This is a genomic window from Pseudomonas sp. St386 (assembly GCF_018325865.1).
Classification (GTDB): Bacteria; Pseudomonadota; Gammaproteobacteria; order Pseudomonadales; family Pseudomonadaceae; genus Aquipseudomonas; species Aquipseudomonas brassicacearum.
On sequence record NZ_AP021900.1, the window covers coordinates 6,261,633 to 6,319,303 of the forward strand.

Genomic DNA, 57,671 nt, shown 5'->3' on the forward strand with positions numbered 1-57,671 from the left:
GCCGCCGTCGATGCCGATGACAAAGTGGTGATCTACCGCAACTGGCTCGGCCTGATGAAAGGCGACCTGGCTGAAGAAGTCGCCAAAGGTGGCCAGACGTTCACCCGCACCATGAACCCCGACCGTGTCTACACCGCCGTCGACGGTTCGAGCGTGACCCTGCACGGCCGCTCGCTGTTGTTCGTGCGTAACGTCGGCCACCTGATGACCATCGATGCGATCCTGGACAAGCATGGCAACGAAGTGCCGGAAGGCATTCTCGACGGCCTGATCACCAGCCTGGCAGCGATCCACAGCCTCAACGGCAACACCAGCCGTCGCAACAGCCGCACCGGCTCGGTGTACATCGTCAAGCCGAAGATGCACGGCCCGGAAGAAGCCGCGTTCACCAACGAGCTGTTCGGTCGCGTCGAGGACGTGCTGAACCTGCCGCGCAACACCCTCAAGGTCGGGATCATGGACGAGGAGCGCCGTACCACGGTCAACCTCAAGGCCTGCATCAAGGCCGCCAGCGAGCGCGTGGTGTTCATCAACACCGGCTTCCTCGACCGTACGGGCGATGAAATCCACACCTCCATGGAAGCCGGCCCGATGGTGCGCAAGGCCGACATGAAAGCCGAGAAGTGGATCGGCGCCTATGAAAACTGGAACGTCGACATCGGCTTGAGCACTGGCCTGCAAGGTCGCGCACAAATCGGCAAGGGCATGTGGGCGATGCCGGACCTGATGGCGGCGATGCTCGAACAGAAAATCGCCCATCCAATGGCCGGCGCCAACACCGCCTGGGTTCCCTCGCCGACCGCCGCTGCCCTGCACGCGCTGCATTACCACAAGGTCGACGTGTTCGCCCGCCAGGCCGAACTGGCCAAGCGCACGCGTGCATCGGTGGACGACATCCTGACCATCCCGCTGACCGTCAATCCGAACTGGACACCGGAGCAGATCAAGAACGAACTGGACAACAATGCCCAGGGCATCCTTGGCTACGTGGTGCGCTGGATCGACCAGGGCGTGGGTTGTTCCAAGGTGCCGGACATCAACGACATCGGCCTGATGGAAGACCGTGCGACGCTGCGTATCTCCAGCCAGCACATCGCCAACTGGCTGCGCCACGGCATCGTCACCCAAGACCAGGTGATGGAAAGCCTCAAGCGCATGGCGCCGGTGGTCGACCGCCAGAACGCCAGCGACCCGCTGTACCGTCCGCTGGAACCAGACTTCGACCGCAACATCGCCTTCCAGGCGGCGGTCGAGCTGGTGATCGAAGGCACGAAGCAGCCCAACGGCTACACCGAGCCGGTGCTACACCGTTGTCGTCGCGAGTTCAAGGCAGCCAATGGGTTGTGATTGAGCGGTAGACGCGGCACAAAAAAGCCCTGATCGAAAGATCAGGGCTTTTTCATTGCAAAATCACCAGGCCCTGGCTGATGCTTGAGTCATTGCGGCAAGGGGATTTATCTGTGGGAGCAAGGCTTGCCCGCGATGAAGACAGCGCGGTCCTTGGTGAACCGAGGCGCCTGCATCGCGGGCAAGCCTTGCTCCCACAGACGATTTTAAAGATCCATCCCCAACTCATGCTTGACCAACCCCAGCAGCTTGTCGGTATCAATCGGCTTGAGCAGAAAGTCCACCACGCTCAGGTGCATGGCTTCGATGGCGTCTTTCACGTCGGCATCGCCCGACACGATGATGATCGGCAGCGCCGCCCGCGGCGACTCGCGCACCAGGCGAATCAGTTCCAGGCCATCGACATTGCCCATCCGCAGGTCGGTAATCAACAGGCCGATCGATGGCTTGGTTTCCAGCATCTTGAGTGCCGTTTCACCACTGGCGGCGGTCATGCAGTGAATCCCGTCCAACGCCAGGATCTCCGACAGCAGCTCACGAGCGTCCTTGTCGTCATCGACGATCAAGACGCGCTGCGGCGGCAGGTCAGGTTCCAGCATGACGGCACTCAGCGCCTCGCGCTCGGCGTCACTCAAAATATCGTGGTCGGACATGGTGCTCTCTACGTTCTTTAAATCGATCCCCTGGCACAGTGGTCAGACATCGTTCTGCGGCGCTTCAATGTGCACTTCGTCGGATTTTTTTCCAAGAACATTTAATGAAGATTTTTCTGACGCTTGGCGTAGGATTTTTCCGTAAGCCTAGCCCTAGGCTGCGACCTAGACTTACGTCCAATGGGCACCCCGCGCTGAGGGGCCGACCATGGGAGAACAGATCGACCACAACAATTCAAAAAAGACTGCGTAATGGTTATGAAAAAAGCGGACGCCTTCACCCAGGCAGGGAAAACCGCGGTGTTGCAAAACATCCAGGGGACACTGCAGTTTCTCCAGCGTTTCCCACCGTTCAACCAGATGGAAAACGCCCACCTGGCCTATCTGGTGGAGCAATGCCTGCTGCGTTTTTATGCGCCGGGCGAAACCATCATCAAACCAGCCGACGGCCCGGTGGAGCACTTCTACATCGTCAAGCAAGGCCGGGTGGTGGGTGAACGTCCGCATACGGCCAAGGGCGGCACCGAGACCACCTTCGAAATAACCACCGGCGAATGTTTCCCCCTCGCCGCGCTGCTGGGCGAACGGGCCACGCGCACCGAGCACCGGGCCGGCGAAGACACGTTCTGCCTGCAGTTGAACAAACTGGCCTTCATCAAGCTCTTCGCCCTGTCCGGCCCGTTTCGCGACTTCGCCCTGCGTGGGGTCAGCAGCCTGCTCGACCAGGTCAACCAACAGGTCCAGCAAAAGTCCGCACAAACCCTGGGCACCCAGTACTCCCTCAACACGCGGCTGGGCGAATTGGCGATGCGCCATCCGGTCAGTTGCAGCCCGGACACGCCGCTGCGCGAAGCCGTGAAGCTGATGCACGACCAGCAGGTCGGCAGCATCGTGGTGGTGAACGAACAGAAAGCCCCGGTGGGGATTTTCACCTTGCGCGACCTGCGGCAGGTGGTGGCCGATGGGTCCGGGGATTTTTCCCAGGCCATCGTAGGACACATGACTCAGGCACCGTTTTTCCTCTCGCCGGACCACAGCGCCTTCGACGCCGCCATCGCCATGACCGAACGGCACATCGCCCACGTCTGCCTGGTCAAGGACCAACGCCTGTGTGGCGTGGTGTCGGAGCGCGATCTGTTTTCCTTGCAGCGCGTCGACCTGGTGCACCTGGCCCGGACCATCCGCAACGCGCCCAGGGTGGAAAACCTCGTGGCCCTGCGCGGCGAAATCGGCCAACTGGTGGAGCGCATGCTGGCCCACGGCGCGTCGTCAACCCAGATCACCCACATCATCACCCTGCTCAACGACCACACCGTGTGCCGGGTCATCGAGCTGACCCTGATCGACAAGGGTGACCCAGGCGTGCCGTTCAGTTGGCTGTGCTTCGGCAGTGAAGGCCGGCGCGAACAAACCCTGCACACCGACCAGGACAACGGCATTTTGTTCGAGGCCCGGGACGCCGCCCATGCCGCGCAGATCCGCGGTCTGCTGCTGCCCATCGCCCAGCAGATCAACCAGAGCCTGGCCTTGTGCGGCTTCACCTTGTGCAAGGGCAACATCATGGCCGGCAACCCCGAGCTGTGCCTGTCCCGTGCTGAGTGGGCCCGGCGCTTTTCGGCATTCATTCGCGAAGCAACCCCGGAAAACCTGCTGGGCTCGAGCATCTATTTCGACCTGCGGGTGGTCTGGGGCGATGAGCAAGGCTGCGAGCAACTGCGCCGGCAGATCCTCGATCAAGTGGCCGATAACCGTTTGTTCCAGCGCATGATGGCCGAAAACGCTCTGCGCCACCGCCCGCCCGTGGGCCGCTTCAGGGATTTCGTACTGAGTCGCAAGAACGGCGAAAAAGCCACCCTCGACCTGAAAGTGCAAGGCCTGACGCCCTTCGTCGACGGCGCCCGTCTGCTGGCGCTGGCCAATGGCATCGAAGCCAACAATACCCTGGAGCGCTTGCGGCAATTGGTCGACAAGCAAGTGATCGAACCGCTCGATGGCGCAGCCTACGAAGAGGCCTATCACTTCATCCAGCAGACCCGCATGCAGCAACATCAATTGCAAACCCGCGAGAACCTGCCCTATTCCAACCGCGTCGACCCCGACAGCCTCAACCATCTGGACCGACGCATCCTGCGCGAATCCCTGCGCCAGGCCCAACGCCTGCAAAGCAGCCTGAGCTTGAGGTATCAGTTGTGAGCATTTTTTCCTGGTTGCGCCCAGCCCAGCCAATGTTGTCCGAAGAAATGCAAAGGCGCCTGGAATGCCTGCCGACGGCTTCAGCCTTGAGTGAATGCGACCTGCGGGAACAACGCTGGGTCGTGCTGGACCTGGAAACCACCGGGTTGAACCTGAACAAGGACCAGGTGCTGTCCATCGGCGCGGTGGTCATCGAAGACGGCGCCATCGACTTCAGCCAGCAGTTCGAACGCACCCTGCAATGCGATAAGCAGAAACTCGGGCCGAGTGTGCTGATCCATGGCCTGGCGCCCAGCGCCATTGCCGCCGGCAGCGACCCGGCCGAAGCGCTGCTGGCGTTCATGGAGTTCGTTGGCGACAGTCCGCTGCTGGCCTTTCATGCGCCGTTCGATTCCCACATGCTCGGGCGCGCCTTGAAAGACTACCTGGGCTATCGCCTGCAGCATTCGTTCCTCGACGTGGCGGATCTGGCACCGATGCTTTGCCCCCAAGCCAACCTGCGCAAGTCAGGCCTGGATGAGTGGATCGACTGGTTCAAGCTGCAAGTCTTCGACCGCCACAACGCCAGTGCCGACGCCCTGGCCACGGCGGAACTGGCGCTGATCCTGTTCAGCCGCGCCCGCCAGCAACAGATCCTGAGCCCGCTTGACCTGCAACAACGCCTGAGCCACTGGAAACGACGGCAGCAGGCGCCTTCGCTCTAAACCCTCTGCTCCGAGGGTGGTTCACCTGTGGGAGCAAGGCTTGCCCGCGAGGGCATCGCCTGGGATTGACAGGCTGACCGAGTCGCCTGCATCGCGGGCAAGCCTTGCTCTCACAGATTCATTCAGACCCACAGATCGAGTCCCGATCAGCGCCAATTGCTTTCCCGCCTCCGCCTCTGCCACAATCGCGAACAATTCTCGTTACTTAAAACGTCGGTGATGTTCCGTGTCGTCAGTCCCCAGTCCTCATAGTGATTTGGTTGGTGCGTTGTACCGCGACCATCGCGCTTGGCTATTGGCCTGGCTGCGACGCAACGTGGCGTGTTCGCAACGGGCCGAAGACCTGAGCCAGGACACTTTTGTGCGCTTGCTGGGTCGCGAGGAACTGAAGGCGCCCCGCGAGCCCCGGGCGTTTCTGGTAGCCATCGCCAAGGGCCTGTTGTTCGACTATTTCCGTCGAGCGGCATTGGAGCAGGCCTACCTCACCGAACTGATGCTGATCCCCGAGGCCGAACAGCCCTCGGTGGAAGAACAGCAAATCATCCTCGAAGACCTCAAGGCCATCGACCGCCTACTTGGCAAACTGTCGAGCAAGGCCCGCGCAGCCTTCCTCTATAACCGCCTCGACGGCCTCGGCCACGCCGAAATCGCCGAGCGCCTGGGGGTTTCGGTGCCGCGCGTACGGCAGTACCTGGCCCAAGGCATCCGACAGTGCTACATCGCACTCTATGGTGAGCCGACATGAGCCAGGCCCATGCCAAACCGGTCTCGGCCAACGTGCTGGATGCCGCCATTGCCTGGCAGTTGTCCCTGGACTCGAGCAGCGCACAGCAGCGTGAAGCCTTCGCCCAATGGCATGCCGCCGACGAAGAACACGCCCGGGCCTGGCGACAGCTGGGCATGCTTGACCAGCGCTTCAGTGTGGCCACCGGACCGGCGCGCGCCGCGTTGCTGCAATCGCGGGTGAGCATTCGCCGACGGATACGCAAGGTTGGCAGCGGCCTGGCCAGCGTTATCGCGGTCATCGGCCTGGCGTTGTTTGCCGGCGATCGTTACCTGCCGCTGGATTACTGGCTGGCCGATCAGCGCACCGCGACAGGCGAACAGCGCACTCTGCGCCTGGCCGATGGCACGCTGATCAACCTCAACACCCACAGTGCCCTGGACGTGCGTTTCGATGACAAGCAGCGCCGCATCGTCCTGCAGGAAGGCGAGATCCTGGTGGAAACCGGCCACGACGACCCGCGGCCGTTCATCGTCGAAACCCGCGAAGGCAGCCTGCGCGCCTTGGGCACACGGTTCCTGGTCAAGCGTGAAGACGAAGGTACGCGCCTGAGCGTGTTGAAATCCGCTGTGGCCGCGTATCCGCAGGCCACGGACAAGGAACAGATCCTGCGCGAAGGCCAACAAGTGCTGATGCGCCGCGACGGCCTTGGGCCGACCCTTGCCTTGAACCCCGGCGCCGATGCCTGGACCCGCGGCATGCTGGTGGTGGACAACGCGCGCCTAGAAGATCTGGTCCACGAACTGGGGCGTTACCGGCATGGCTACTTGGGTGTCGCGCCACAAGTGGCGGACCTGCGCATCACCGGCAGCTTCCCGCTGCACGACACCGACCTGGCCTTGACCGCCCTGCTGCCGACCTTGCCGGTGCAGGTCGAGCATCACACGCGGTGGTGGGTGGTGGTGGGGCCGAGGGCTGAAGCCAAGCCCTGAAGGACTTTGTGTCAGTGATGGCCTCATCGCGAGCAAGCTCGCCCCCACATTGATCGGGTTGCCCACGAGTCATCCTGTGGGAGCGAGCCAGCTCGCGATGAGGCCATTCGCCCCACCACAAAGCCACCACCAGCAAAGCGAATCTAAATTATTTTCATCCAGCCCTATCACTTTTCAATTTTCATCCGGCACCCAGGCAATTGAGAAATATTTCCATTCAGGAGCCGCCGTATGTCCCGCCCGCTAGACACCCTGTTGCGCCCCAGCCTGTTGGCCATCGCCATTGCCTTCGCCACTCCCTTCGCCAGCGGCCCGCTATTGGCTGCCGAACAGACCTCGAGCGTGCGCACCTACAACCTGCCCGCCGCGCCACTGGCCAGCACCTTGAACCAGATCGCCGGCCAGGCCGGTCTCGCCCTGAGCCTGAATCCGTCCCTGGCCTCGGGCAAGACCTCGGCCCCGGTCCAGGGCCAGTTCGATGCCACGGGCGCATTGCGCGAAGCCTTGCGCGGTACCGGCCTGCAACTGGAACAAAGCAGCGCCGGCACCTACAGCCTGATGGCTGTGCCTGAAGGCGTCATGGCCTTGCCGGAAACCAGTGTGATCGGGGCCGGCCTCAGTGAAACCGCGTGGGGCCCGACCGAGGGCTACGTCGCCACCCGCACCGCCGCCGGGACCAAGACCGATACGCCGATTGTCGAACTGCCGCGTTCAGTCTCCGTGGTCACGCGCCAACAGATGGAAGACCGTTCGGTCCTCAACCTCAATGACGCCCTGCGCTACACCGCCGGTGTGCAGAGCAGCGGCTACGGCTCGGACTCGCGCAACGACTGGCTGTTGGTCCGCGGTTTCATACCGACCCAGTTCCTCGATGGCCTGCCGCTGCCCAAGGGCAACTACATCACGCCGAAAATCGAGCCCTGGAATCTGGAGCGCATTGCCGTGCTGCGTGGCCCGGCCTCTTCGGTCTACGGCCAGACACCCCCTGGCGGCATGCTGGACATGGTCAGCCGTCGTCCACAAGCCGAAAGCAGCAATGAAGTCGAGCTGCAGGCCGGCAGCTACGAACACAAGCAGATCAACTTCGACAGCACCGGCAAGGTCGATGACGAAGGCCAGTTCCTCTATCGAGTCAGCGGTACCGTGCGCGACAGCAACTCCCAGGTCGATCACATCCCGGACAAGCGCTACAACCTCGCGCCGAGCCTGACCTGGAACATCAACGACGACACCCGCCTGACCTTCCTGTCCCAATACACCCGCGACGACACCGGCATCACCGGGCAATTCTTGCCACTGCAAGGCACCAAGCTCTCTTCGCCAGCGGGCAAGATTTCCCACCACAAGAACCTCGGCGACCCGGACTGGGAATTCTACGACCGTACCTACTACGCCCTCGGTTATGCCTTTGAACATCGCCTGAACGACACCTGGCAGTTCCGCCAGAACCTGCGCTACACCAAGAGCGACCTGGAGACCCAAGGCATTTCCGCTGGCGGGCAATTCTGGCCGGCGGGGCCTGAGGAAGCAGTGAGCGCCGATGGCACCGTCAAACGCAGTGCCAGTGTCGTCGACGAAGACATCAGCCAATTCGCCGTGGACAACAACTTCCAGGCCGACTTCCAGACCGGCGCCCTCAGCCACACCCTGCTGTTGGGCCTGGACCACCAGCGCTCCAACAGCAATTCGCGCTGGTTGTGGGGCTCGACCGGCGTGCCAACCAGCAACATCAACAACCCGATCTACGGACAGGATTTCTCCAATGTCCAGTACTTCACCATGTACGACTACAACCAGAAAACCAACCAGACCGGCCTATACGTCCAGGACCAGATCGCCCTGGACAACTGGCGCCTGACCCTCGGTGGTCGTGAGGACTGGATTCACACCGGTACCGAATTCCACAACCAGAACAACGTCACCAACACCCAGCGCGACAAGAAATTCAGCGGCAACGCGGCGTTGAGCTATGTCTTCGATAACGGTGTGACGCCCTACATTTCCTTCGCCCAGTCGTTCCAGGCAGCGGCAGGTTCAACCGTCAACAGCACCGAAGCGTTCAAACCCACCGAAGGCGAACAATACGAAGCGGGTATCAAGTACCAGCCACCCGGCACCAAGACCCTGCTGACCGCTGCGGTGTTCGACCTGACCCAGAAAAACAACTCCGTCACCGAAAACAACGTCACCCGCCAGGTGGGCGAAGTCCAGGTGCGTGGCCTGGAACTGGAAGCCTCGGGCGACGTGACCGACAACCTGAAACTGATCGGTTCCTACACCTACAACGACAGTGAAATCACCAAGGGCACGGCGGCGGAAAAAGGTAAGCGCATGGCCCAGGTGCCGCGCAACCAGGCCACCGCCTGGGCGGACTACACCTGGCATAACGGCCCGATGGATGGCTTCGGCGTCGGCGCCGGTGTGCGTTATGTCGGCGACACCTACGGCAACACCACCAACACCGACTGGGGCCATGTCGGGTCCTACACCGTGTACGACGCCTCGGCCCATTACGACCTGGGCCGTCTGAACAAGACCCTCAAGGGGGTCACGGTGGCGGTGGACGCAAAGAACCTCTTCAACAAGGACTACCTGTCCACCTGCGACGGCTTCTACTGCTACTACGGCGACCAGCGCAACGTCGTCGCCAGCGTGAATTACAAATGGTAAACGGTTAGCATTTGCATACCCACTTTAGCGGGCACTATGTGGGAGCAAGGCTTGCCCGCGATGGAGGCGACTCGGTTTCGGAAGGACCGTATCGCCTGTTTCGCGGGCAAGCCTTGCTCCCACAGATATCCCTCGCCACAAGGTGCCCTTTTACATCCGGATCGATCATGAAAAGCAAAACCATCCGCCGCTGGTCCTTCGTCCACACCTGGACCAGCCTGATCTGCACGGTGTTCCTGCTGATGCTGGCGATCACCGGGCTGCCGTTGATCTTCCACCATGAAATCGAACACCTGCTGGGTGACGCTCCGCAGCTTCGGGAAATGCCGGCCGACACACCGCCGCTGGACCTGCAACAACTGGTGGAAAAAGCCAAGGCCCATCGCCCAGGTGAAGTGGTCCAGTATTTTGGCTGGGACGATGACGACCCCAACGGCGTCATCACCATCATGGCGCCGACACCGGGCACCGAACCCAACTCGTCCCACACCTTCATGCTCGACGGGCGTACCGGCGAGGCCCTGGAAATGCCCTCGGCCAATGGCGGTTTCATGATGGTCATGCTGCGCCTGCACGTGGACCTGTTCGCCGGGCTGCCGGGCAAGTTGCTGCTGGCGTTCATGGGCCTGCTGTTCGTGATCGCCATCGTCTCCGGGGTGGTCCTGTACCTGCCGTTCATGCGCCGCTTGAAGTTCGCCACGGTGCGTCAGGACAAGTCCACGCGCCTGCGCTGGCTCGACCTGCACAACCTGATCGGCGTGGTCACACTGGTCTGGGCGCTGACCGTGGGCGTCACCGGCGTGATCGCCGCATGCGCCGACCTGATCATCGCCGCGTGGCGCAACGACAGCCTCAGCGCCATGGTCGAACCCTACCGCAACGCCCCGCCGCTGACCCAACTGGCACCGGCCACCCGGCTGCTGGACATCGCCAAGGACGTCGCGCCGGGCATGGAGCCGAGTTTCATTGCCTTCCCCGGCACGTTGTTCTCCAGCGAGCACCACTACAGCGTCTTCATGAAGGGCGACACCCACCTGACCTCGCACCTGCTCACGCCCGTGCTGATCGATGCCACCACTTTGGACGTCACCGCCGTCGCCGAACGGCCGTGGTACATGGACGTCATGAGCCTGTCCCTGCCGCTGCACTTCGGTGACTACGGTGGCCGGCCGATGCAGATCTTCTGGGCGACCCTCGATGTACTGACCATCATCGTCCTCGGCAGCGGCGTTTACCTGTGGCTGGTGCGGCGTAAAACGGCCAAGCGGGCAACCGTCGGCACGGAGGTCGCCTCGTGAGGCCTCGGCAGTCGAGTTTCTGGAAAGTGTTTGGTATTCCCCTGATGATCGGTGCGCTCAGCGCGGCGGGGTTGTTCAGCGCATTGCTGGGTGACGGCCTGTGGGACGCCGTCAGTTGGCTGGGGTTGGGCATACCCTCCGTGTTGGCGGTGTGGGGATTGGTCCCACGCCGCTGAGTCATCCGGGCGCTCACTCGCCAGAGTGAGCACCCTCTCTCCTCCTCATACGACAACCGCAGTACGCCAGGTTGTTTCAAACCGCACAGTCTTTGACATATTTATTGACAAATTAATTCTTGACCCTCTATAAGTGCGCCTGTTGTACGACAACCTACAACACAACATGCGACGCCAAATCCAAAAATAATTGATGGTGAAGTAATGAAAATCAAAGGCATCCGCTGGTGGATGGTTGGCCTGGTCACGGCCGGCCTGATGGTCAACTACCTGGCTCGCAATACCCTCTCGGTGGCCGCTCCCACCCTGATGAGCGAAATGAACATCTCCACCGAGCAGTATTCCCACATCGTCGTGGCCTGGCAGATCTGCTACGCGTTGATGCAACCGGTGGCCGGCTACATCATCGACGCCATCGGCACCAAGATGGGTTTCGCCATTTTCGCGTTCGCCTGGTCCATCGCCTGTGCCGCAGCGGCCATGGCATCGGGCTGGCAGGGCCTGGCGTTTTTCCGGGGTTTGCTGGGCCTGACCGAAGCCGCCGGGCTGCCGGCTGCGGTAAAGACCTCTACCGAATGGTTCCCGGCCAAGGAACGCTCGGTGGCCATCGGCTGGTTCAACATCGGTTCCTCAATCGGCGCCGTGCTGGCTCCGCCGCTCGTGGTCTGGGCGATCCTGAACAGTGGCTGGGAGCTGGCGTTCCTGATCGTTGGCGGTCTGGGCGTGGCCTGGACGTTCCTCTGGATGATCTTTTACAAACATCCGCGCGACCAGAGGCTCCTGAGCGACACCGAGCGTGATTACATCCTCAGCGGCCAGGAAGCTCACTTCCAAGACCCGACACCGATGAAAGGCAGCTGGAAACGCATCATCGCCAGCCGCAACTTCTACGCCATCGCCAGTGCCCGGATCCTCTCCGAGCCGGCCTGGCAAACGTTCAACGCCTGGATCCCGCTGTACCTGATGACCGAGCGGCACATGAACATCAAGGAGATCGCAATGTTCGCCTGGCTGCCGTTCCTGGCCGCCGACCTGGGTTGCGTGCTGGGCGGTTACCTGAGCCCGTTCTTCCATAAATACTGCAAGGTGTCGCTGTTTACTTCGCGCAAAATGGTCCTGCTGTTCGGTGCGTCCTGCATGATCGGCCCAGCCTGCATCGGCCTGGTCGCCAGTCCTTACACCGCCATCGCCCTGCTGTGCGTCGGCGGCTTTGCCCACCAGACCCTGTCCGGCGCGCTGTACGCCATCACGTCCGATTCGTTCGGCAAGAATGAAGTCGCCACCGCCACCGGCATGGGCGGGATGTTCGGTTACCTGGGCGCCGCCGCCTTCACGCTGCTGTTCGGCGTCATGGTGACCAAGATCGGCTACAGCCCACTGTTCGTGCTGCTGGCAATCTTCGATGTCATCGCCGCATTCATCGTCTGGACTGTCGCCCGGGAACTCAAGCACCAACCGGCAACGCCGTCGTCCGAGCCGCAAGCACTGCAACCGGCCGTCTGAGGCACCTTGCGGCCGGGTCCCTTCGGCTCGGTCGCACGAACGCGCTATGCTGCGCAGCAAGCCCCACTGATCGAGACGTTGCCATGTCCACCCCCAGCATGACGCTGTTCCACAATCCCGCTTCGCCCTTCGTTCGCAAGGTCCTGGTGCTGCTGCACGAAACCGGCCAGCAGGACCGCGTGGCGTTGCAGCTCAGCCAGCTCTCGCCGGTCAAGCCGGACCGGGCGCTGATCGATGACAACCCGTTGAGCAAGATCCCGGCCCTGCGCCTGGCCAACGGAACGGTGATCCACGACAGCCGCGTCATCCTCGATTACCTCGATCACCAGCACGTCGGCAACCCGCTGATCCCCCGGGACGGCGCGGCCCGCTGGCGGCGCCTGACCCTGGCCTCCCTGGCCGATGGGATCATGGATGCGGCGGTGATGATTCGCTACGAAACCGCGCTACGCCCTGTGGAAAAACACTGGGACGAATGGCTCGATGCGCAACGGGACAAGATTCGCCGGGCCCTGGGCATGCTCGAAGCCGAAGCGATTGCCGAACTGGCCTGCCACTTCGACGTGGCCTCCATCAGCGTGGCCTGCGCCTTGGGCTACCTGGACCTGCGCCATCCCGATCTGGAATGGCGCAAGGCCAATCCGCAACTGGCGGCGTGGTTTGCCGAGGTCAGTCTGCGGCCTTCGATGATTGAGACGGTGCCCAGGGTTTAGCTTTGCGTTGGCTGTGCCGGCCTCATCGCGGGCAAGCCTTGCTCCCACATAGACCTCGCTCAACCTGTGGGAGCAGGTTAGCTCCCACATAGACCCGCTCAACCTGTGGGAGCAGGTTAGCTCCCACATAGACCCGCTCAACCTGTGGGAGCAAGGCTTGCCCGCGATGGCAGCGCACCGGATCCAAAGGAAACAACCCAGCAATCTGCATCACCAGCACCTCCCGCACCTGCTGGTCCTCACGCAACCCCAGCGACCGGCTCATTTCACCTCTCCCAAATCGAAGTTCATCGCCGCCGCCGGCTTCGCCCCGACCCCGTACCAGTCCAGCTTGCGGGTCAGCACCATGAACACGCCCAGCAGGCCGAACAGCAACAGCGAGCCCATCAACAACGCGTAGTCCTCGGCGCTCAACAGGCCGTAGAGCAAACCGTACAAGCCCGCCAGCCCTGCCGAGAATCCCAGGCCGTGGCTCACGCTGCGCAGCACATGGCAGACATAGAACCCGATCAGCAATACACAGGCGCTGGCCGACACCAGGTACGCCAGGGTGAAGCCGATGTGCTCCGACAGCGACAACAGCAGCAGGTAAAAGAATGCCAGCGCCACGCCCACCAAGGCGTATTGGACCGGGTGCACCGCCAGGCTCTTGAGTACCTCGAAGAGGAAGAAGCCGGCGAAGGTCAGGGCGACAAACAGCAGCGCATATTTGATCGCCCTGTCGCTCTTGAGGTACTGGTCCACCGGGTCGATGAAGCTCACCCCGAAGGCCCGACTGCGGAACGCTTCACAACTATCGCTCGGTTCGCAGGCTTGCAGGGTTTCCAGAAGGTTGGTGGAGAAAAACGACGTCTGCCAGTCGGCACTGAAACCCTGCTCATTGATCTCACGATTGGTGGGCAGGTAGTTGCCGATGAAGCTCGGATGCGGCCAGTCGGCCGACAGGTGCACCTTGGTGGATTTGCCCACTGGCAGAATCTGGAACTCGCCAGTGCCTTGCAGACGCAGGTCAAAACCGAAGGTCAGCTCAGGGCCGCCCTGGGCGGTGATCATCGGCAGCGGCACATGCACACCCTGCCCCAGCCAGCCGAGTCGCGAGCCGGGCAGGAAGTCGACGGTCTGTTGGTTCAGCGTCAAGGTCAGCGCATTCTCGATGCCGCGAATATCGCTGATGCCGACACTCATGTACGGCTCGTCGAAGCGGTAATCGGCGAAATCCTTGGCGGCTACACCGTAGCGCTCAGGCACCTTGAAGCGACCATCGATCCGGTTATCGGCATGGAACAAGCGCGCTTCGTAGATGCCCCGGGCCCGGGTTTCGGTGCGGACCTGGCCGTCGAGCTCAAACTGCTCCGGTAGAAAATACAACTCGCCCGCTCGCTCGACGGTTTCCAGGAAACGCACGCCGGTCTTCTCGTTGGTATTCCAGACCTTCACGCTCTTGCGAAACGGCACCACGATCATCGGCCCGATCAATTGCTGGCTGTAGCTGGAGCTGCGGGCGATGTCCTGCAGCACACCGTCACGCAGTTCCTGGCGCTCATCGATGAGCCCGTTGATCATCAACAACGGGATCATCAACAAGAGAATCAATAGGGCGATCATGCCCAGTTTTATGGCGAGACTGCGGTTCATGTGGGGCTCTCCCTGTTCGAATGAGGGAGAGTCTGGGATGGCTGTGTGTTGGGCTTATGGAGCGATTGTGGAGATTGTGTGGAGACTGCCATCGTCGTGTCGAGCACGAACGTCGGCGTCCGCCATGTCCACGGTCTGGAAAGCCTCGCGCAGAGAGTCCTCCATCATCTGCCAGGCCTCCTCGGCCGATTCGTCCGGCCCCAGGTGGGTGAACATATGGTCGCAGCCTTCAAACATTCGCTGGCGCACCGGCACGCCGGCCTGGCGCAACTTCTCGGCGTAGGCCTCGCCTTCGGCACGCAGGATATCGTATTGCGCCGTGATCACCGTGGCAGCCGGCATCCCCGCCAGCGCCTCGACCGGCGCCAACAGGGGTGAGGCCAACGGATCGCGAGCTTGTGCCGGATCGCTCAGGTAGCAGCTGTTGAAGAAGCGCATCAGACCGGCATTGAGCAGCGGCCGGGCACTGGTGGACGTCTTCAAGGCAGGGTCCTGGTGCAGATCCAACGCCGCATAGTCGATCAACTGATGCACCACCTTCAACGCTTGATGCCCTCGCGCCAGCCCCGCCACGGCGGCGGCCAGATTGCCGCCGGCGCTATGGCCGCCAACTGCGAAACGCTGAGGATCGATGCCCAGCGTTTCGGCTTCGCTGGCCAGCCATTCGAGCACCGCGAAGCACTGCCGCGGGCCTGCGGGGAAGGCGTGCTCTGGCGCCAGCACATAGTCCAGATTGACCACCAGGCAGTTCAGGTTATGGGCCAGTCGACGGCAATAGCTGTCGTCGTGTTCGGGCGTCCCGGCGACAAAGCCACCGCCATGGAAATTCAGGTACACCGGCAGCTTCGCCGAGGACTGCGAATGGGGCCAGTAAAACAGCGCCCGCGCAGGCCCCCAAGGGGTCGGGATGGTTTGCTCGACAACTGTGCGCAGCGCAAACAACGCTGCGTCGTAGGTAAACTTCGCCTTCATTCTCTTGGCGAAGGCGCGCAACAACTTGGCCTGCAGTTTTTGCCAGAGGCTCACCATGCTCATGCTCCCGGTTGTGTATCCACGAATAGGACCAGCCGACCGAAAGTCATCTCGCCGTAAGGCATGGCTTGCTGACAGGTTTATTGAATCGTTCGCCGGTGCTGAGAGGAAATTAAACCTAAAAAATGGTTATGTAAATTAATCAATAACAAGATTAACCAAATTCCCTCACGGCAACCTCAGCACCACCTCAACCCCACCCTCGACATTGCCGATACTAAATTGTCCCCCATGCAACTGCACCACTTCCTCCACGAAGTTGAGCCCCAGGCCGGTGCTCTTGCGGCCGCTGTCTGGACGCGGCAGGGAGTAGAAGCGCTCGCTCAGGCGTGGCAGCGCGTAGTCGGGAATCGGCGCGGCCTGGTTGAACAGGCGGATCTCGACGCGATCCCCGCTGCGCTCGGCACTGATACGTAGCCGGCCGTTGACGGGGGTGAAGTCCAGGGCGTTTTCCAGCAGATTGCCCAAGGCCTGGCGCAACAGGAACGGCTCACCGGTCAGCGTCAGGTCGGCAGCGATGTGCTGTTCAACCGTCAACAGGCGACTTTCAATCCAGCCGCCACGCGCTTCCAGCAGCTCGTCCATCAACGTCGCCAGCGGCACCGCGACTTCTTCTTCCAACCCCTGGCGCTGCTCGATCTGGGCCAGGTTGAGCAACCGTTCGATCAACTGCTGCATGCGCACACTTTCGTTGTCGATGTTATTGACGAAGCGCTGGTGCTGGGCGGCGGGCATGTCGCTTTGCAGCAGTTCGGCGGCACCGCGAATCGCCGCCAGCGGGCTCTTGAGTTCGTGGGTCAGCGTATGCACGTAACGCTCGACGTAAGCCTTGCCTTCCAGTTGCGTGCGCATGTGTTCCACAGCGCCCGCCAGTTGCTCGAACTCGCCACCGCGATAATGCGGTACCTCCACCCGCCGCCCCTGGCTGACCGCCTGGGCATAGGCCGTCAAACGTCGCAGTGCCGCGCTGAGCCACCAGGACAGCAAGCCGCCCAGCAACAGGCCCAGGGCCACCAACCCGGCGCCATAGGCCAGCAGTCGCCGCTCGGTGCGATCGACATAAGGCTGCAATGAACTGTTGGGCTTGGCGACGGTGACGACCCCGATGATGCGGCCGTTGTCGCGGATCGGCGCGCCGACGTGCATCACCGAAGACGTCGGGTCATCCGGAACGCTGCGGCTCGAGCGAGCGCCGTAGTGGCCGCGCAGGGTCAGGTAGACATCGTTCCAGCGCGAATAATCCTGGCCCACCGCCACGCCACTGGAGTCGAGCACCACGATGCCCTTGGCATCGGTGACATAGATGCGATGGCTGACCTGGTTTTTCGGCAAGCCCCAGATCGTCGCCGCCGGCTGGCGCTCGCCGTAGGCCTTGAGCAACTGCGGCCAGCGATTCTGGTTGAGGGTGCCGGCCTTGAAATCGTCCCGCAGGATCTCGGCCATCAGGTTGGCCGTGTCCACCAGGGTTTCTTCGGTGGACTGGCGCACGCCGGGACGGATTTCCTCCATGACCGTGTTGAGCACGAAATAACCGGTCAAGGCGATAAACAGCACATACACCAGGAAAATCCGGATCCCCAGCGACATCAGCTGTGCCCCGGACTGTAGCTGTAGCCCAGGCCCCGATGCGTCTGGATCGGCTCGGCCTCGGCCCGGACCAGGCGCAGCTTGGCGCGCACGCTCTTGATGTGGCTGTCGATGCTGCGCTCGTAGCCGGCATCGCTGGCCACGCCCAGGGCATCGAGCAATTGTTCGCGGCTGAAAACCCGCTCAGGTTGCTCCAGCAGACAATTGAGCAGGCGGAACTCGTGACGGGTGAGATTCAGCGGTTTGCCGCGATAGTTGATCTGCACACGGTCGGCATCGACCTGAAACAGCGCCGTGCTCGACTCCGCCGCCGGACGCGGCGCCACGCGCTTGAGGATCGCCCGGACCCTGGCCGCCACCTCGCGGGGGCTGAAGGGTTTGACCACGTAATCGTCGGCACCGATCTCCAGGCCCACCACCCGGTCGATCTCGCCATCCCGGGCTGTAAGAAAGATGACCGGAACGTCGCTGAAACGTCTGAGATTTTTACAAGTCTCGAATCCGCTGATATCCGGCAGCCCCACATCGAGAATGATCAGGTCCGCCGGAGCGCTTTTCTGGTGCTCAAGGGCCGCGGCACCAAGGCTCAGCCACGTGGTGTCGAACCCCTCCCCTTGCAGGGCAAACACCAGCGTATCGGCGATGGCGGCTTCGTCTTCGACAATCAGGATATGAGGCATGGCTTGCGAGCCCGGCAGTAAAGTTGCCGGAACGGTGCCGCAAGCCTTGGGGTACGTCAATCAGGGAAATCAGCAGTCAGGCTTATCCGCCGTAAACCGCCGCGCCGGGTTCACCGCCGCCCCGAACTCACGCAACGCCTTGGCGCCAATCAGCAACGGGTAATTGAAACTGCTGCGGTCCGTCAGGTTGACCTCGACCGTGCGCTTGACGTTACCCAGGCACAACTCCAGATCGACCACCGGGCGCTTGGTGGGCGCGATCTTTTCATCGTCTTCTTCATCTTCCTCGGAACGGGTCTTGATCTTGCTGATGCGCGCGATCTTGTGCTCGTAGACCTTGTTGCTCGCACCCTTGGTCGCCAGGCGGAACCGCACCCAGTCATCGCCGTCGCGGGTGAAGGTCTCGATGTCCTTGGCCGACAGCGAGGCGGTCAGGGCGCCGGTGTCCATCTTGGCCTTGAGCACTTCGCCGCCAATTTCCGGCAGCGCGATGTATTCGTAGCGCCCGTACAGGGTTGGCTCGGCGGCCAGCACTGGAAGGGCCACCAGGGAAAGCAGGGCGAGAAAGGACTTCATGCAATAAGGCTTCCTGTGTGGGTGGTTTTTTTAGACCGTGACCGACGGATTCGTTCGGTTGGTCATGCACCTGTGGCCCAGCCTACCCCGGCCAAGGTGAAACTTTCGTCCACACCGATTTGGCCTGCCGCCCGAAGCTTGCTTATCATGGCCCGCCCACCTGTTTGCAAGAGTCATCTATGCGCCGCCTGCTCACCGGCTGTTTCGTCACGCTGCTGTTATTGCTCAACACCCTGGTGCTGTTCGGGCCGTTGATGGTGTTCGCCGTGCTCAAACTGGTCCTGCCCGGGCGCTTTCGCGACTATGCCTCGTGGTCGGTGATGTGGATCGCCGAGACCTGGGCCGAGATCGACAAGCTGATCTTCGCCCTGTGCATCCCCACCCGCTGGGACATCCGCGGCGGCGCGGACCTGCGAGGCGATACGTCTTACCTGGTGATCAGCAATCACCAATCCTGGGTAGACATCCCCGCCCTCGTCCAGACCCTCAACCGGCGTACGCCGTTCTTCAAGTTCTTCCTCAAGAAAGAGCTGATCTGGGTGCCGTTCCTGGGGTTGGCCTGGTGGGCGCTGGACTACCCCTTCATGAAGCGCTACACCAAGGCTTTCCTGGCAAAGAACCCGGAACTGGCCGGCAAGGACCTGGAAATCACCAGGGCCGCCTGCGAACTGTTCAAGCGCCAGCCGGTCACCGTGGTCAACTACCTCGAAGGCACCCGCTTCACCGCCGCCAAAAGCCAACAACAGCAATCGCCTTTCACCCACCTGCTCAAGCCCAAGGCCGGGGGCGTGGCGTTCGTGCTGGCAGCCATGGGTGAGCAACTGGACGCGGTGCTGGACGTGACCGTGGTCTATCCGCAAGAGCGCATTCCCGGGTTCTGGGACTTGATCAGCGGCGCGGTGCCCAGGGTCATCATCGACATCCAGACCCGCGAACTGGACCCGACGCTATGGCAAGGCGACTACGAAAACGACCCGGTGTTTCGCCAGCACGTGCAGGACTGGGTCAACCAGCTATGGACTGAAAAGGACCGGCGCATCGCGGCCCTGCGCAGCGAGGGAAGTACTGCCTGACCGTTCTGACAGGCAACGCCGCGGATGAATACCTTAAAGCGGGAGGTCTGCTTTTTTGGACCTGCCCTCTTTTAATTCCAAATCGACATAAAAAACTGTCAACCCTGACAGTAGCCCTGGCCAGGCACAGCCGCAAACATGTCGCCGACACAGAATATGGAGGCAGGCCAATGGGAATCTTCATGACAGGCGGCTCTGGAATACTCTTGCTGATAATCGGTCATGTCCACGCCGAAGAAGTCACTCACCCGAGTGCGGCACCCAGCCATGGAAATAATGAAACGGTAGAGATTCAGGATGATCGCGAATGGCAGCAACCGCGCCTCATACAGGCCGCCAACCCAGCGGTGGAGCAATTGAACGAGGCCGAGTTCGCGATCCATGAATCCGACGAAGAGGAACAAGCATTAAGCAGGGTAACCCTCACCTGCAATGTGGGTGGCATCCATCTCACGCTGCATTACCTTCAGGCCCAAGCGCCAACACCCGACTGCTTCAGCTTGAGCTTTTAAGGGCTTCGTGGCGGATTTTCGATGTCGCCACCTTTATCTATCAGACACCTGCACCCGCTCCCCAAATACCACCCAGGTTCTGCAGCAGCGAACCGGCAACACCCTGTTGGCCGAGATACTGCAGAATGATCGGAGCAAACTGGCCGATCATGCCGCTGTCCATGCCCAGCGCACTGAAGGCATTGTTCAGGTCGCCGGTGTCCTTGACGTTACCCAGCAGGCCATCGAGTAAGGCATTTTTGTCCGACCCGCCGCCGAGCAAACCGCCCAGGCCATTGAGCCCACCGATGGCGCTGTTCCCAGCAATCTGATCCAGGCCCGGCACACTGTTGCTCAACTCGGAAAACTGCGGCTCGCTGAGTCGGTTCTTCGCCAGCCCCAGCATCGCACCGGCACCGCCGATGGCCTGTTCCGGCGTGATCTTGAGTTCCGATCCCAGGGTATTGAGCAGCCCGGCGGCTTTCGGCGCGGCGGCTACGACGCCCTCCCCCTGCTCGCCTTGGTTGCCCTGCATCGCCGACACCACATTGGCTGCGTCACTGAGGCTGAACTGCGCGAAGGCCGGGCTGGCAACCAGCGCCAACAGGCAAGACAGAGCAAAACCGCGTGAGACCTTCATCAGGAACTTCCTCTCGACCATTAAAAAGCCGCCCATTGAGGGCGGCGTTAAACGTGCTTTAGACCGACGCGGGCAAAAATTGTTCCTATACCTATTACATTAATGGCCGACAGCCATATCAGAAGAGTCTTACATGGTCACCAGAAGTATCTGATCTTGAAGAAAATCATGTTTTTATATAGCTGAAAGTTACCAAACATTCATACACAGTTCTAAATTGACATAAATAACTGTCAACATTGACAGTAGCCCGCCCCGACCAAAGCCGTGAATCATTGAATTGAGCCCTGGAGCCTGGCACATGAAAAGAATACTGGCTGGAGGCGCGGTGTTGCTTTGGCTGATCATCGGCCACGCCCATGCCGGTGAAATAACCTGCCCTGCCGTCACTGACATCCGTAGAAACATTGAAACGGTGGAAGATGTTTTCTTCGTCGATATACAGGACGGCCACGAATGGGAGAGCGAAAGCCTGGTGGACGTGGTCGACCCGTCATCGTTGCGATTCGAAGGCGCCAAGTACGTTATCCATGAAACCGACGAGGACACACAGGCAGTCACAAGGGCGACCATCACGTGCCGGTACGGGGACATAAATCTGAATCTGGAGTATCAGCAGATCCTGGAACCGGCCTTTTCAGTGTGGGTGGATAATCGTTGCGAAAGCCCGGATACCAGAATGTGCAGGCTAATGGACGGTGACTACTTCAACCTGATTTATTGATCGCGAATGGCAACCGCGTCACTGTTCCTGCACAGCGGCTCATTGCGCCCTGCCATCGCCTGCACCGTTACCGTACAGTGCGACCTCCTCCAGCAGAGCTTGCCTATGAACGTAAAAATCGGCGGCGCGACCCTCGCCGTCATCCTGACGGGCATGCTCATTGCTCTCGGCGTCACCGAGTGCCAGCGTGGCCCATTGAATCCGGAACTGGCCGACGGCACCAGCGAAGAACAAAAGACCTGGCTGACCATCGAGCACCGCATCAAACGCTCCGACCCGACTCTCACCGATGTGACCCGCGACCAGCAAACGCTGACCGTGCTTTACCGTCCAGGTGCTTGCGCGAATGACTGCGAGCCCTGGGTCCCGCACATGCTGCGCGTTGTCGGCCATGGCCTGGCAGCGCTCAATGGCGCACCAGGGGGCAAGCAATACACGCAAGTGACGGTCAAGGCGCGACTGCTTGCCGACGATGACGTGGAACTGGTCTACGACATGCGGGGGTTCGACGCCATCAAGACCCAACAAGGCGGCTATGAAACCTTTGCCGGCATGCCTCGCAGCCTGAGTTTCAGCGCCGACGTCCTGGCCCAGGCGCAAGCCTATTGCCAAGGCCCTAGCGCCAAAGGTTTTTACCCTGAATTCTGCGAACGGGTCGGGACCGCATCTGCCCTGTAGGAGCTGGCGAAGCCTGCGATCTCTTGATCTTTCGCTTGAGACTCAAGTGTCTGGGAAAAGATCGCAACCTCGTTTCACTCGACAGCTCCTACGGACGATTCCGTTGCGCGGTGGCTGCGATGTGCTGGACGTGATCGGTCGACGGTACAGGCACAAGCCGGGCATGAACGCTGCGGCAGTCATCCAACTATCAACGCACAATCCGTTATTTCTTCTCGGTATTGCCTACTGTCAACTCTGACAGTAGGCAACTGTGGGTGCCGGCTCTAAGCTCCAGCCGAGACAGCGAAAAACAAGGCTCTGGGCAAACCACAGTCCCTGTGCCTTTCTTCATTCGGGCAAGCAGGACAATAAAAAATGAACGACCGAATCAAAGGAACCGTTAAATGGTTTAACGATGCAAAGGGCTATGGCTTCATTACCTGCGGCAAAGGAGGCGAGGAATTGTTCGTTCATTATTCGGCAATAGCTGGCGAAGGTTATAAAACGTTGAAACAGCGGCAGACCGTTTCGTTTGAAGTCGAAAAGGGAGGCAAAGGCATGCAGGCCGCGAAAGTGACGCCGGAATAACGATCGGTCAGGGCTATCACTATCAGTGCCAGGATGAGGTTTTCAAACCAATAAAAAAGGGCGACATCACTGTCGCCCTTTTTTCCGTCTTGCCCTTTACCGCTTACGCCGCACTGAACAACTTGTGCGGGTCAATCACAAACTTCTTCGGCACGCCCGCATCGAACTCGCCGTAGCCTTTCGGCGCGTCGTCCAGGCTGATGACCTGCACGCCGACGATTTCAGCAATGTTGATACGGTCCCACATGATCGCCTGCATCAGTTGGCGGTTGTACTTCATCACCGGGGTCTGGCCGGTGTGGAAGCTGTGGGATTTAGCCCAGCCCAAGCCGAAGCGAATGCTCAGGCTGCCCATTTTCGCCGCCGCATCGACAGCGCCCGGGTCTTCGGTGACGTAGAGGCCAGGGATGCCGATCTTGCCGGCTACACGGACCACGCCCATCAGCGAGTTGAGTACGGTGGCCGGGGCTTCGTGCTTGACGCCGTCATGGCCATGGCCGCGGGCTTCAAAGCCTACCGCATCGACGGCGCAATCGACTTCAGGCTCGCCCAGCAACGCGGCGATCTGTTCGTGCAACGGGGTGTCCTGGGACAGGTCGGCGATTTCGAAACCCTGGGCCTTGGCGTGCGCCAGGCGGACCGGGTTGACGTCGCCAATGATCACCACTGCTGCCCCCAGCAGGCGAGCGGAAGCAGCGGCCGCCAGGCCAACCGGGCCAGCACCGGCGATGTAGACGGTGCTGCCAGGGCCAACGCCGGCGGTGACAGCGCCGTGGTAGCCGGTCGGCAGGATGTCGGACAGGCAGGTCAGGTCGCGGATTTTCTCCATGGCCTTGTCGCGGTCCGGCAGTTTCAGCAGGTTGAAGTCGGCGTACGGCACCAGCACGTATTCGGCCTGGCCGCCGGTCCAGTCGCCCATGTCCACGTAACCATAGGCACCGCCGGCACGGGCCGGGTTGACGGTCAGGCAGACGCCAGTGTGTTGCTCTTTGCAGGAACGGCAGCGCCCGCAAGCCACGTTGAACGGCACCGACACCAGATCACCGATTTTCAGGTTCTCGACGTCGCTGCCCTTTTCGATCACTTCACCGGTGATTTCGTGACCCAGGACCAGACCGGTCTGGGCAGTGGTACGGCCGCGCACCATGTGCTGGTCGGAGCCGCAGATGTTGGTGGAGACCACGCGCAGGATGACACCGTGCTCAATCTTCCTGCCGCGCGGGTCCTGCATTTTTGGATAGTCGATTTTCTGTACTTCGACCTTGCCGTTGCCGAGATACACGACACCACGATTACCAGACATGCTTTCACCTCGCTGTTGTTTTTGTGGAACTGCGTTGCCCAGGCAGGCAGCGCGTTGATTGCTCGGGTTAGTGCTTGTGTCTTTGTTTCTTTGTTGTCTGTAAGGGCCTCATCGCGAGCAAGCTCGCTCCCACAGTTGATCGCGTACTCCCTGTGGGAGCGAGCTTGCTCGCGATGTCGGTCTAAAGAACGACAGTGCGATTGGCGTTCAAGAACACCCTTCGTTCGATGTGATACCCCACGGCCCGGGCCAGGGTGAGCCCTTCGATGTCCCGGCCCTTGGCGATCAGGTCTTCGGGATAGTGGCTGTGGTCCACCACTTCCACGCCCTGGGCGATGATCGGACCTTCATCCAGGTCGTTGTTGATGTAGTGCGCCGTGGCGCCCACCAGCTTCACGCCTTTGTTGTAGGCCTGGTGATACGGCTTGGCGCCCTTGAAACCCGGCAGCAGCGAGTGGTGGATGTTGATCGCCTTGCCGTCGAGCTTGCGACACAGCTCCGGCGACAGCACTTGCATGTAGCGCGCAAGGATTACCAGCTCGGCGCCGGTGTCTTCGATCACCTGCCACACCTGCCGCTCCTGGGAAGGCTTGTCGTTCGGGTCCAGGGGGAAATGGTAGTAGGGAATCTGGTGCCAGTCGGCCAGCGGCTTGAGGTCGGGGTGGTTGGACACCACGGCCACCACGTCCATGGACAACTGGCCGATGCGCTGGCGGTAGAGCAAGTCGTTGAGGCAGTGATCGGCCTTGGAGACCATGATCACCACTTTGGGCCGGTAGTTGGGCGGCGTCAGTTCGAAAACCATGCCGAAGGCTTCGGCACGCTCGGCCAGGCCGGAACGGAAATTCTGCTCGTCAAAACCTTCCGGTTGGCGAAACTCCACGCGAATGAAGAAGCGTCCCGAGAGCCGGTCGTCGAAGGAGTGGTGCTCGGTGACGTAGCAGCCCTGCTCGAACAGAAAGCGGGTCACCGCGTCCACCGTGCCGAGCACGCTGGGGCAGTCGGCAGTCAAGATCCATGTGTCTGGGGCGCGGCTCATTGCGGTGACTCCTGTTTGTTATGGATAACCCCCCGCCGGACACAGAACCTGTGGCGGAGGATTTATCTGTGGGAGCAAAGCTTGCTCGCGATAAAAACAACGCGGTCTATCTGGAACTCAAGCGCCTGCATCGCGAGCAAGCTTTGCTCCCACAGTTTTGCTTCCACAAGGACTGCAGTGTTTCAGGCCTGCACGCTCAAGCCATACTCAGCCGCGGCATCCTGCAACCACAGCCACCAGTAATCCGAGAAGCTGCGGCGGATCACCAGTTCCCAGGTGTCTTCGCCCGTGTGGCGGATCACCAGTTGCGACTTGGCGAACACCGTGCCCACGGCCTTGCCCACCGGGAAGTTGCTTGGGTGAACGTCATAGCTGGTGGACTTCATCAGCACGTCGCGCACGTTCGGGCCGGACAGTTCGAGGATCTGCTGGCCGCCGCTGACGTTGACGATCTGGATGTGCAGCTCGCCCAGGGCTTCGCGCAGCTTCTGCTCGGCGGTGAACTCTTCGCCAGTGGGCACCACCAACAGCCATTCATCCGGGCCAAGCCATTGCAGGCTGGTTTCACCCTTGACGATGACGGTCAGCGCACCTGGCAATTCCAGGCCCAGGGCCTTGTGCACACCGGCGGCGAACGCCGGGTCGTGACCGTCGCCACGAAGGGTCAGGTGGCCCAGGAGTTTTTTCTCGCGCACTGTCACACCGGCGTTCTTGCGGCCCTTGCCCACCAGGCTGGCGAGGTCGGCATGGTGCAGCGACGACTCGGCCTTGGCCCCGGTGGTTGGGCGTTGTTGGTACACGTTGACTGCGGTCATGTGGAGCACCTGTCTGAATGCTTGCTCGACCTGCCGGTGCTTGACGCTGTGGGAGCAAGGCTTGCCCGCGATGAACGATAACTCGGTCTGATGGCTACCGTGTCGCCTGCATCGCGAGCAAGCTTTGCTCCCACACGCCCCTCACCACAGGGCTCAAGTGTTAAATGTTCTGCCGATCCCCCTTCGGATCGAAGAACACCGAAGAAACGATCTCTGCCTCGATCACGCTGCCGTCGGCCAATGGCGCGAACACCCGCTCGCCCATCCGCTTGAGGCCGCCCCTGACCACACCCATGGCAAATGAATAACCCAGGGAGTTGTGGGCATAGCTGGAGGTCACGTGGCCAACCATGGTCATCGGAATCGCCTGCTTGGTGTTGAACACCAGTTGTGCGCCTTCCGGCAGCCAGACATTCGGGTCGATCGGCTTGAGCCCCACCAGTTGCTTGCGGTCTTCACGCACGCAATCTTCGCGATTCATGCCGCGCCAGCCGATCCACGAGAACGGCTTGGTCCGCCCTACACACCAGCCCATGTTCAGGTCGTCCGGGGTCATCGAGCTGTCAGTGTCCTGACCGACGATGATGAAGCCCTTCTCGGCCCGCAATACGTGCATGGTCTCGGTGCCATACGGGGTCAGGTTGTACTTCTTGCCGGCCTCGACGATCTGCTCGAGCACGCCCATGGCGTAGTCGGCCTGCACGTTGATTTCGTACGACAGCTCACCGGTAAACGAGATCCGGAACACCCGCGCCGGCACGCCGCCCACCAGGCCTTCCTTCCAGGTCATGAACGGGAAAGCGTCCTTGTCCAGGTCGATGTCGGTGACGTCGCTCAGCAGCTTGCGGCTGTTGGGGCCCGACAGGGTCATGGTCGCCCAGTGGTCGGTGACCGAGGTGAAGTACACCTTCAGGTCCGGCCATTCGGTCTGGTGATAGATCTCCAGCCATTGCAGCACGCGCGCCGCGCCACCCGTGGTGGTGGTCATCAGGAAGTGGTTGTCCGCCAGACAGGCTGTCACGCCGTCGTCGAAGACCATGCCGTCTTCCTTGCACATCAGACCGTAGCGGGCCTTGCCCACGTCGAGCTTGGTCCAGGCGTTGGTGTAGACGCGGTTGAGGAACTCGCGGGCGTCCGGGCCCTGGATGTCGATCTTGCCCAGGGTGGAGGCATCCAGCAGGCCAACGCTGTCGCGCACGGCCTTGCATTCGCGCTTGACCGCGGCATGCAGATCTTCACCGTTCTTCGGGAAGTACCAAGGGCGCTTCCACTGGCCGACGTCTTCGAACTCGGCGCCGTTTTTCACATGCCAGGCATGCAGCGCAGTGAAGCGCACCGGCTCGAAGATGTGCCCACAGTGCCGACCAGCCACCGCGCCGAAGGTTACCGGCGTGTAGTTCGGACGGAACATGGTGGTGCCCATCTGCGGGATGCTCACGTTCAGCGAGCGGGCCGCGATGGCCAGGCCGTTGACGTTGCCCAGCTTGCCCTGGTCGGTACCGAAGCCCAGTGCGGTGTAGCGCTTGACGTGCTCCACCGACTCGAAGCCTTCGCGGGTGGCGAGCTCGATGGCGGCGGCGGTGACGTCGTTCTGCAGGTCGACGAATTGCTTCGGTGCCCGTGCAGTGGATTTTTCGTGGGGCACCTGGAACAGCGCCAGGGTTGGCTCCTCGTGACGACTCAGGGCTTTGGGCAACACGCCCTCCACTGCATTGAAGCCGGCTTCGTTGGCCGCGCGCACGCCGCCCTCGAAGCCATCGGCCAAGCTATCGCCAAGGCTGTAGACACCGTTCACACCACCGACGCACACGCGCTTTTGCGGTGCTTCGCCCGGTACGAAACCGAGGATATCTTCACGCCAGATCGGCTTGCCGCCCAGGTGCGAAGCCAGGTGAACCACCGGGCTGTAGCCGCCGGAACTGGCTACCAGATCGCAGTCCAGCCATTCGCCGGGGCTGGTGACTTTGTGGGCACGGACGTCGATCGCGGCAACACGTGCCCCCGTGACGCGCTTGCTGCCGCGGGCCTCGATCACGGCGCTGCCGGTGAGGATACGAATGCCCTTGGCGCGGGCCTCTTCCACCAGCGCACCACGCGGGTTGCTGCGCGCATCGGCAACGGCCACCACTTGCAGGCCGGCGTCGAACCAGTCCAGGGCCACGCGATAGGCATGGTCGTTGTTGGTGCTCAGCACCAGTTTCTTGCCCGGTGCCACGCCGTAGCGACGCACGTAGGTGGACACCGCACCGGCCAGCATGTTGCCCGGCACGTCGTTGTTGCCGTAGACCAGCGGACGCTCGCAGGCGCCGGTCGCCAGGACCACGCGCTTGGCGCGGACGCGGTTGATGCGCTGGCGGACCTGGCCGATGGGCGCTCGATCACCGAGGTGGTCGGTAAGGCGCTCATGGATGGTCAAGAAGTTATGGTCGTGGTAACCGTTCACCGTGGCGCGAGGCAGCAACACCACTTCTGGCATCGAGCGCAGTTCAGCCACCGCCGCAGCGACCCATTCGATCGCAGGCTTGCCGTCCAGGCTCTCGCGGGAGTCGAGCAGGCTGCCGCCGAACTCTTCCTGCTCATCGGCCAGGATGACGCGCGCACCGCTGCGGGCCGCGGCCAGTGCGGCGGCCAGGCCGGCAGGGCCAGCGCCGACGATCAGCACGTCGCAGTGGCGGTTCATGTAGTCGTAGGTGTCCGGATCGTTCTCGGTCGGCGAGCGACCCAGGCCGGCAGCCTTGCGGATGTACTTCTCGTAGGTCATCCAGAACGATTGCGGGTACATGAAGGTTTTGTAGTAGAAGCCCGGCGGCATCAGTTTGCCGCCGACCTTGCCGAGAATGCCCATCATGTCGTTGTTCACGTTCGGCCAGCCGTTGGTGCTGGTGGCGACCAGACCCTGGTACAGCGCCTGTTGCGTGGCGCGCACGTTAGGGATTTGTGTGGCTTCGGTGGCACCGATCTGCAGCACGGCGTTCGGCTCTTCGGCACCGGCGGCGAAGATGCCGCGAGGACGCGAATACTTGAAGCTGCGGCCAATGATGTCGACACCGTTGGCCAGCAGCGCAGCGGCCAGGGAATCGCCCTCGAAGCCTTTGTAGGTCTGGCCGTTGAAGGTGAAGCTCAGCGCTTTGTTGCGGTCGATCCGTCCACCGTTGGACAGGCGATTGATCTGGCTCATACCTTCTCTCCCAGAGCCTGTGCGGCCGCTTTCGGACTGTCAGCCTTGTCGGTGAATTGCGGCTTTTGGCCGATCTTGTAGGTTTCGAGAATCTCGTAGGTCACGGTGTCGCGGGTCACGTTGAAGTACTGGCGGCAACCGGCGACGTGATCCCACAGCTCATGGTGCAACCCGCGCGGGTTGTCACGGAAGAACATGTAGTCGCCCCACTGTTCGTCGGTGCAAGCGTTCGGATCCAGTGGACGCGGGATATGCGCCTGGCCGGATGCATGGAATTCCTCTTCGGAGCGCAGTTCGCCGCAGTGAGGACAGAAGATGTGCAACATAGGGATTTCTCCTGTTAGTGGGCGACGGCAGCAGCGCCGTGTTCGTCGATCAGTGCGCCGTTGTGGAAACGGTCGATGGAAAACGGCGCGGCCAGCGGATGCATTTCACCCTTGGCCAGGCTTGCAGCGAAGACGTTGCCCGAGCCCGGTGTTGCCTTGAAGCCGCCGGTGCCCCAACCGCAGTTGAAGAACATGTTCGGCACCGGGGTCTTGGAGATGATCGGGCAGGCGTCCGGCGTGGTGTCGACGATGCCGCCCCACTGACGGTTCATGCGCACCCGCGAGAGCACCGGGAACATTTCGACGATGGCCTGGATGGTGTGTTCGATCACCGGGTACGAACCACGCTGGCCGTAGCCGTTGTAGCCGTCGATACCGGCGCCGATCACCAGGTCGCCCTTGTCGGACTGGCTGATGTAGCCGTGCACGGCGTTGGACATGATCACGCTGTCGATAATCGGCTTGATCGGCTCCGACACCAGCGCTTGCAGCGGGTGGGATTCGATCGGCAGGCGGAAGCCCGCGAGCTTGGCCATGTGTCCGGAGTTACCAGCGGTCACCACGCCGACACGCTTGGCGCCGATGAAGCCCTTGTTGGTTTCCACGCCGATGCACACGCCGTTTTCCTTGCGGAAACCGATCACTTCGGTCTGCTGGATCAGGTCCACGCCCAACGCGTCCGCCGCCCGGGCAAAGCCCCAGGCCACGGCATCGTGACGGGCCACGCCGCCGCGACGCTGGACGGTGGCGCCCATCACCGGGTAACGGGTGTTCTTCGAGCAATCCAGGTATGGGATCTCGTCGGCCACTTGCTTGGCGTTGAGCAGCTCGCCGTCCACGCCGTTGAGGCGGTTGGCGCTGACGCGACGCTCGGAATCACGGATGTCCTGCAGGGTGTGGCACAGGTTGTAGACGCCACGCTGGGAGAACATCACGTTGTAGTTCAGGTCCTGGGACAGGCCTTCCCAGAGTTTCATCGCGTGTTCGTACAGGTGGGCCGATTCGTCCCACAGATAGTTGGAGCGCACGATGGTGGTGTTGCGCGCGGTGTTACCGCCGCCCAACCAGCCCTTCTCGACCACGGCCACGTTGGTGATGCCGTGTTCCTTGGCCAAGTAGTAGGCGGTCGCCAGGCCATGCCCGCCACCGCCGACGATGACCACGTCATAGACCTTTTTCGGGGTCGGCGTGCGCCACATCCGCTGCCAGTTTTCGTGATGGCTGAGAGAGTGTTTGAAGAGGCCGAAGCCCGAATAGCGTTGCATAGTCATTACTCCAAAACCGACTCAGCGATAAACCGGGAAGTCCGCGCACAGGGCCGCCACTTGCTGCGCGACATTGGCCTCGACATCGGCATCGCCGAGGTTGTCGAGAATGTCGCAGATCCAGCCGGCCAGCGTGACGCACTGGGTCACCTTGAAGCCACGCGTGGTCACCGCCGGGGTGCCAATGCGCAGGCCCGAGGTCACGAACGGTGATTGCGGGTCGTTCGGCACGGCGTTCTTGTTGACGGTGATGTGGGCACGGCCCAGGGCAGCATCGGCGTCCTTGCCGGTCAGGCCCTGACGGATCAGGCTGACCAGGAACAGGTGGTTATCGGTACCACCGGACACTACATCGTAGCCGCGCTTGATGAACACGCCAGCCATGGCCTGGGCGTTATCGATCACTTGCTGCTGGTAAGCCTTGAAGCCAGGCTCCGCCGCTTCCTTGAAGCATACCGCCTTGCCGGCGATCACGTGCATCAGCGGGCCACCCTGGGCGCCGGGGAATACCGCGGCGTTGAGCTTCTTCTCGATCTCTTCGTTGGCCTTGGCCAGGATCAGGCCGCCACGTGGACCGCGCAGGGTCTTGTGGGTGGTGGTGGTGACCACGTCGGCGTAAGGCAGTGGATTAGGGTACAGACCGGCGGCGACCAGACCGGCAACGTGGGCCATGTCGACGAACAACAGGGCACCGACCTTGTCGGCGATCTGGCGGAAACGTGGGAAATCCAGGGTCTTGGAGTAAGCGGAGAAACCGGCAACGATCATCTTCGGCTTGTGCTCGACCGCCAGGCGCTCGACTTCGTCGTAGTCGATCAGGCCGGTGGTGGTGTCGATACCGTATTGCACCGCGTTATAGAGCTTGCCCGAGGACGACACCTTGGCACCGTGGGTCAGGTGACCGCCGTGGGCCAGGCTCATGCCCAGGATGGTGTCGCCGGCCTGCAGCAGGGCCAGGTATACGGCGCTGTTGGCCGAAGAGCCGGAGTGCGGCTGGACGTTGGCGTAATCGGCACCGAACAGTTGCTTGGCGCGCTCGATGGCCAGGGCTTCGACTTTGTCGACGTGCTCGCAGCCACCGTAGTAGCGCTTGCCCGGATAGCCTTCGGCGTACTTGTTGGTCAGGCCGCTGCCCTGGGCCTCCATCACGCGCTTGCTGGTGTAGTTTTCTGACGCGATCAGTTCGATGTGATCTTCCTGGCGTTGCTCTTCGGCGTTCATCGCCGCCAGCAGTGCATCATCGTAGCCTTGGATTTGGTCTTGCTTGCTGAACATCGCGTCTCTCCCAGCGGCGGCGGTGCGCCTTTCGTCTCGGTGAGGCACGGACCGTTCGGTCGTGCCCTTTGGATGCGATGGTATGGCTGGCGCAGGCATGTCAAATGCCTATGGACGCCACGCAAAGGTGCGTTTACGACATGGGATCAAAGAGTCGGAGAGCAAGGCCTGCGCGATAGCACTGTGGGAGCAAAGCTTGCTCGCGATCCAGGCGCCTCGGTCCATGGGAGCGCGCGGCGCTTTCATCGCGGGCAAGCCTTGCTCCCACTGGCTTTGCTCCCGCACCTTAGTTCCCAAGATGCTGCTCCCATAGGGTTACTCGACGATATGGCGAACCGCGAGCAGTAACAGGAAATGCGCGGGATAAAGGCCATACGCCCAGCGCCGCATCGCCGGTGGATGAAAACGACCAGCCTGTCGCAAAAGCATCAGCCCAAGCCATGGCGCGATCAGGCAAGCCACCAGCCCCCACAACGCCACCCCATCCCCCAGCCATGCCGCGCCATACAACACCCGCCATTGATTGGCCGCCACGCAGACCAACCCCGGCAACAAGGCGAAATACCAGGGCCGGCGAAACACCAGCAGCATCGCCAGCGGCAGCAACACACCGAAGAACCCGAACATCAGTTGCGATGAAAACAGTGCCGCCAACAACAACGCCACCGCGGCCAGGCCGCGCGCTTCCAGCGTCGGCACCCGCCAACTGCGCGCCACCAGCAAGCCCAGGACCAGGGTTGGCATCACATTCAGGGTGACGGGATCAGGGATGAACAAGCGGTAGGGGATTTCGCTGACGGCACTGAATAACAACAGCCAGCCCAGGTAACGCCATGAGGCGGTACTGGTGTCGTTGCGCGCCAGGTTCGCCGCCATCGCCAGGCAGAACCACGGAAATGCCAACCGCCCCGGCACATAGAGCCAATCGACGGAGAAACCGACATATCGCAGATGATCGAGCACCATCGCCAACAGAGCCAGCCACTTGAGCAGGTCCAGCGCTCCGTCGCGCCGGCTCATGTATAAAGCCGCGCGACGAGATTGATACTTTCCGACAGAAACATCCGGTGTGTTCCCCCGCTAATCTTGGGTAAAGTGCGCACCAACATAGATCACGGCGTTGCGCACTCAAGCGCACCGAACCATGATCGACACGGCGCTGTGGACCCAAACACGCCGCACCATGGAACGCCCCACCCGGGCATTCCGCCAGGGATCTCTTTATCCAGGACTCTCTATTCAAGGAGCAAGGCCATGACCGACAAGAGTCAACAGTTTGCCAGCGACAACTATTCCGGCATTTGCCCCGAAGCCTGGGCGGCCATGGAAGAAGCCAACCAGGGTCACCAACGCGCCTACGGCGACGACGAGTGGACCCACCGCGCAGCGGACGATTTCCGGGCCTTGTTCGAAACCGACTGCGAAGTGTTCTTCGCGTTCAACGGCACGGCGGCCAACTCCTTGGCGTTGTCCTCACTGTGCCAGAGTTACCACAGCGTGATCTGCTCGGAAACCGCCCACGTCGAAACCGACGAATGCGGCGCGCCGGAGTTCTTCTCCAACGGCTCCAAGCTGCTGGTGGCGCGCACCGAAAACGGCAAGCTGACCCCCGAGTCGATCCGTGAGATCGCCCTCAAGCGCCAGGACATCCACTACCCCAAGCCCCGGGTCGTGACCCTGACCCAGGCCACGGAAGTCGGCAGTGTCTACACCCCGGAAGAAATCCGCGCCATCAGCGTCACCTGCAAGGAACTGGGGCTGAACCTGCACATGGACGGCGCGCGTTTTTCCAACGCCTGCGCCTTCCTCGGCTGCTCCCCGGCCGACCTGACCTGGAAGGCCGGCGTGGACGTGCTGTGCTTCGGCGGCACGAAAAACGGCATGGCGGTAGGTGAGGCGATCCTGTTCTTCAACCATGACCTGGCCGAAGACTTCGACTATCGCTGCAAACAGGCCGGGCAACTGGCCTCGAAGATGCGCTTCCTCTCCGCGCCCTGGGTCGGCCTGCTGCAAAACCAGGCCTGGCTCAAGCACGCCCGCCACGCCAACCACTGCGCCCAATTGCTGGCAGAGCTGGTCAGCGACATTCCCGGCGTGGAACTGATGTTCCCGGTTCAGGCCAACGGCGTGTTCCTGCAACTCTCGGAACCGGCCATCGCCGCGCTGACCGCCAAGGGCTGGCGTTTCTACACGTTCATTGGCAAAGGCGGCGCACGCTTCATGTGCTCGTGGGATACCGAAGAAGCACGGGTGCGGGAATTGGCGGCGGATATTCGGGAAGTGATGGCAGGCTAGGAAAGCCGCCCCGGCCTGTCATGCCCGCCGTGGTGAAAGAGGCTTACTGTGGGAGCAAAGCTTGCTCGCGATGCAGACGGCTCGGTCCATGGGAGACCGCGTCGCTTTCATCGCGGGCAAGCCTTGCTCCCACAGGGCTTTGCTCCCACAGCAAGCTTTGCTCCCACAGACCTTAATCCCACGGGAGGTGCTCACCGCTACTTGGATGGGCAGATCAGAACTCGATCCGCACATCCCCCTTCGGCACGCTGCAGCACGACAGGATGTAGCCCTCGGCCTCGTCGTCCTCGGTGATCCCGCCGTTGTGGTCCATTTCCACTTCCCCGCCCAGCTTCAGCACCTTGCAGGTGCCGCAGATGCCCATGCCGCAGGCCTTGGGGATCATCATGCCGAGCTTGGCGGCGGCGGCGTGTACGGTTTCTCCCGGTCCCACGCGGATGCTCTTGCCCGAGGAGGTGAACTCCACCAGGTGCAAGTCCGCCGCGTCGACTTCAGGGGCGTCGGCGGCCTGTTCGGCCTGCTCCACGGCGTCGGCGCGGGCTTCCGGTGGCGTGGCGCCGAAGGATTCCTCGTGATAACGCTTCATGTCGTAGCCGGCCGCTTCCAGCAGGCGCTTGACTGCGGTCATGTACGGGGTCGGGCCACAACAGAACACCTCGCGATCGAGGAAGTCGGGCACCATCAATTCCAGCATCTTGTGGTTCAGATAACCGCGATAGCCGGCCCAGGGCTCGCCCAGGCCATGTTTTTCGCAGATCAGGTGCAAGCTGAAGTTGTCGATCCGCGACGCCATGTGTTCCAGCTCGCGGTGGTAGATGATGTCCTTGGGCGAGCGGGCACTGTGGATAAAGGTCATGTCGACATTGGCGTTGGTGTCGTAGAACCAGCGCGCCATGGACATGCATGGCGTGATCCCCACGCCACCGCTCAGGTACAGGACTTTCGGGCTCGGGAAATCGATGGCGTTGAACAACCCCACCGGCCCGTGCACCGCCAGCTCCTGGCCTTCATGCAGAGTGTCGTGCAACCAGTTGGAAACCTTGCCCCCCGGTACGCGCTTGATGGTCACCGAGAAACTGTAGGGCACCGACGGCGAGCTGGAGATGGTGTAGGAGCGCATGACCGGCTGGCCTTCGATTTCCAGCTCCAGGGTGACGAATTGCCCAGGCTTGAAAAAGAACAGGATCGGCTGGTCAGCCATGAAGCAGAAGGTGCGCACATCCCAGGTTTCCTGGATGACTTTGACGCAACGTACGATATGTCGGCCATTGGCCCAGGTCTGGGTCGTGACCGGGTTCAGGAAGTTATTGGACATGCTGATCTCCACGGCCGACTGTCGGCCTTCATGAGGGCGATTGTGCGCAGGCGCCTGGGTGACCATTTACCTATCTGCGACATTCACATACTTATCGCGACCAGCCCCCAACTACCGGGGCTTGCGCGTCGGGAACAGATTGGGCCATGTCGCCCATGGATAAGGTTCGGCCCCTGCGCGGCCCCACACTCGCCCCAACAGATAAACAAAGTTTTCTGCCTTGCGTAGCACAACCGATTAGTCATTTTTCGCCGGCCACATAGAGGGCCATGAGGATAAAACGATGGACGTCACCACTACCCTTAGCCTGGGCGATCCGCTGGAACCCGCACGCAAGGCCACCGCGCAAATGCTGCAAGAGCGTGAGCGCACCTTTTCGCTGCCGCAGCCGTTCTACTCCGATGAGCGCCTGTTTGATATCGATATGCAGGAAATCTTCCAGAAAGAATGGTTGATCGCCGGCATGACCTGCGAAATCCCGGCCAAGGGCAACTACCTGACCCTGCAAGTCGGCAAGAACCCGATCATCGTGATTCGTGGTGCCGAGGGCGTGGTGCATGCGTTCCATAACGTCTGCCGCCACCGCGGTTCGCGGCTGTGCACCAGCGACAAGGGCAAGGTCGCCAAACTGGTCTGCCACTACCACCAGTGGACCTACGAGCTGGACGGACGCCTGCTGTTCGCTGGCACCGAGATGGGCGCCGACTTCGACATGAAGCAGTACGGCCTCAAGCCTGTGAACGTGAAGACCGCTGGTGGCTACATCTTCATCAGCCTGGCCGAGAACCCGCCGGCCATCGATGACTTCCTGTCGACGCTGAACCATTACATGGAACCGTACGACATGGAGAACACCAAGGTGGCGGTGCAAACCACCTTGATGGAAAAAGCCAACTGGAAACTGGTGCTGGAAAACAACCGTGAGTGCTACCACTGCGGCGGCGCGCACCCGGAACTGCTCAAGACCCTGCTGGAATGGGACGACGTCACCGACCCACGCGCCGACCAGGCGTTCAAGGACCACGTGGCCGCCTCCGCCGCCGCCTGGGACGCCGAGAAGATCCCTTACGCCCACGCCAGTTTCGGCCTGCGCAACCGCATCGTGCGCATGCCGCTGCTCAAGGGCACCGTGTCGATGACCATGGACGGCAAGCAAGGCTGCGCCAAGCTGATGGGCCGCATCAAGAACCCGGACCTGGGCTCGATGCGCATCCTGCACTTGCCGCACTCGTGGAACCACTGCATGGGCGACCACATCATCGTGTTCACCGTGTGGCCGATCAGCGCCCAGGAAACCATGGTCACCACCAAGTGGCTGGTGCACAAGGACGCGGTCGAAGGCGTGGACTACGACGTCGCGCGCATGCGCCAGGTCTGGGACGCCACCAACGACCAGGACCGTCGCCTGGCAGAAGAAAACCAGCGCGGCATCAACTCCACCGCCTACCAGCCAGGCCCGTACTCCAAGACCTATGAGTTCGGCGTGGTGAACTTCGTCGACTGGTACAGCGAGCGCATGCTCAACAACCTGGGGGCCGAACCGGCGCCGTACCTCAAGGGCGTTCCGGTCCAGGGCTAAAATCCAAAGCTTCGGTTGATGATCGTCCCCACGCTCTGCGTGGGGATGCAGCCCGGGACGCTCTGCGTCCCAAAAGCGAACGCGGAGCGTCCGTAGAGGCATTCCCACGCAGAGCGTGGGAACGATCTTCAGTGGGAAGACCACCGCACACTGCCATCCTCCCCATAAAACGTCTCGACAATCTCCTCCCCCTTCAGCCGCACCTTCACATACCCGTTCAACACCCGCTGCGGATACGCCTCGTCTCCCGCCAGCTGCGTTTCCGACCACAGCACCCGGGCATGCCCATTCAACTCGCTGGTAGTACCGTAGGGAATCGCTCCGTGCCCGGCGCAGCGCGCATGCAGCCCGCCTTGCGGCGCGTAGCAGATACCGTTGTGCAGATGCCCCCAATACCAATAATCCGGCTCGCGCCCCAAGGCATCGCACACCGGTTGGTAAAGCGCCGTCTTGTTGTGCCCGGAAATATCAAAACCCTGGTGATGACTGAGCACCATGAGTTTCTTGCGCTTGGGCAGGGTCTTCATCCACTCGATCTGCTGGGTGTTGAGGGTGCCGTCCATGTACAGGTTCATGGCGTCCGAGGCGTAAGCACTGTCGAGGCCGACCACAAGCCAGTCGTCGTTATACAAGGCAAAGTAACTGGTGCCTTGCTGCACAGGGAAACGCTTGGACAGTTCCTTGAAATAGCCGTGGGCACCGCTGTACATCTCATGGTTGGAATTGAGAGTAAACGCGCCATGCTTGCCCTGGGGCCAGCCGACCATGTCGACGTCTTCCTGGGAATGGGTGCCGGCGTAATACACGTCGCCCAGATGGATGGTGAAATCGGCCAGGGCCAGTTGCATCTGGTTGGCCACCGCCACCGCCGGGGCATGACTGTCGAACGGCCCGGTGCCCCAGTCGCCAGCGATGGCCAGCACCACGTCGCTGTCCATTTTCACCAGCGCCGGGTTGGTGGCGAACGGCGCGTGGTGGCGCAGGTTCTCGATCCACTTGAGCAGCGCCTCGCTCCACAACAGGTCCAGCAGCTCCCATTTGCGGCAGCCGAGCAAGGTGCCGTCCTTGAGTACCCGGGTCGGCAACTCGTCCTCGCTTTGCGGCAGGGGCGTGGCGTTGCCGATCTTGAGGATCGACAAGCCGTGGGACAACTCCCACGGCACGGCCGGTTCGTCGTCCGGCAGGTCGCCATGCTCGATGACATGCTGGGCCTGGTCGTGGCCTCGCTGCAGCAGCTTGACGATGGCCTGGAACTCCTCGGGCTCCAGGTCGTTGACGAGTTTTTTCCAGGACATTTCCAACCGCGTGACCAACCCGTGCAGGCGGACCTTGACCTTGTCGAACTCATGTTCCCAATGGTGCAGTAATGACATGTGAACGCTCCTTCGCAATGCCCTGGGCTACAGGGTCTTCATGAATTCGATCAGGGCCCGTTTGTCGACGTCCGACAGCTGCGTGCCATACAGGTGGCCGCCGTTGTGGTTGCCTTCCAGACGGGTGTCGTATTTGAAATCCGCCGACGCCTTCATCTGCGCGCCACTGGTGATGAAGCCGACTTTCTGCGGGTCGTAGATGTCGGAGCCGGTGTAGAACACCTGCGGACGCTGCTCCGGCGCTTGCAGCAAATCCCACAGGGTCGGCACCGAACCGTTGTGCAGGTACGGCGCGCGCAGCCAGATGCCGTCGGTGGGCGTGTTGCTGTAGCTCTGGGTCTTGCGGTAGGCGTTGAAGTCGAATGGCGGTTTCTTGAAGCCGTGGAACGCCGTCACCAGGCCGGTGGTGAAGGAATTCAGGCGATGGGGATCGGTGCCCAACTGGTCGATGTTGGTGGTGACCTGGCCGGTGTCGCTGCGGCCAAAATCGTGGCAGCCGGCGCAGTTTTTCTCCCAGATCGGTTTGCCCTGGGCGACTTTCGCCTGGTCCAGGGCGAACGGCCAGGCCGGTGCCTTGTGGCCCAACAGCCAGTTGGTCACGCGATTGAAACTCGGCGGCAACACCGATTGCGGCGTCGCCCCCACGGCCATCGCCGCTGCGTAGTTGCGTTCGTGGATCTTGTTGTTATTGCCATCCCAATGCAGGTACATGGACTCGCGCGGTTTCTGGTTCCAGACCTGCGGCAGATCCACGGTGCCGATGGTGGAGTCATCCGGGAAGCCGAACACCACCATTTTGGTCGGATTGAAGGTGTCGGTCCGCCCTGACCCCTGGGCCGGACGCAGCTTCTGCCAGGCGTAGGCCTGCTTCTGCTTGAGCAGCGCACTCTTGGCCATCGGGATGATCAGGTAACGGTTGTACAGCTTCTCGAAAAAACCCAGTTGGAACTTGCTGTTGATCGCCGCCATGACAGCATCCGGGGTGAATTTCGGGTCGCTGGCGCAATCGTAGGCAAACCACTGGAAGGCTTGCAGTTGCAGGGTATTGGCCGGTGCGGTGGCGACCGGAACCGCTACGTCACTGGCGTTGGCCCGGTAGGAACCGGTGTGGCACAGGGCGCAGTTCGGTTCCACCGTGGGGTAGCCGAGCTGCCGCTTGGCCATGCCAATGGGCAGATCGTTGCCGTTTTCGTAGAGAAAACCGAACACCTCGTAGCCGCCCGGCTTGGGCAGTTTTTCCGGGCACATCTGTGGCAGCACGGCGAACAGGTAGTACGGAATCCGCGCCTCGATGCCGAGGCCAATGGCGGCGTATTTGTAATGGTCTTCATCGGAGGCGAAGTCCGGTTGCGGCACTTCCCGGATCATCTGGTACCAGGTCTGGTAGCCGATGAAGCCCAGCACCAGCAGCACCACCAGCGTGCCGACCTTGAAAGCGTGGCTCTGCCAGCGCAGCGCCCAGCCGGCACGCCATTCCCGCCAGCCGGCGCAGAGCAAGGCCAGCGGGCGATTGGCCGCTGGGCAGCCGAGGTACAGCAGCACGCCCAGGATCAGGAACATGCTCAGGTCGCCCATCAACATCGGCACGAACACCTGGCCCTGGTTGTTGGTGTTGATCAGGTAGATCCAGAACACCACAGCCACCAGCCGCGACAGCACGCACAACCACGAATGCACGACGAAACGCGGCGCGTTGAACCCCGAGGGCATGTAGAACAGGCTGATCCCCACCAGCAACATGCCGGCGTTTTCCAGCCAGGGATCGGATAACACGGGCGGCAGGCCGAGCATGGACGTCAGCAACGCCGGCGCAAACAGCGCCGGAATCGCGAAGAACATGTTCATGACGATCCCGACCCAGATGATGCGTTGGAACCAGCGGATGTAAGTGTTCATGGCATCCTTTTCCTTATTCCTGACTCACGAGATGCGGCGCTCTGGTGATCGCCATCGCGAGCAAGCTCGCTCCCACACTGGATCAGCGGTACATAGCCCCCTTGTGGGAGCGAGCTTGCTCGCGATGCAGTCGACTCGGTCTTGAGTCAACCGAGCGCCGTCTTCTCCAGGTGCTCGAGGATGATCGGATACACATCCACCACCGCATCCTTGCCGAACATGCAGTCGATGTGGCCGTAACCCGGTATCTCGTGACGGCTGAACAACTGCGGGCCGTGCATCTCGCACAGTCGCTCGTAGGTCTTGAGGGTGCTTTGCGGCAAGTAGCACTGGTTGTCGGCACCGCTGATGAAGCAGATCGGCAATTTCAACCGATCGAAATGCGGCATGTAGACGTCGTTGCCCTTGAAGTCCACCAGGTGCCCCTTGCGCACGATCAGCGCCAAGTGCTCGAAGGTCTGGATGTTCGACTCGCCGAACAATTCATGCAGGTTGTCGTGCAGGGTTTCGTTGAGGGTGTCGTGGCGGTACAGCGAGGCATACATGAACGTGATGCGATGGCAGACCGGGTTGGTGCAGTAGCCCTGGGCCTCGATCCGGGCATAGCCGTTGAGGGCCTTGTCGTAGAGTTTGTTGAACCAGCTTTCCTTGGTGTCGGCGTAGGCCGTGAGGGACTTGATGCCGATGGCATCGAGCATCCCCGGCAAATGCAAACCGGCCTTCAGCCCAGTAGCAGTGGCGACCACCGTGTCGGCGGCGATCTGTGAGCAGACCACCGAACGCACGCCCTGCAAACCCGCCAGCATCGACATGAAGAACGTCGTCGCACCGTAGCAATGCACTACGCACTGCACGTCACTGGCCAGGGTCGCCTGCTGGATCTGCTCGATGGCGGCCTTGAAATCGTACTGGGCCACCTGGTCGCCGTTCCATTCATTTTTGCTGGCCGGCAGCAGGATGCTCACCCGCAAATCCAACAGCCAGACGTCGTATTCGTGCTTGCAGAGGTATTCCAGCAAGTTGGTGTGGATGGTGTCGGTGGAGAAAATATTAGAGCCCACGCCCAGGCCATGGACCAACATCACCGGACCTTTGGTGCCGGCCTGGTAACGGGTCAGGCGCAGCTCGACGTTGTCTTCGGTCTGGAAGAAATGCACCACCGGTGGCGGCGCATCCAACGGCCGTTTCAACCGGGGCGGCGCGTCCGGGTTGAAGTAGACGTCGCCGGCGAAGACACCGCCATAGCTCTCCCACAAGACGCCGGCAAAGAACTTGCCGAACCGCGCCAGCGCCTCCACGCGTTCACGTTCATTGCGGGCATTGAGCACTTTCATGGTGGTCATTTGCTTGGCGAAGTCGGCCGGCAGAATGTGCATCACCCCCGAACCGATCACCGCGCCGGTCTTGTCCGGCCCACGATAGAGGGTGACGTACAAGGTACTGGTGTCGTGCCAGATGTTCAGCACACCGTTATCCTCGGGCACCGTCTTGAAGGCGCTGAAGTAATAGTCGCTGCCGTCTTCGGCGGTTAGCTTCATGTCGTAGTTCATGTGCCGCACGCCAACCTGTTCCTGGTACTGCTCGAACAGGTTGAATACCCCATTGCTGGCGACCAGCGGCTGCGACGAGAGCGACGGTGCGTCGAGGGTGCCCACCAGGGTCGCGGCGTGTTCCGGTTCCTTGATCATCCGGTTGAGGTCGGCGGCGGTGATGGTCAGCGTGAATTCGATGGGCGAGTTGTCGGTCTTGCCGCGCTTGGCCGCCGCTTCGTACAGGCTGAGATCGGTGCCCTGGGGCTGAGTGAAGGCGGTGGAAAAATAGCCCTTCATGGTTTCAGTGAACTGCACGCCAAGTGTCGGCGCCGCCACCGCTTTACGCGGGGCCGAAGGCAGCGTGTAGTCGATGATCCAACCCCGATCAGCCGCCAGCAGGCCCACGTTGCGCTCGCTCACCGCCGAGATGGTCAGCAGCGGGTTGACCGCCAACGACGTCGGGATCACCGAACCGTCGGTCACGTACAGGCCCGGGTAGACATCGGTGCCACTGGCGCCACTAAACACCTGGCCCTTGTGGTTGACCACGCCTTGAGTCGCATCCTCGCCCATCACGCAACCGCCCAGGGGATGGACCGAGACGATGCTGTGCTTGAGCAGCTTGGTCCAGATCGGGTTCTCGACCCAGATCCCACCCAGGGCCTTGGTGCTCTGGTGCAGCCGCTCGTTGCCAAGGGTGACGTTTTCCTGTTCGCCGACGCCGGGCCAGTCGATGCGCAACTGGTCCTTGTTGTCGAGCAGCATGCGGCCCTTGCCGTTGTCATGGCTCATGATCAGATAGGTCTGCATGTTATGCAGCGCGCCGTAGTAGGGGCCGCGCAAAAAGCTCTCGGCTTCGCGCCCCTTGTACTTGAGGCTGGCGCCGAAGCCGGTGTCGGTGGGCACGCCGATCATTTCGGCAAACGCCGCCATGCTCGGCACCATGGCCCGGCCGAGGGCGCCGGGAATAGAACCTTCCTCGATGACCATGCGGCTGCGCCAGTCACCCTCGGTGCGCATGTCGATGACCGAGGTGATGCATGGCCCCACCGGTTCCAGTTCCTTGGCCGAATGGGCACCGAAGCCGATGCCATTGATGACCTGGTCGCAGTTGTGGCCGAAGCCGAGAATGTCGCCGTTGCCGCTCATGTTCTCGCCCAATTGGCTGGACATCGACAGGCCCTTGTCCCGCGAGCGCAACATGATTTCGGTGGAGCCCAGGGTGCCGGCAGACACCACCACGATGTCGGCGCGCACGAACAGGGTCGGCGCCGAGAACATCTCGCGACCGCTGTCCAGGTATTGGAAGTGCACGATCCAACCATCGCCGTCGCGCTCCAGGTGCCGCACCTCGGCCTGGCAGAAAATCTCCGCGCCGTGGTTCCAGGCATCCGGCAGGTAGTTCATCAGCGTGGTGTTCTTGGCCTTGTTGTTACAGCCCGAAACGCAATCGCCACAACCATTGCACGGCAGCTGTTCGACACCGACGTGGTTGAGGTTGTTGGGCAGCTTGTCGAAAGTCACGTTGATCGGCGGCTTGTAGAAATGCGCGCCTTGCTTGAGGTAATCGGCCGATTTTTTGTGCGCGTCAAGCTTGGGCAGGTTCGGCTCCGAGGCCGGATACGAATTGGGCTTGAGCATCTCCCGGGCCCGGGCGTAGCCGTCCTTGAGCAGCGTGTCCTGGTGCTCACGGACCGCCTGGGGCCAGCGCGGGTCCTCGAACACGCCAGGCTCCGGCTCCAGCGAAACGTTGGCATTGATCAGCGACGTGCCGCCCAGGCCACAACCGACCACCACGTTCTGCTGGGCGTTGACATGCAGGTCGAACAGCCCGGTGCGCGAACCGATGTGGCCATCCGGGTCATGGACTTGCAGTTCCTCGGTGGCCGCGAGCAGGGTATTGGGGTATTCGCCGGGCTGGATTTCCCGGCCACGCTCCAGCAGGCACACCTTGCGCCCGGCCCGGGACAGGCGTGAGGCAGCAATGCCGCCCCCGTAGCCGGAACCGATGACGATCACGTCGTAGTGCTCCTGGATATCACTGATGGGGGTCGAGATCCGTGTCATGTTCAAGTCCTCTCAGGCAGAAGGGGCAACTCTGCGGTTGCCTGCAAATCGACAGGCGCACGAACGCCTGGCCACCGTCCCTTGCAGGGTCCGGCGACAGTCAGCGGTGCTACAGGGGAAAAACCCGGGCGCTATAGACGCGCACGCTGATTGACGGCGCGGCGATGAATGCGTTTGTGCAACGAGGTGGGAGGTGTCGGGACGCAGGTCACCGATGATTGCGGGTGTGAGCGGGGGTCCTTGCTATCCATCATGTGTTCTCCCTGAACCTGATGTGGATAAAGTGGCGATGTCCTTGTGCCATGGAGTGAAGACAGCCCACAGACCCTCGTCAAGGGTGTGACTTAGAACTGTATGAAATTTGATCTATCGCGATTTGCGCTATGCCCGCCGTGGCTTGCAGCATTTGGCGAACAAGTTAACCACATGACCACCCACAGCAAATGGGGACAAGTGTGCGTATGTCCGGCATTTTTCCACCGGCAAAGTGAATAAAAACCGTGACTTATGAACAATGACGGTTTTACCGGCCTATCGGTTATTTTTTGATCAAATAGCTGCAAGCCATGCCTGGCAAGGCGTGTGGCGGTAAGCGAACACCTTATCCACAGAAGCGCCAACAGTGTTTGGGGGTAATTCTGACGATTCTGTGGAAAACCCTTCGGACAACTTGTAAATCGAGGTTTTCCGGAGGTTTTCCTTATAAAAATGGCTAATTGATCATTTTATGATCAACTTACTGAAGACCCCGGTTCGTATGGCTTGCAGCGTAGAGCGAACATCTTATCCACAGAAGCGCCAACAGAGATTGGGGGCAAGTTTCGGCTGGAGCGAATAACTACTCACAGGCAAAAGCCAATAAAAACCGTGGGTTAGGCTGACTATTTTTTGAGCGCAGGCCTGGAGGGCCTGTTTTGCATAGGGTGCAGCGAGGGGCGAACAGGTTATCCACAGAAGCGCGCACAGGGATTGTGGGTAACCCACCATGCCTATTTTTTGTGGGAGCTAGCCCTGTGGGAGCAAAGCTTGCTCGCGATGAAAACGCCTTGATCTCTTAAGTGCCGAGGCGCCTGGATCGCGAGCAAGCTTTGCTCCCACAAGGGGTCAGGGGGTACTTGAGGTCAGCGAACCACCCCTTCCTCCACCAACAGCTTGAGAATCGCCTCCGCCCCCGCCTCCGCGCTCACGCCCTTGAGCACTTGCCCGCCTCCGCCGCTGGCCTTGGCCGTGGCGGCTTTCATGCGGTCGGCGCCGCTCTTGGCCTTGATCACTTTCAAGCGTTTGGGGCGTGGCTTGGCCGGTTGCAGGGTTGCCACCGCCAGCAATGTGTCGTCGATTACCTCGACTTCCTCGCCATGCAACGCCCCGCGCCGGGCCGGGCCGTAGGCGCTTTGCCGAGGTTTTGGCGCAGCGTTATCCACAGTGGCCAGGAACGGCAGGCGCACTTTGAGACGGCGTCGTTGGCCTCGAGGCAAGGCTTGCAGTACCAGGGCCACGCCGCCGTCGATGGACTCGACCTGGGCCAGCCCCACCACCAACGGCCAACCAAGATTCTCGGCCAGCAGGAACGGCAACATGCCCGAACCTTCACCGGTTTCGGCCTGGCTGCCGGTGAGCACCACTTGGGCTCCAGCGTCACGCAGGTAATCGGTCAGGGCCGGCAGAGCGTCCGCGCCGACAGGGCTTTCCAGCACGTGCAATTCATCCAGGCCCATGCCCAGGTAGGCGCGCAGGGCCGGTTCGGCCACATCGCCGGCGTGCAGCACTTGCAGGTCGCTGCCGGCCAGTTGCAGGCCCAGCTCCACGGCCCGGGCGTCCTGTTCGGCGCGCCGGGGTCGCCCGGAAGTGGGGTGGGCGCCGATGGACACGAGGCTGATCACTTGGGTACTCATCAACTTATCCTTCTTAAGCCGCATCGCGCTTGGCTTCGTTGCGGTAAGCCTCTACCGCCGCGATCAAGGCCTGGAGAATCGCCGCGCTGTCACCGATCACCGACAGGTCCGCCCGTTTGATCATGTCGCAACCCGGATCGAGGTTGATTGCCACCACCTTGTCGCAGGCGCCAATGCCCTGCAGGTGCTGGATCGCCCCGGAAATCCCCACGGCCACGTAGACCCGCGCCGTAACCCAGGTGCCGGACGCACCGACCTGGCGATCGCGAGCCATAAAGCCGTCGTCCACCGCCACCCGCGAAGCGCCTTCAGTGGCGCCCAGGGCCGCAGCGGTCTGGTGGAACAGCGCCCAGTCCTTGACCCCATTGCCGCCGGAGAAAATGAATTCGGCTTCGGCCATCGGGATCGCACCCGGGTCCACCGCCACCGCGCCGAGGTCTTCGATACGCGACAAGCTGCGAACCACGCTTGTGGATAACTCCACCGGTAAGGCTTCGTGGCGGGTTTCGCTGACCGGTTCGGCGCATTCGGCCGCCGCCAGGATCAAGCGCGCCAATGGTCGGGCCAGGTCTTGCAAGCCGGCACCGGCGCGGCCGATGCACTCTTCACCCTTGACCTGCCAGACCCGCGTGGCCGGGCGTTCGCCCAGGGTCGCAGCCAAACGCCGGCCCAGTTCGCCGCCACCAGTACGGCTGTCAGGCAATAGCCAATGGCGCGGGCTGAATTGGTTATCCACAGCCCGCAGGCCTTGCACCCGTTGTTCCGGTGCATAACCGCTGAATTCTTCGCCATCGAGCACCAGCAAGCGGTCGACACCGGCCGTGGCGAAGGCGTTTTCCTTGTGTTCGCCGAAGACCACCGCCAGCACCGCGCCTTCGCTGCCGGCAAGCTGATGGGCCAGGCCCAGCAGATCGCGGTCGTGGCTGCTCAAGCGGCCACCGACCATGTCCGGCACCACACTGATGTAGAACGCAGGTTGCGGCACCTGATGCAGCGGCAGTTGCACTTCAGCGGCGGCGGTACGCTTGGTCGCGCCACCCTGCTGGGCGCCGCTGCGGTCGATGCGCTTGATGCCATTGGGGCCGATGAAACCGACGCCATGGACATTCTTGCGGATGATGCCGTTGGGCCCCATCCAGCTGTGCTGCACCGGTTGCATGGCCGCGTGCAGCGGGTGCAGGCGGTTGCGGGCGATCCACTCGGCGCGGGGGTCGCGGCGGATGATGTCACTCATTAATGCACCTCCGCGGGTTCACGTTTGGCCGGGGTTACCGGTTTGCTCGGGGCCGCGTCTTCCAGCAGCGCGTCGGCCACCAGTTCGGCGATGTCCTTGATCATTGGCCGCGGTTCGACCACGCCTTCCAGCATCGCGGTGCACTGTGGACAACCCACGGCCACCAGTTCGGCGCCGGTTTCGCGGATGTCGTCCATGCGCATGTCAGGGATCCGCTGCTTGCCCGGAATGTCGGTGATCGGCGCACCGCCGCCACCGCCGCAGCAACGCGAACGGAAACCGGAACGTTGCATCTCCTTGACCTCGATACCCAGCGCACGCAACACCTGGCGCGGCGCCTCGTATTCGCCGTTGTAGCGGCCCAGGTAGCACGGGTCGTGATAGGTCACGCTGTCGCCCTTGTGCTGGCCGAGGTTGAGGGCACCGGCATCGATGATTTCCGCCATGTAGGTGCTGTGGTGCTGCACCAGGTAGTTGCCATCGAAGGCGCCGTATTCGTTTTTCAGCACGTGGAAACTGTGGGGGTCGCAGGTGACGATGCGGTTGAAGCTGTATTTGGCCAGGGTCTGGATATTGCGCTTGGCCAACAGCTGGAACGTCGCCTCATCACCCAGGCGCCGGGCCACGTCGCCGCTGTCGCGCTCTTCGAGGCCGAGCACGGCGAAGTCGATTTTCGCCGCCTTGAGCACTTTGACGAAGGCGCGCAAGGTGCGCTGGTTGCGCATGTCGAAAGCACCGTCGCCGACCCAGAACAGCACGTCGGTGGATTTCTTCTCGCTGAGCAGATTGAGGTTCAAGTCCGCCGCCCAGTTCATCCGCCCGCCCGGGGCGAAGCCGCCAGGGTTGTCGGTGGCGATGAGGTTTTCCAGCACCTCGGCGCCCTTGTTCGGCGTCGCGCCTTTTTCCAGGGTCAGGTGGCGGCGCATGTCGACGATGGCGTCGACGTGCTCGATCATCATCGGGCATTCCTCGACGCACGCCCGGCAGGTGGTGCAGGACCACAGGGTCTCGGCGTCCACCAGGCCGTTGACGATCGGCTGATGTGGGTTGCCGCTGTGCTCGCCCACCGGTTTACCTGGATAGGGGCTGCCGGCGAATTTCGCATCGGTGCCGCCGGCCAGGCCGACGACCATGTCCTGGATGAGCTTTTTCGGGTTCAGCGGCTGGCCGGCAGCGAACGCCGGGCAGGCAGCTTCACACTTGCCGCACTGCACGCAGGCATCGAAGCCCAACAGTTGGTTCCAGGTGAAATCCTTGGGTTTCTCAACGCCCAGCGGTGCGCTAGGGTCGTTCAAGTCCAACGGCTTCAGACCGGTGGAACGACCGCCACCAAAGCGCTCGGCTCGGCGGTGCCAGGCCAGGTGCAGGGCACCGGCGAAGGCATGTTTCATTGGCCCGCCCCAGGTCATGCCGAAGAACAACTCCGACACGCCCCACAGCACGCCGACACCCAGGACCGCCGCCACCAGCCAACCGCCGAAGTTTTCCGGGAGGATGCCCGCCACCGGCAGGGTCACCAGGAAGAACGACGCCGAGAAGGCCAGCAGGCTTTTCGGCAGGCGCATCCAGGGGCCCTTGGACAAACGGGCCGGCGGATTGCGCCGACGCAGGTAGACGAAGATCGCACCGACGAACATCACGGCCGACATCAACAGCAACGCATAGCCGAGGAAGCGATTATGCAGGCCAAAACCGTGGACCAGGATCGCCAGCACCACCGACGCCACCGCACCACCAGCCGTGGCCACGTGGGTATTGGCAATGTATTTGTCCCGCGCCACCACATGGTGCAAATCCACCATATAGCGCTTGGGCATGGCGAAGAGACCACCGATCAGGTCGACCTTGGCCGGTCGTCCACGGCGCCACATGTTCACCCGCCGCAAGGCGCCAAGGACCGCGAGGCCCAGGGCAGCAAACAGCAGGATGGGAAGAAGGGTGTTCAACATGGTGAAGCTCCCAAAGACCTCAGGTCTTGCAGGCACAGAAACCTGGATGTCTTGCTCGATCCCTGTGGGAGCGAGCTTGCTCGCGAAGACGGACTCAGATCCAACATAAATGTCGACTGATCCACCGCTATCGCGAGCAAGCTCGCTCCCACAGGGTTATCCACAAGCCGTTAGAAATCCTTGCACAACCGCAGGGCGTCGTAGATGGCCGCGTGGGTATTACGCTGGGCCACGCAGTCGCCGATGCGGAACAGCAGGTAGCCTTCGCCACTCTGCTCCAGGCACGGCTGGGGCTTGATCGCGAACAGGGCTTCAACGTCGATCTGGCCCTTGTTGCGCGAACCTTCCTTGAGCGCGTAGTAGATTTCCTCGTCCGGCCGCACGCCGTTTTCCACCACCACCTGGTCCACCACGCGCTCTTCCTTGGCACCGGTGTATTCGTTCTCCAGCACCGCCACCAGCTTGTCGCCTTCGCGGTAGACCTTCTCCAGCATCATGTCCCCGGTCATGATCACTTCCTTGGGGTACATGCTGCGGTAGTAGGTGGGGAACGACGTCCCGCCAATCGCCACGCCCGGCTTGATGTCGTCGGTGACGATCTCGACCTGGCTGCCCTTGTCGGCGAGGAAGTCGGCCACCGACATGCCGGTGAACTCGCAAATGGTGTCGTAGACCAGTACGTTCTTGCCCGGTGCAACCTTGCCGTCGAGCACGTCCCAGCTGCTGACCACCAGCCCTTCGGCGGCGCCCCAGTGCTCGTTCTGCTCCAGGTACGGATGCCCGCCGACGGCCAGCACCACCACGTCCGGACGCAAGTCCATGATGGTTGCCGCATCAGCCGCCACGCCCAGACGCAGGTCGACTTTCAACCGCGCCAGCTCCAGTTGGAACCAGCGGGTAATACCGGCGATCTGGTCCCGTTGCGGGGCTTTCGAGGCGGTGGTGATCTGCCCGCCGATGAATTCTTTTTTCTCGAACAGGGTCACGTCGTGCCCACGTTCGGCGGCCACACGCGCCGCTTCCATCCCAGCCGGGCCGGCACCCACGACGACCACCTTGCGTTTCGGCCCGGTGGACTTCTCGATGATGTGCGGCACTCCCATGTATTCACGGGACGTCGCGGCGTTCTGGATGCACAGCACGTCCAGGCCCTGGTACTGGCGGTCGATGCAGTAGTTGGCGCCGACGCACTGCTTGATCTGGTCGATCTGGCCCATCTTGATCTTGGCGATCAGGTGCGGGTCGGCGATGTGGGCGCGGGTCATGCCGACCATGTCGACGTAACCGCCCTCCAGGATCCGCGTGGCCTGGTTCGGGTCCTTGATGTTCTGCGCGTGCAAAACCGGAACCTTGACCACTTCCTTGATACCGGCGGCCAGGTGCAGGAACGGCTCCGGTGGATAACTCATATTCGGGATGACGTTAGCCAGGGTGTTGTGAGTGTCGCAACCCGAGCCCACCACGCCGATGAAATCCAGCATGCCGGTGTCATCGTAATACTTGGCGATCTGCTTCATGTCCTCGTGGGACAAGCCGTCCGGGTGGAACTCGTCGCCGCACAGGCGCATGCCCACGCAGAAGTCGTCACCGACCTCGGCGCGCACGGCTTTCAACACTTCCAGGCCGAACTTCATGCGGCCTTCGAAGGTGCCGCCCCATTCGTCGGTACGCTTGTTGACCCGCGGGCTCCAGAACTGGTCGATCATGTGCTGGTGTACGGCGGACAGCTCGACGCCGTCCAGGCCACCGGCCTTGGCGCGCCGTGCGGCCTGGGCGTAGTTGCCGATCACCCGCCAGATCTCTTCCGGCTCGATGGTCTTGCAGGTGGCGCGGTGCACCGGCTCACGCACACCGGACGGCGACATCAGGGTCGGCCAGTTGAAACCGTCCCAACGCGAGCGACGGCCCATGTGGGTAATCTGGATCATGATCTTGGCGCCATGCTTGTGCATGGCGTCGGCCAGGTTCTGGAAGTGCGGAATGATGCGGTCGGTGGACAGGTTCACCGAACTCCACCATTCCTGCGGGCTGTCGATGGCGACCACGGACGAGCCACCGCAGATCGCCAGGCCGATGCCGCCCTTGGCCTTCTCTTCGTAATACTTCACGTACCGGTCGGTGGTCATGCCGCCGTCGGTGGCGTAGACCTCGGCGTGCGCGGTGCTGAGCACGCGGTTGCGGATGGTCAGCTTGCCGATCTGGATCGGCTGGAACATTGCTTCAAAAGCCATGGTGCGATCCTCGACTTACAACGGCTTGACGATGAACAGGCCGTCGTCGTGGCCTTCTTCGGAACCGCCGTAGACCTGCTCGGCCACGGTGCGGATCTTGCTGCCGCGAGCGGCGAGGATCTGGTCCATGGCACCGGCGAACCAGCCAGTGAACATGTAGTCGACCTTGCGCCCGACCTTGCCGTACACATAGACGAATGCCGAGTGTTCGAGCTTGACGCTGGCGGTGCCTTTGTCCAGGTCGATGTCCTGGATCTTGAACAGGCCCCAGCCACGCTGCGACAGGCGCTTCATGTAGTGCTCGAACACCGCGACGCCTTCCAGGCCATGGCATTCGGCTTCTTTTTCACACCAGTGCCAGGCGGATTTGTAGCCGGCCTTGTAGAGAATCTCGGCGTAGGCGTCGGCGCCCAATACTTCTTCGATGCCCATGTGGTTGTTGACGAAAAAGTGCCGTGGCACGTACAGCATCGGCAGGGCGTCGGAGGTCCAGACACCGGTTTCGCTGTCGACTTCGATAGGCAGTTGCGGGGCGATCTTGGCCATGAAAACTTGACTCCGGAAATTCGTGGTATTGCCTGCGGCGCAGAGGGCCGCAGGTAGAGGATTGGCGGTACGGTGGCGTTTTATTCGCCCCAGACGTCTTTCAAGACGCTGACCCAGTTTTCGCCCATGATCTTGCGCACTACCCGCTCAGGATGGCCGCGCTTGAGCAGCGTCTCGGTGAGGTTCGGGAACTCGCCCACGGTGCGGATGCCCAGAGGGTTGATGATCTTGCCGAAGCTGGTCAGACGACGGGCGTAGCCCTTGTCGTGGGTCAGCATTTCGAAGAAGTCCTGGCCGTGGCCCTGGGTGAAATCGGTGCCGATGCCGATGGCGTCTTCACCAACGATGTTCATGGTGTATTCGATGGCTTCGGCGTAGTCGTCGATGGTCGAATCGATGCCCTTGGCCAGGAACGGCGCGAACATGGTCACGCCGACGAAACCGCCGTGATCGGCAATGAACTTCAGCTCTTCATCGGACTTGTTACGCGGGTGTTCTTTCAGGCCGGACGGCAGGCAGTGGGAGTAGCACACTGGCTTCTTCGATTCGAGGATGACCTCTTCGGAGGTCTTGGAACCGACGTGGGACAGGTCGCACATGATGCCGACCCGGTTCATCTCGGCGACGATTTCGCGACCGAAGCCCGACAGGCCGCCGTCGCGTTCATAGCAACCGGTGCCGACCAGATTCTGGGTGTTGTAGCACATCTGCACCACACCCACGCCCAGTTGCTTGAAGATCTCGACGTAGCCGAGTTGGTCTTCGAAGGCATGGGCGTTCTGGAAACCGAAGATGATGCCGGTCTTGCCCTGTTCCTTGGCGCGACGGATGTCGGCGGTGGTTTTCACCGGGATCACCAGGTCGCTGTTCTCGCGGATCAGTTTCTGGCTCGCGGCGATGTTGTTGATGGTGGCCTGGAAACCTTCCCACACCGACACGGTGCAGTTGGCTGCGGTCAGACCGCCCTTGCGCATGTCTTCGAACAGGTCGCGGTTCCACTTGGCAATGATCAGCCCGTCGATAACGATGCTGTCGGCGTGCAATTCGGCTGGGCTCATCAGGCAGTCCCCTTTTGTCAGCGATTCATGCGCCGAATCGTGTGCCGGCGCTTTGGGGCCAGCATATGCCTGAGGGCCGTGGCGACCCGGTGCAAAAACGACAGGGGAATTGCCGAAAGCGTCAATCCACGACAATGGACTACAACAGGCCCACCCTACCCGTCTGTTCTTTAGCCGACGCTTGCGCCAGAATCCGCCGCATCACTGGTTTTCACTGGACTCGAGCGGCAACGCGATGAAATCACTCTTCCTGGCTTTGGCACTGATCAGCACCGTCGCACATGCGACCGAAGACACCGAACCCAACCCCTGCGACGAAGTTGAAAACGACGTCCAGACCCTGGCCTGCTCGGTCTACGGCAAAACCGCCGCCGAACAATTGCTGGGCGAAAACCTGCAAAGCCTCTTTGAGCGCCTGCAAACCCGCTACGCCAGCGACAAGGCCCAGCTCAACGACATCACCACCAAGGTCAAGACCGCCCAGCAACTGTGGCAAAAACAGCGCGACGCCGACTGCGCCATCGCCGCCTTCCCGGCCAAACCCGGCAGCGAAGCCTACAAAATCGCCGAAAACGACTGCATGGCCCAGGTGAGCGATGATCGGTCGGAGTTTTTGGAGTCGATTGGGCAAGACTGAGGGCAATATTCAGACACCTTTCATGCGTTGGCCCTGGAGGGGATATAAGTCAGGATTCGCAAAACTTATAAAAGACTTATATCCTTTCATGAACACCATCCACTGGACCAGAAAAGCCGTTAAGCAGCTTCTGAAATTGCATTCTGCCCATCAGGCCCAGGTTCGGGACGCCGTTACGGCGCTCGCCCAGATGCCCGACGCGGCGAACGTCAAAGCGCTTGTCGGCCATGACTACGCCTATCGCCTTCGGGTAGGCCGCTATCGAGTCATGTTCGATTGGGACGGGGCGATCAAGATCGTCAGCATTCAAGAGGTCAGGAAACGCGATGAACGTACCTACTGATATTCAGATCATCAATGACGCAGACGGGCATCCGGCATTTGTGGTCATTCCATATGCCCAATACGTCGCGCAGAAACTGGAACCCGATCTGATTCCCCATGAAGTCGTCAGCCGCATCGTCGATGGCGCCACGCCCATTCGTGCCTGGCGCGAACACCTGAACCTGACTCAAGATGAAGTCGCCAGGCGCCTGGGTATTTCTCAACCGGCGTTTGCCCAGCAAGAGTCGGTCGCCAAGCCTCGCCGAGCCACCCGCAAAAAAATTGCTGCGGCCTTTGGTATCCATGCTGACCAGTTGGAGCTGTAAGCTGCACGCCACCCTCCAGCAAAAGGATTCACATGAAAACGTGCGGCATCGAAATCAAAGGCAGCGAAGCGATCATCGCCGTTGCCTCGCTGGATCAACAGGCGTTGAGCCACGTCCCGCTGAACACCAAGAAAATCGCCCTGGACGACGATGACGAAGCCGCCAACGTCAAGGCGTTTGCTGCTCAGGTCCGAGCGTTCGTGACGGATAACGGTATCGAACGCATCGCCATCAAAAAGCGCAGCAAGAAAGGCGAGTTCGCCGGTGGGCCGACGACGTTCAAGATCGAAGGGGTCTTCCAGTTGCTGGACGGTTGCGAGGTGACGCTGCTGTCGCCGCAGACCATCAATGCACAAAGCAAGAAACATGACTTCGCCCTGCCGGCGACGCTGAACAAGTATCAGCATGAGGCGTACAAGGCGGCGTGTTCGGCGCTGATGAAGAAATAGACCTTTTCCAGCCGAACACCGTACCTATAGTCATGGAATTTTTTGTGGGAGCAAGGCTTGCCCGCGATGGAGGCGATGCGGTCCTTCAGAAACCGAGTCGACTGTTTCGCGAGCAAGCTTTGCTCCCACAAAACCCCCTCTCCACACAGGTCACTATGCTCGACCGCCAATCGGGTCAGGACCGATTCTGTTGCTTGCGATACCCCTTCAACCAATCGGCAAACGCCTTGTCCTCCAGCGCATAACCACCCCGGTTGGACTTCCACACCAATTCCTTTTCACGCAGCGCATCAATACAGGATTGGATGGTCTGGGTACCGGGCACGACTTCGCTTCCCATGGTCCTCAGCGCCTTGCCCACCGCCTCCAGCGTTGAATCGGTGAAGGGCGCGAAGGGTTCGTTGTTCTGCGAGCGCTCGGCCATGACCTGCAACACGGCGCGCTGCGGCACCGTCAGGGCGTTCCAGGCGCTCTCGAACTCGGTCCAGACGCCGGCGCGCAGCATTTCGGCGCTGCTGCGCAGCAATTCACCCAACTGGCTCGCCTCACCCAGCTCCAGGGCAATTTCGCCGATGACGCTGCGCAACATCTCGGGACGGCGCCCCACCAGCTCAAAAGCCTGGTCGAGATCATCGGCATTGAACTGGTTGGTCTGGGCCAGGTGTGCGTTCAAATGAGCGGTATAGGCTTGGGTGAAGGCTTTGCCCAACAACGGAAACGGCGTGATGCTGGACCCGTAGAACGGTTGGTTGCGGCTCAATACCAAGTGGGCGAGCTTGTCGCGATTGGAGCCGGTGAACACCAGCCGCAGGCCGCTGGCATCCCCCTCACGTCCCTGGTTGAGCTGGTCACGGGCAGCCTTGAGGCCGAACATCGCGTTGACCCCGGCCTCGGTGGTCAATGCATGCTGGGCTTCGTCGATCACCAGCACCACGGTTTTACCCGCGGCACGGTGCAACAGCTCCAGCGCCTGGGTCAGCGTCGCCCCTTCGGGCAGTTGCGGCTGGCTGAAATCCCAGGACAACGTGCGCAAGAAGCTGAGTTTGTCGATACCCATGGATTTGGCGAGCTTGCGGATGCCCTTTTCATAAGGCACCAGTGCGCCGGCGATGGCCGAGGCGATCAGGTCGGCAGGGTCCTTCTCCTTGTTTGCCCAAAGGTCGACGTAGACCGCAAGCCAACCTCGCGTCTCGCATTCGGGAATCAAGTCTTCGCGCAGGAACGTACTTTTTCCGGTACGCCTTGGCGCGGCCAGGAACAGGCCTGAGGTGTAATCCTGGATCCCGGCGCCGGCCAGCCCATCGACAATATTGCGGGCCAGATCGGGGCGCCTGAAGACAAAACCGGGATGCTTGGACATGGTTTTATACTCAATTATGGCGACAGGTATAATTTATAGTCGCGAGTATAATTGAGTATAAAAGCCTGTCAAACCAGTTCCCGCCCATCCCCCTGCCGTCGTCGATCCTCCCGCGGGCAGCGCTCGAACCGTGCCCGATAGCTGCGGGTGAAGTACGACGGTGACTCAAAGCCGCAGGCGATGCTCACTTCCAACACACTCATGTCGGTCTGGCGCAGCAGCTGCCGGGCCTTCTCCAGGCGCAGGCGCAGGTAGAAGTTGCTCGGGGTGTCGTTCAGGTGCAGGCGGAACAGGCGTTCGAGCTGGCGACGGGTGACGTTGATCGATTCGGCCAGCGCCAAGGTGCTCAGGGGCGGTTCGCTGTGGGTTTCCATCTCGCCTATGACGTGCACCAGCTTCTTGTTGCGAATGCCATAGCGGTTGGCGATTTCCATGCGCTGGTGGTCTTTGCGCGGGCGGATGCGGCCGAGCACGAACTGCTCGCTGACCTGGATCGCCAATTCCGAACCGTGGGCCTGGCCGATCAGGTCCAGCATCAGATCGATGGACGCAGTGCCGCCCGCGCAAGTGATGCGGCGACGGTCGATTTCGAACAGTTCCTGGGTCACGCTGAGTTGTGGATAGGACTCCTTGAACGCCTCGATCGCTTCCCAATGCAAGGTCACGCGGTGCCCTTCCAACAGCCCCGCCTCGGCCAGCACCACACTGCCGGTGTCGATGCCGCCCAAGGTCACGCCTTCGTTGTCCAGCCGATGCAGCCAGCGCTCCAGCGCCGGGGTGGCGAATTTCAGCGGCTCGAACCCGGCCACCACCCAGAGGGTCGCGCCTTTCTTCAAGGGCTCCAGTGCGGCATCGGCGTTGACCGACATGCCATTGCTCGCCAGCACCGGCCCGCCATCGACACTCAGCACATGCCAGCGGTATAGCTCGCCACGAAACCGATTGGCGACCCGCAAAGGCTCGATGGCCGAAATGAAACCGATGGCCGAAAAACCCGGCAGCAACAAAAAGTAGAAATCCTGGGACATGGAGCGCACTCGGTTGGCGGGTAGCGTGCGGACCTTGATACGCCAGTTGCAACGGCCGTTCAAGAGTCGCTGCAGTGCAAGAGCACGTCGCCGCTGTGCGTTTTGCCAGGCGCCGGGCTGCGTAACTTGGCATCACCGGTGCGCAGATGCCGGAACCCATAACAATAAGCTGCCGAGGAACCCGACATGAAACGACTGATCAGCTCCTGTGTACTTGCACTTTGCGGTACCACTTTGCTCAATGGCGCCGCCATGGCTGCCGAGCCCGCCGCGTGCCAGAACGTGCGCCTGGGCGTGGTCAACTGGACCGACGTCATCGCCACCAGCGCCCTGACCCAAGTGATGCTCGACGGCCTCGGCTACAAGACCAAGCAAACCAGCGCCTCCCAGCAAATCATCTTCGCCGGCATCCGCGACCAGCGCCTGGACCTGTTCCTGGGCTACTGGAACCCGTTGATGACCCAGACCATCACCCCGTTCGTCGAGGCCAAGCAGGTCAAGGTGCTGGAGCAGCCAAGCCTCAAGGACGCCCGCGCGACCCTGGCCGTGCCGACCTACCTGGCCGACAAGGGCCTGAAAACCTTCGCCGACATCGCCAAATTCGAAAAAGAGTTGGGCGGCAAGATCTACGGCATCGAGCCCGGCTCCGGCGCCAATACCCAGATCAAGGCAATGATCGCCAAGAACCAGTTCGGCCTGCGTAAGTTCCAGCTGGTGGAG

General features: G+C 61.5%; 49 protein-coding genes (2 of these 49 cut by a window edge). 22 read left to right on the forward strand and 27 right to left on the reverse strand.

What is annotated here, in order from left to right:
* Positions 1-1,347: the 3' portion of a malate synthase G gene (locus KI235_RS27800; RefSeq protein WP_212795385.1), read on the forward strand. The gene continues 831 nt to the left of window position 1, outside the view; 1,347 of the gene's 2,178 nt are visible here — the last part of the coding sequence; its start codon lies off the left edge, out of view; the stop codon is at positions 1,345-1,347.
* Positions 1,348-1,553: 206 nt separating this feature from the next.
* Here KI235_RS27800 and KI235_RS27805 read toward each other — a convergent pair whose 3' ends face one another.
* Positions 1,554-2,000, reverse strand: coding sequence for a response regulator (locus KI235_RS27805; RefSeq protein WP_003206256.1), 447 nt, complete (start codon positions 1,998-2,000; stop codon positions 1,554-1,556).
* Positions 2,001-2,258: 258 nt separating this feature from the next.
* On the opposite strand from KI235_RS27805, the gene KI235_RS27810 reads away from it, so the two are divergent.
* From KI235_RS27810 to KI235_RS27850, 9 genes are all read left to right on the forward strand, one after another.
* Positions 2,259-4,193 carry a putative nucleotidyltransferase substrate binding domain-containing protein gene (locus KI235_RS27810; RefSeq protein WP_003206258.1) on the forward strand — a complete coding sequence of 645 codons (1,935 nt, stop codon included), beginning with the start codon at positions 2,259-2,261 and terminating at the stop codon, positions 4,191-4,193.
* Positions 4,190-4,897, forward strand: coding sequence for a 3'-5' exonuclease (locus tag KI235_RS27815; RefSeq protein WP_003206260.1), 708 nt, complete (start codon positions 4,190-4,192; stop codon positions 4,895-4,897). The genes KI235_RS27810 and KI235_RS27815 overlap by 4 nt, the downstream gene beginning before the upstream one ends.
* A gap of 226 nt (positions 4,898-5,123) precedes the next feature.
* Positions 5,124-5,642 (forward strand): RNA polymerase sigma factor, encoded by a 519-nt coding sequence (locus KI235_RS27820; RefSeq protein ID WP_003206261.1) that lies wholly within the window; start codon positions 5,124-5,126, stop codon positions 5,640-5,642.
* Complete coding sequence (locus KI235_RS27825; RefSeq protein WP_003206265.1) at positions 5,639-6,613, forward strand: FecR family protein; 975 nt, start codon at positions 5,639-5,641, stop codon at positions 6,611-6,613. The genes KI235_RS27820 and KI235_RS27825 overlap by 4 nt, the downstream gene beginning before the upstream one ends.
* Positions 6,614-6,844: 231 nt before the next feature.
* Complete coding sequence (locus KI235_RS27830; RefSeq protein ID WP_043042519.1) at positions 6,845-9,283, forward strand: TonB-dependent siderophore receptor; 2,439 nt, start codon at positions 6,845-6,847, stop codon at positions 9,281-9,283.
* 167 nt (positions 9,284-9,450) lie between these two features.
* A complete protein-coding gene (locus tag KI235_RS27835) occupies positions 9,451-10,581 on the forward strand; it encodes a PepSY-associated TM helix domain-containing protein (protein ID WP_003206268.1) in 1,131 nt (376 codons plus the stop codon).
* Complete coding sequence (locus KI235_RS27840) at positions 10,578-10,757, forward strand: hypothetical protein (RefSeq protein WP_003206269.1); 180 nt, start codon at positions 10,578-10,580, stop codon at positions 10,755-10,757. The genes KI235_RS27835 and KI235_RS27840 overlap by 4 nt, the downstream gene beginning before the upstream one ends.
* A gap of 204 nt (positions 10,758-10,961) precedes the next feature.
* Entirely contained in the window at positions 10,962-12,260 is a 1,299-nt protein-coding gene (locus KI235_RS27845; protein WP_039013101.1) for an MFS transporter, read from the forward strand.
* Between the two features lie 83 nt (positions 12,261-12,343).
* Positions 12,344-12,973, forward strand: a complete 630-nt coding sequence (locus tag KI235_RS27850) for a glutathione S-transferase (RefSeq protein ID WP_003206272.1) — start codon at positions 12,344-12,346, stop codon at positions 12,971-12,973.
* A gap of 261 nt (positions 12,974-13,234) precedes the next feature.
* On the opposite strand, the gene creD is transcribed toward KI235_RS27850, so the two are convergent.
* The 5 genes from creD to KI235_RS27875 form a co-directional block, all read right to left on the reverse strand.
* Positions 13,235-14,608 carry a cell envelope integrity protein CreD gene (gene creD / locus KI235_RS27855; protein ID WP_003206274.1) on the reverse strand — a complete coding sequence of 458 codons (1,374 nt, stop codon included), beginning with the start codon at positions 14,606-14,608 and terminating at the stop codon, positions 13,235-13,237.
* 54 nt (positions 14,609-14,662) lie between these two features.
* The gene (locus KI235_RS27860; protein ID WP_172681422.1) at positions 14,663-15,637 is read right to left on the reverse strand and encodes an alpha/beta hydrolase; all 975 of its coding nucleotides are present in this window, start codon (positions 15,635-15,637) and stop codon (positions 14,663-14,665) included.
* 171 nt (positions 15,638-15,808) lie between these two features.
* Positions 15,809-17,227: a two-component system sensor histidine kinase CreC gene (gene creC, locus KI235_RS27865; protein WP_003206278.1), complete on the reverse strand. Its 1,419-nt coding sequence runs from the start codon at positions 17,225-17,227 to the stop codon at positions 15,809-15,811.
* Positions 17,227-17,907, reverse strand: coding sequence for a two-component system response regulator CreB (creB, locus tag KI235_RS27870; protein WP_003206280.1), 681 nt, complete (start codon positions 17,905-17,907; stop codon positions 17,227-17,229). The genes creC and creB overlap by 1 nt, the downstream gene beginning before the upstream one ends.
* A gap of 69 nt (positions 17,908-17,976) precedes the next feature.
* On the reverse strand, positions 17,977-18,483 hold the full coding sequence (locus KI235_RS27875; RefSeq protein ID WP_003206282.1) for an ATP-dependent zinc protease: 507 nt from the start codon (positions 18,481-18,483) through the stop codon (positions 17,977-17,979).
* 179 nt (positions 18,484-18,662) lie between these two features.
* Between KI235_RS27875 and KI235_RS27880 the strand changes: the two genes are divergently transcribed.
* Both KI235_RS27880 and KI235_RS27885 read left to right on the forward strand, forming a co-directional pair.
* Positions 18,663-19,556, forward strand: a complete 894-nt coding sequence (locus KI235_RS27880; protein WP_003206284.1) for an acyltransferase — start codon at positions 18,663-18,665, stop codon at positions 19,554-19,556.
* 170 nt (positions 19,557-19,726) lie between these two features.
* On the forward strand, positions 19,727-20,068 hold the full coding sequence (locus tag KI235_RS27885) for a hypothetical protein (RefSeq protein WP_039013107.1): 342 nt from the start codon (positions 19,727-19,729) through the stop codon (positions 20,066-20,068).
* A gap of 40 nt (positions 20,069-20,108) precedes the next feature.
* Here the strand turns inward: KI235_RS27885 and KI235_RS27890 are convergent, their stop codons facing one another.
* Positions 20,109-20,687: a DUF2780 domain-containing protein gene (locus tag KI235_RS27890; protein WP_028237472.1), complete on the reverse strand. Its 579-nt coding sequence runs from the start codon at positions 20,685-20,687 to the stop codon at positions 20,109-20,111.
* A gap of 301 nt (positions 20,688-20,988) precedes the next feature.
* Between KI235_RS27890 and KI235_RS27895 the strand changes: the two genes are divergently transcribed.
* From KI235_RS27895 to KI235_RS27905, 3 genes are all read left to right on the forward strand, one after another.
* Positions 20,989-21,411: a DUF3757 domain-containing protein gene (locus KI235_RS27895; protein WP_027912941.1), complete on the forward strand. Its 423-nt coding sequence runs from the start codon at positions 20,989-20,991 to the stop codon at positions 21,409-21,411.
* 105 nt (positions 21,412-21,516) lie between these two features.
* The gene (locus tag KI235_RS27900) at positions 21,517-22,089 is read left to right on the forward strand and encodes a hypothetical protein (protein ID WP_028237471.1); all 573 of its coding nucleotides are present in this window, start codon (positions 21,517-21,519) and stop codon (positions 22,087-22,089) included.
* A gap of 357 nt (positions 22,090-22,446) precedes the next feature.
* Positions 22,447-22,659: a cold shock domain-containing protein gene (locus tag KI235_RS27905; protein ID WP_003206294.1), complete on the forward strand. Its 213-nt coding sequence runs from the start codon at positions 22,447-22,449 to the stop codon at positions 22,657-22,659.
* 103 nt (positions 22,660-22,762) lie between these two features.
* Here KI235_RS27905 and fdhA read toward each other — a convergent pair whose 3' ends face one another.
* The 8 genes from fdhA to KI235_RS27945 form a co-directional block, all read right to left on the reverse strand.
* A complete protein-coding gene (gene fdhA / locus KI235_RS27910; RefSeq protein ID WP_003206297.1) occupies positions 22,763-23,962 on the reverse strand; it encodes a formaldehyde dehydrogenase, glutathione-independent in 1,200 nt (399 codons plus the stop codon).
* A 181-nt stretch (positions 23,963-24,143) separates the two neighbouring features.
* Complete coding sequence (gene purU / locus KI235_RS27915; protein ID WP_003206299.1) at positions 24,144-25,001, reverse strand: formyltetrahydrofolate deformylase; 858 nt, start codon at positions 24,999-25,001, stop codon at positions 24,144-24,146.
* 182 nt (positions 25,002-25,183) lie between these two features.
* Positions 25,184-25,816 carry a sarcosine oxidase subunit gamma family protein gene (gene soxG, locus KI235_RS27920; protein WP_028237469.1) on the reverse strand — a complete coding sequence of 211 codons (633 nt, stop codon included), beginning with the start codon at positions 25,814-25,816 and terminating at the stop codon, positions 25,184-25,186.
* A 160-nt stretch (positions 25,817-25,976) separates the two neighbouring features.
* On the reverse strand, positions 25,977-28,994 hold the full coding sequence (locus KI235_RS27925) for a sarcosine oxidase subunit alpha (RefSeq protein ID WP_212795386.1): 3,018 nt from the start codon (positions 28,992-28,994) through the stop codon (positions 25,977-25,979).
* Positions 28,991-29,320: a sarcosine oxidase subunit delta gene (locus KI235_RS27930; RefSeq protein WP_003206305.1), complete on the reverse strand. Its 330-nt coding sequence runs from the start codon at positions 29,318-29,320 to the stop codon at positions 28,991-28,993. The genes KI235_RS27925 and KI235_RS27930 overlap by 4 nt, the downstream gene beginning before the upstream one ends.
* Before the next feature lie 14 nt (positions 29,321-29,334).
* Complete coding sequence (locus KI235_RS27935; RefSeq protein ID WP_003206307.1) at positions 29,335-30,585, reverse strand: sarcosine oxidase subunit beta; 1,251 nt, start codon at positions 30,583-30,585, stop codon at positions 29,335-29,337.
* Between the two features lie 21 nt (positions 30,586-30,606).
* Complete coding sequence (glyA, locus tag KI235_RS27940) at positions 30,607-31,860, reverse strand: serine hydroxymethyltransferase (RefSeq protein WP_003206308.1); 1,254 nt, start codon at positions 31,858-31,860, stop codon at positions 30,607-30,609.
* Positions 31,861-32,175: 315 nt separating this feature from the next.
* Complete coding sequence (locus KI235_RS27945; protein WP_003206311.1) at positions 32,176-32,880, reverse strand: TraX family protein; 705 nt, start codon at positions 32,878-32,880, stop codon at positions 32,176-32,178.
* Between the two features lie 234 nt (positions 32,881-33,114).
* On the opposite strand from KI235_RS27945, the gene KI235_RS27950 reads away from it, so the two are divergent.
* Positions 33,115-34,155, forward strand: a complete 1,041-nt coding sequence (locus tag KI235_RS27950) for a low specificity L-threonine aldolase (protein ID WP_003206313.1) — start codon at positions 33,115-33,117, stop codon at positions 34,153-34,155.
* A 214-nt stretch (positions 34,156-34,369) separates the two neighbouring features.
* On the opposite strand, the gene gbcB is transcribed toward KI235_RS27950, so the two are convergent.
* The gene (gene gbcB / locus KI235_RS27955; protein WP_003206314.1) at positions 34,370-35,470 is read right to left on the reverse strand and encodes a glycine-betaine demethylase subunit GbcB; all 1,101 of its coding nucleotides are present in this window, start codon (positions 35,468-35,470) and stop codon (positions 34,370-34,372) included.
* A gap of 283 nt (positions 35,471-35,753) precedes the next feature.
* Between gbcB and gbcA the strand changes: the two genes are divergently transcribed.
* Complete coding sequence (gene gbcA, locus KI235_RS27960; RefSeq protein WP_003206316.1) at positions 35,754-37,049, forward strand: glycine-betaine demethylase subunit GbcA; 1,296 nt, start codon at positions 35,754-35,756, stop codon at positions 37,047-37,049.
* A gap of 128 nt (positions 37,050-37,177) precedes the next feature.
* Here gbcA and KI235_RS27965 read toward each other — a convergent pair whose 3' ends face one another.
* The 9 genes from KI235_RS27965 to KI235_RS28005 form a co-directional block, all read right to left on the reverse strand.
* Positions 37,178-38,422 (reverse strand): metallophosphoesterase, encoded by a 1,245-nt coding sequence (locus KI235_RS27965; protein ID WP_003206318.1) that lies wholly within the window; start codon positions 38,420-38,422, stop codon positions 37,178-37,180.
* Between the two features lie 27 nt (positions 38,423-38,449).
* Positions 38,450-40,318 (reverse strand): hypothetical protein, encoded by a 1,869-nt coding sequence (locus tag KI235_RS27970; RefSeq protein ID WP_212795387.1) that lies wholly within the window; start codon positions 40,316-40,318, stop codon positions 38,450-38,452.
* A 146-nt stretch (positions 40,319-40,464) separates the two neighbouring features.
* Positions 40,465-43,917, reverse strand: a complete 3,453-nt coding sequence (locus KI235_RS27975; protein WP_212795388.1) for a GMC oxidoreductase — start codon at positions 43,915-43,917, stop codon at positions 40,465-40,467.
* Between the two features lie 1,121 nt (positions 43,918-45,038).
* Positions 45,039-45,809 carry an electron transfer flavoprotein subunit beta gene (locus KI235_RS27980; protein WP_013694410.1) on the reverse strand — a complete coding sequence of 257 codons (771 nt, stop codon included), beginning with the start codon at positions 45,807-45,809 and terminating at the stop codon, positions 45,039-45,041.
* Between the two features lie 13 nt (positions 45,810-45,822).
* Positions 45,823-47,043, reverse strand: a complete 1,221-nt coding sequence (locus KI235_RS27985; protein WP_003206323.1) for an electron transfer flavoprotein subunit alpha/FixB family protein — start codon at positions 47,041-47,043, stop codon at positions 45,823-45,825.
* On the reverse strand, positions 47,043-48,992 hold the full coding sequence (dgcB, locus tag KI235_RS27990; RefSeq protein ID WP_003206324.1) for a dimethylglycine demethylation protein DgcB: 1,950 nt from the start codon (positions 48,990-48,992) through the stop codon (positions 47,043-47,045). Before dgcB ends, KI235_RS27985 begins: the two co-directional genes overlap by 1 nt.
* Positions 48,993-49,162: 170 nt before the next feature.
* Complete coding sequence (gene dgcA, locus KI235_RS27995) at positions 49,163-51,223, reverse strand: dimethylglycine demethylation protein DgcA (protein ID WP_003206325.1); 2,061 nt, start codon at positions 51,221-51,223, stop codon at positions 49,163-49,165.
* Positions 51,224-51,238: 15 nt separating this feature from the next.
* A complete protein-coding gene (locus KI235_RS28000; RefSeq protein ID WP_003177589.1) occupies positions 51,239-51,769 on the reverse strand; it encodes a 4-vinyl reductase in 531 nt (176 codons plus the stop codon).
* An 80-nt stretch (positions 51,770-51,849) separates the two neighbouring features.
* Positions 51,850-52,827: a dipeptidase gene (locus tag KI235_RS28005; protein ID WP_003206328.1), complete on the reverse strand. Its 978-nt coding sequence runs from the start codon at positions 52,825-52,827 to the stop codon at positions 51,850-51,852.
* Positions 52,828-53,062: 235 nt separating this feature from the next.
* Here KI235_RS28005 and KI235_RS28010 point away from each other — a divergent pair, with 235 nt between their 5' ends.
* From KI235_RS28010 to KI235_RS28025, 4 genes are all read left to right on the forward strand, one after another.
* A complete protein-coding gene (locus KI235_RS28010) occupies positions 53,063-53,464 on the forward strand; it encodes a lysozyme inhibitor LprI family protein (RefSeq protein ID WP_013694414.1) in 402 nt (133 codons plus the stop codon).
* A gap of 88 nt (positions 53,465-53,552) precedes the next feature.
* Complete coding sequence (locus KI235_RS28015; protein WP_003206334.1) at positions 53,553-53,807, forward strand: type II toxin-antitoxin system RelE/ParE family toxin; 255 nt, start codon at positions 53,553-53,555, stop codon at positions 53,805-53,807.
* A complete protein-coding gene (locus tag KI235_RS28020) occupies positions 53,791-54,114 on the forward strand; it encodes a helix-turn-helix transcriptional regulator (protein WP_013694416.1) in 324 nt (107 codons plus the stop codon). The genes KI235_RS28015 and KI235_RS28020 overlap by 17 nt, the downstream gene beginning before the upstream one ends.
* A 32-nt stretch (positions 54,115-54,146) precedes the next feature.
* Positions 54,147-54,563 (forward strand): DUF3010 family protein, encoded by a 417-nt coding sequence (locus tag KI235_RS28025; protein WP_003206337.1) that lies wholly within the window; start codon positions 54,147-54,149, stop codon positions 54,561-54,563.
* A 175-nt stretch (positions 54,564-54,738) separates the two neighbouring features.
* On the opposite strand, the gene KI235_RS28030 is transcribed toward KI235_RS28025, so the two are convergent.
* Both KI235_RS28030 and KI235_RS28035 read right to left on the reverse strand, forming a co-directional pair.
* On the reverse strand, positions 54,739-55,923 hold the full coding sequence (locus KI235_RS28030; protein WP_003206338.1) for a hypothetical protein: 1,185 nt from the start codon (positions 55,921-55,923) through the stop codon (positions 54,739-54,741).
* 68 nt (positions 55,924-55,991) lie between these two features.
* Entirely contained in the window at positions 55,992-56,951 is a 960-nt protein-coding gene (locus KI235_RS28035) for a GlxA family transcriptional regulator (protein ID WP_003206339.1), read from the reverse strand.
* Positions 56,952-57,137: 186 nt separating this feature from the next.
* On the opposite strand from KI235_RS28035, the gene KI235_RS28040 reads away from it, so the two are divergent.
* Positions 57,138-57,671, forward strand: the 5' portion of a protein-coding gene (locus tag KI235_RS28040; protein WP_212795389.1) for a choline ABC transporter substrate-binding protein. It continues 411 nt past the right edge of the window; 534 of the gene's 945 nt are visible here — the first part of the coding sequence; the start codon lies at positions 57,138-57,140; its stop codon lies off the right edge, out of view.

Excerpts from the sequence above, each read along its gene's own strand:
- KI235_RS27805 (WP_003206256.1), bottom strand. The coding sequence starts at position 2,000 with ATGTCCGACCACGATATTTTGAGTGACGCCGAGCGCGAGGCGCTGAGT.
- KI235_RS27810 (WP_003206258.1), top strand. The coding sequence starts at position 2,259 with ATGAAAAAAGCGGACGCCTTCACCCAGGCAGGGAAAACCGCGGTGTTG.
- KI235_RS27825 (WP_003206265.1), top strand. The coding sequence starts at position 5,639 with ATGAGCCAGGCCCATGCCAAACCGGTCTCGGCCAACGTGCTGGATGCC.
- KI235_RS27830 (WP_043042519.1), top strand. The coding sequence starts at position 6,845 with ATGTCCCGCCCGCTAGACACCCTGTTGCGCCCCAGCCTGTTGGCCATC.
- KI235_RS27835 (WP_003206268.1), top strand. The coding sequence starts at position 9,451 with ATGAAAAGCAAAACCATCCGCCGCTGGTCCTTCGTCCACACCTGGACC.
- KI235_RS27845 (WP_039013101.1), top strand. The coding sequence starts at position 10,962 with ATGAAAATCAAAGGCATCCGCTGGTGGATGGTTGGCCTGGTCACGGCC.
- KI235_RS27850 (WP_003206272.1), top strand. The coding sequence starts at position 12,344 with ATGTCCACCCCCAGCATGACGCTGTTCCACAATCCCGCTTCGCCCTTC.
- creD (WP_003206274.1), bottom strand. The coding sequence starts at position 14,608 with ATGAACCGCAGTCTCGCCATAAAACTGGGCATGATCGCCCTATTGATT.
- KI235_RS27860 (WP_172681422.1), bottom strand. The coding sequence starts at position 15,637 with ATGGTGAGCCTCTGGCAAAAACTGCAGGCCAAGTTGTTGCGCGCCTTC.
- creC (WP_003206278.1), bottom strand. The coding sequence starts at position 17,227 with ATGTCGCTGGGGATCCGGATTTTCCTGGTGTATGTGCTGTTTATCGCC.
- creB (WP_003206280.1), bottom strand. The coding sequence starts at position 17,907 with ATGCCTCATATCCTGATTGTCGAAGACGAAGCCGCCATCGCCGATACG.
- KI235_RS27875 (WP_003206282.1), bottom strand. The coding sequence starts at position 18,483 with ATGAAGTCCTTTCTCGCCCTGCTTTCCCTGGTGGCCCTTCCAGTGCTG.
- KI235_RS27880 (WP_003206284.1), top strand. The coding sequence starts at position 18,663 with ATGCGCCGCCTGCTCACCGGCTGTTTCGTCACGCTGCTGTTATTGCTC.
- KI235_RS27885 (WP_039013107.1), top strand. The coding sequence starts at position 19,727 with ATGGGAATCTTCATGACAGGCGGCTCTGGAATACTCTTGCTGATAATC.
- KI235_RS27890 (WP_028237472.1), bottom strand. The coding sequence starts at position 20,687 with ATGAAGGTCTCACGCGGTTTTGCTCTGTCTTGCCTGTTGGCGCTGGTT.
- KI235_RS27895 (WP_027912941.1), top strand. The coding sequence starts at position 20,989 with ATGAAAAGAATACTGGCTGGAGGCGCGGTGTTGCTTTGGCTGATCATC.
- KI235_RS27900 (WP_028237471.1), top strand. The coding sequence starts at position 21,517 with ATGAACGTAAAAATCGGCGGCGCGACCCTCGCCGTCATCCTGACGGGC.
- KI235_RS27905 (WP_003206294.1), top strand. The coding sequence starts at position 22,447 with ATGAACGACCGAATCAAAGGAACCGTTAAATGGTTTAACGATGCAAAG.
- fdhA (WP_003206297.1), bottom strand. The coding sequence starts at position 23,962 with ATGTCTGGTAATCGTGGTGTCGTGTATCTCGGCAACGGCAAGGTCGAA.
- purU (WP_003206299.1), bottom strand. The coding sequence starts at position 25,001 with ATGAGCCGCGCCCCAGACACATGGATCTTGACTGCCGACTGCCCCAGC.
- soxG (WP_028237469.1), bottom strand. The coding sequence starts at position 25,816 with ATGACCGCAGTCAACGTGTACCAACAACGCCCAACCACCGGGGCCAAG.
- KI235_RS27925 (WP_212795386.1), bottom strand. The coding sequence starts at position 28,994 with ATGAGCCAGATCAATCGCCTGTCCAACGGTGGACGGATCGACCGCAAC.
- KI235_RS27930 (WP_003206305.1), bottom strand. The coding sequence starts at position 29,320 with ATGTTGCACATCTTCTGTCCTCACTGCGGCGAACTGCGCTCCGAAGAG.
- KI235_RS27935 (WP_003206307.1), bottom strand. The coding sequence starts at position 30,585 with ATGCAACGCTATTCGGGCTTCGGCCTCTTCAAACACTCTCTCAGCCAT.
- glyA (WP_003206308.1), bottom strand. The coding sequence starts at position 31,860 with ATGTTCAGCAAGCAAGACCAAATCCAAGGCTACGATGATGCACTGCTG.
- KI235_RS27945 (WP_003206311.1), bottom strand. The coding sequence starts at position 32,880 with ATGAGCCGGCGCGACGGAGCGCTGGACCTGCTCAAGTGGCTGGCTCTG.
- KI235_RS27950 (WP_003206313.1), top strand. The coding sequence starts at position 33,115 with ATGACCGACAAGAGTCAACAGTTTGCCAGCGACAACTATTCCGGCATT.
- gbcB (WP_003206314.1), bottom strand. The coding sequence starts at position 35,470 with ATGTCCAATAACTTCCTGAACCCGGTCACGACCCAGACCTGGGCCAAT.
- gbcA (WP_003206316.1), top strand. The coding sequence starts at position 35,754 with ATGGACGTCACCACTACCCTTAGCCTGGGCGATCCGCTGGAACCCGCA.
- KI235_RS27965 (WP_003206318.1), bottom strand. The coding sequence starts at position 38,422 with ATGTCATTACTGCACCATTGGGAACATGAGTTCGACAAGGTCAAGGTC.
- KI235_RS27970 (WP_212795387.1), bottom strand. The coding sequence starts at position 40,318 with ATGAACACTTACATCCGCTGGTTCCAACGCATCATCTGGGTCGGGATC.
- KI235_RS27975 (WP_212795388.1), bottom strand. The coding sequence starts at position 43,917 with ATGACACGGATCTCGACCCCCATCAGTGATATCCAGGAGCACTACGAC.
- KI235_RS27980 (WP_013694410.1), bottom strand. The coding sequence starts at position 45,809 with ATGAGTACCCAAGTGATCAGCCTCGTGTCCATCGGCGCCCACCCCACT.
- KI235_RS27985 (WP_003206323.1), bottom strand. The coding sequence starts at position 47,043 with ATGAGTGACATCATCCGCCGCGACCCCCGCGCCGAGTGGATCGCCCGC.
- dgcB (WP_003206324.1), bottom strand. The coding sequence starts at position 48,992 with ATGTTGAACACCCTTCTTCCCATCCTGCTGTTTGCTGCCCTGGGCCTC.
- dgcA (WP_003206325.1), bottom strand. The coding sequence starts at position 51,223 with ATGGCTTTTGAAGCAATGTTCCAGCCGATCCAGATCGGCAAGCTGACC.
- KI235_RS28000 (WP_003177589.1), bottom strand. The coding sequence starts at position 51,769 with ATGGCCAAGATCGCCCCGCAACTGCCTATCGAAGTCGACAGCGAAACC.
- KI235_RS28005 (WP_003206328.1), bottom strand. The coding sequence starts at position 52,827 with ATGAGCCCAGCCGAATTGCACGCCGACAGCATCGTTATCGACGGGCTG.
- KI235_RS28010 (WP_013694414.1), top strand. The coding sequence starts at position 53,063 with ATGAAATCACTCTTCCTGGCTTTGGCACTGATCAGCACCGTCGCACAT.
- KI235_RS28015 (WP_003206334.1), top strand. The coding sequence starts at position 53,553 with ATGAACACCATCCACTGGACCAGAAAAGCCGTTAAGCAGCTTCTGAAA.
- KI235_RS28020 (WP_013694416.1), top strand. The coding sequence starts at position 53,791 with ATGAACGTACCTACTGATATTCAGATCATCAATGACGCAGACGGGCAT.
- KI235_RS28025 (WP_003206337.1), top strand. The coding sequence starts at position 54,147 with ATGAAAACGTGCGGCATCGAAATCAAAGGCAGCGAAGCGATCATCGCC.
- KI235_RS28030 (WP_003206338.1), bottom strand. The coding sequence starts at position 55,923 with ATGTCCAAGCATCCCGGTTTTGTCTTCAGGCGCCCCGATCTGGCCCGC.
- KI235_RS28035 (WP_003206339.1), bottom strand. The coding sequence starts at position 56,951 with ATGTCCCAGGATTTCTACTTTTTGTTGCTGCCGGGTTTTTCGGCCATC.